The sequence below is a fragment of the Bradyrhizobium monzae genome, from assembly GCF_021458635.1.
Taxonomy (GTDB): Bacteria; Pseudomonadota; Alphaproteobacteria; order Rhizobiales; family Xanthobacteraceae; genus Bradyrhizobium.
Genome location: NZ_JAIRDQ010000004.1, coordinates 226,636 through 284,306, shown reverse-complemented (window position 1 = coordinate 284,306; position 57,671 = coordinate 226,636). Strand labels below are relative to the sequence as shown.

Here is a 57,671-nt window from a genome sequence, read left to right as displayed (position 1 = left end):
CGGTCGCATGCGCCCCGGCCCGCCTCAGTTCAACGTCGAAGTCGATCGCGGCCAAGCTGATCTCCTAATCCGTGTATCGGATGCGCGGGTCGAACACCGCGTAGAGCATGTCGACGATGAAATTCGCGCTCACCACCACCACCGCAATCAGCATCACGAGGTTCTGCACGATCGGATAGTCCCGCCAGCGGATCGCCTCGACCAGGAAGCGCGCGACGCCGGGAATGTTGAACACGGTCTCGGTGACGATGAGGCCACCGATCAGAAACGCCGCCTCGATGCCGATCACGGTGATGACGGGCAGAATCGCGTTCTTCAGCGCGTGCTTGTAGTTCACGGCGGCATCCGAGGCGCCCTTGGCGCGGGCGGTGCGGATATAATCCTGCCGCAGCACTTCCAGCATCGAGGATCGCGTGATGCGCATGGTCAGCGCCGCGCTGCGGAAGCCGACGGCGGCGGCCGGCACGGCATAGGTCGCGAACGCCTCGAGCCACGTGGCCGGATTGGGATTGAAGATCGGGATCTGGCCGAACATCGCCACGGCCGCGGTGAGGATCAGCAGGCCGAGCCAGAATGAGGGCAGCGACAGCCCGCTCAAGCTCACCACGCGCAGCGCGTAGTCGAGCCGCGTGCCCTGCTTGACCGCGCTGATGACGCCAAGCGGAATGCCGATCGACGCCGAGAACAGCAGCGCGAGGCCAGCGAGCCGCGCCGTGATCGGGATCCGCGGCAATATCTCCTGAAGCGCCGGCTTCTCGGACACATAAGAGTAGCCGAAGTCGCCACGCAGAAAACCGCTGATCCAGTGCCAATACTGCACGACCAGCGGCTGGTCGATGCCGAGCTCCTTCTCAAGATTGGCCTTGTCGGCGGGATCGACATAGCCGGCCGCCGCGAACAGGATGTCGACGATGTTGCCGGGCACGATGCGCAACAGGAAGAAGATGACGACCGAGATCCCGAACAGGGTCACGAGCATCAGGAACAGGCGCCGTACCAGATACGCAAACATTCGCGCCCTCCCGCCGAGCTGCCTCGCCTGTTCGCTGCGCTACTTGTCCATCCACAGATCTTCGTACCGGTACCCATTATAGGAGCTGTTGGTCATCACAGTCACGCCCCTGACATAGGGCTGCCAGCAGGTGCCGGTGCGCGCGTGGAAGATGATCGGGCGGGCGACGTCCTCCTGCAACTTCTTGTCGATGTCCCACACCAGCTTCTTGCGCTTGGCGATGTCGGTCTCCTGCGACTGCACGTCGAACAGCTTCTCGATCTCCTTGTTGCAGTAGTTGGTGTAGTTGCGTTCGGAGCCGCAGGAATAGTTCTCGTAGAAGGACTGGTCGGGATCGTCGACGGCGTTACCGGTCAGGTTGAGCCCGAGCATGTAATCCTTGCGCGCGATCTTCGGGAACCAGTTCGCGGTCTCGACCACGTCGAGCTCGCCGTCGATATAGATGCTCTTGAGCTGGTCGATCAGGATCACCGCGGGATCGCGATAAACCGGAATGTTGCGGGTCGAAACCTTGACGGCGAGGTGCTTGTCCGGCCCATAGCCCGCCTTCTGCATCAGCTTCTTGGCTTCCTCGCGATTGGCGTTGATGTCGGGACCGTAACCGGGAATGGTCTCCAGCATCTCCTTCGGCATGCCCCACAGTCCGTTCGGTGGCGGCAGCATGGTGCCGCCGACGTCGCCCTGGCCCTCGAACATGATCGAGATGAACGCCTTGCGGTCCAGCGCCAGCGCCATGGCCTTGCGGATGTCGATATTGTCGAATGGCGGCGCGGATGAATTGACGATGATGTTGGTCGCGACGTTGTTCGGTTCGACCTCGCAGATCGCGTTCGGCGCCTGCGATTTCACGTCCTTCAGCAGCGGAATGCTCACCTCGGTCGGGAAGGTCATGTCAAACTTGCCGGCGACGAAGGCGAGGATCGCGGTCGAGCGGTTCGGGATGATGGTGAACTCGATGCCGTCGAGATAGGGCCGGCCCTTGCGCCAATAATCCGTATTTCGTGTCAGCTTGATCGATTCATTGGCCTTGAACTCGACGAACTTGAACGGGCCGGTGCCGATCGGATGCGTGCGCATGTCGCCGGGCGAGACGTGGCAGGGATAGACCGGCGTGTAGCCGGACGCCAGCAGCGCCAGCAGTGACGGCTGCGGCCGCTTCATATTGAAGGACACCTCGAAGTCACCATTGGTCGAGATGTCATTGACCTGCTCGTACCAGGATTTGCGCGGGTTCTGACGGAACTTCTGCTGCGACTTACCCATCAGCATGTCGAAGGTGCATTTCACATCCGCCGAGGTGAACGGCTTGCCGTCGTGCCATTTGACGCCTTGGCGCAGCTTGAAGGTCAGCGTCTTGTTGTCGTTGACCCAGGCCCAGCTCTCCGCGAGTTCCGGCACGATGTTGTTCATCGTGTTCTGGGGCTCGTCCTGTTTGTAAATGACGAGGTTGTTGAACACCGGCATGAAGGGAACATTGAGCGAGTAGGTCGCACCCTCATGGATCGAGGCGTTGCCGGGGCTGTCGCGGTGGTACATCCGCAGGATTCCGCCCTGTTTGGGCTCACCGGCGAAGGTCGTGGTCGAAAACGCCAGCAAAGATAGCGCCGCCGTCGCGGCGAGCGCCCATACGCTCCGCATCCTCGGTCCTCCCTGGACATTAGTCTTTTGGGCCATTTGTGGCCTGTTTGACCGGACGATAGCCGACGCGCGTGGAGGGAGGCAACCGGCAAGGGCGCGCGCTGTCTCGACAATTGGGATGACGAAAGGCCGCGGAGCAGATCTCTCACAATGTGAGAGAAGTTCCTCGGGCGTCGTCCGGCGTTCGCCAGGACGACGCCAGGGGTCACACAATCCGTGACGTCTTGTTGCCCCAATACCGGTCCCGCAGCAGTCGCTTGTAGAGTTTCCCCGTCGGCAGCCGCGGCAATTCCTTCTCGAAATCGACCGAACGCGGCACCTTTTGCCGCGACAGCGATGCCCCGCAGAAGGCGATCAACTCCTCGGCGAGCGCGTCACCCGGCATCACGCCCGGCATCGGCTGCACCACGGCCTTCACCTCTTCGCCGAGATCGGCATTGGGCACGCCGAACACTGCGGCATCCGCGACCTTGGGATGGGTGATCAGCAGATTCTCGCATTCCTGCGGATAGATGTTCACGCCGCCGGAGATGATCATGAAGGTGGCGCGGTCGGTGAGATAAAGGAAGCGGTCGTCGTCGACATAGCCGACATCGCCGACCGTGCTCATGCTGCCGTCGGCCGAGCGCGCCTCCCTGGTCTTCTCCGGATCGTTGAAATATTCGAACGGCGATCCCGTCTTGAACCAGACCTGGCCGGGCGTGCCCGTCGGGCAAGGCTGCATGTTCTCGTCGAGGATGTGGAGGTCGCCGAGCAGCACCTTGCCGACGGTGCCGCGATGCGCCAGCCATTCCGCGCTGTTGCACGCGGTAAAGCCGAGGCCTTCGGTCGCGCCGTAATACTCGTGGATGATCGGCCCCCACCATTTGATGATGTCGTCTTTCACCAGCGCAGGGCAGGGCGCGGCGGCATGGATCGCGATCTCGAGCGATGACAAATCGTAGCGGCTGCGTACCTCTTCCGGCAACTTCAGCATCCGCGAGAACATCGTTGGCACCAGCTGGCTGTGGGTGATGCCCCATTGCTCGACCAGCTGGAGATAACGCTCGGGGTCGAACGTCTCCATGATGACGACGGTGCCGCCGATCCGGATCGTGAGATTGACCGCGGCCTGCGGCGCCGAGTGATAGAGCGGCGCCGGCGACAAATAGACCATGCCCTCGCGGTAGTGCCAAAGTTTTGAAAGGAAATCGAACAGCGGCAGATTGTACTTCGGCGGTTCTTCCGGAAGTGGCCGAATGATGCCCTTGGGACGTCCGGTCGTGCCCGACGAATAGAGCATGGAGGTGCCAAGCCATTCATCAGGGATCGGCGTCTTCGGCTGATCTGCGGTCACCTCCGCGAGGCCTACGATGCGGTGGCTCTCGCCGGGGCCGTCGGCGACGATACAGAGCTTGATGTCGGGGCAGGCCTGGATTGCTTCACGGGCGATGTCGAGTTTCGCCATCGACGTGATCAAGATCTTCGACTGGCTGTTGACCAGAAGATAGGCGAGCTCGCCCGGCGTCAGGAAGGAGTTGATGCAGGTGTAATACAGCCCCGACCGCTCGCCCGCGCTGCACGCTTCGAGATAGCGGGAATTGTTCTCCATGAAGATCGAGTAGTGATCGAGCCGATTCAATCCATGCTTGCGAAACAGATGCGCCAGCCGGTTGCTGCGCGCATCGAATTCGCGATAGGTGACGGCCTCGCCCGTCGCTGCCATGATGAAGGCGGGTTGCAGCGGGCGTAGACGGGCATGCAGACCTGGGTACATCAGTCCTCCGGCTATGAACTATGCGGCGAGAAGCAGGATTTCGCGCACTTGCGCCGGGCTCTCGATCTTGCGCGGATTGCGCGGGATCCAGTTCGTGCGCATCGCCTGTTCGGCGATGGCGTCGAAATGTTCCGGCGAGACGCGGACCTCCGCGAGGCTGCGTGGCATGCCGAGCGAGCGGATGAAGGCATCGAGCACGTCGGCGGCGTTGCGTCCGGGAAAACCCATGGCGGCGGCGACGATCATCTGCTGTTCGGCGTTGTCGCGCGCGTTCCAGCGCATCACCGCCGGCAGCATGACGCAGGAGGTGTAGCCATGCGGCACGTCGAAGGCGGCACCCAGCACATAGCCGATGCCGTGGCTCGCGCCCATCGGTACGCCGGCGGCGAGGGCACCCATCGACAGCCAGGTGCCGATCTGCGCATCCATCCGGGCGTCGAGATCGCTGGGGTCGGCCTTCACCCGCGGCAGCGCGTCGGCGAGCATGGCGAGGCCCTTCACCGATTGCGCGTCGGCGTAAGGGTGGGTCTCACGCGAGCAGATCGCCTCGACGCAATGATCGATGGCGCGGACGCCGGTCGAGAGGAACAGCCATTCCGGCGTATGCACGGTGATGGCGGGATCGAGGATGGTCGCGCGCGGAACGGTGAGTGGATGCCGCAGCATCTGCTTCACATGCGTGCTGCGGTCGGTGACGCCCGCGATCGATGAGAACTCGCCGCCGGCAATCGTGGTGGGCACGCTGATCTGGCGTACCGTCGGCGCGGTCATTTCGGGCGCGACGCCCTTGCGCACGCGGATACGCTCGATGCCGTCGATATCGTCGATACCGTTGGCAAGGCACAACTGCACCGCCTTGGCGCCGTCGGTGATCGAGCCACCGCCCACGGTGACGATCAGATCGGCGCCGGCCTCGCGCGCCGCATTGGTCGCAGCTATCACCGCCTCGCGCGGCGTGTGCGCCGGCATCGCATCGAACAGCCCGGCGCAGCAGGCGCCCAGCGCCTGGACGATTTTTGCGATCTCGTCGGTCTCTCGGTTCAGCGTGCCCGAGACCATCAAGTAGGCGCGGCGGGCGCCGAGCCGGTCCATCTGCGCGACAATGGCCTCAGTCGCCGGATGGCCGAACACGACCTCCTCGATCGCGCCGTAAACGACACGTCCCTGATGCACGCCTGTCCTCCCAGGACAATTTATCTTGTTTTTGTAGGAGGTAGTCTAGCCGAGCGGTCGGCCTCCGTCATGTGCGAAGACGCTGGCTCTTTGTTACCCTCCAGGGGAGGGTGGAGAATGCCGCGCGTTCATCGCGAGCCTCGCTGGCGCCAACCGCCGCGCGCAGATCCACCTCACTCCCTGTCAACCCGCCACCTGGTCAGGGCACGCTTGGAAGCATTGCGTACGCTATCGTCTTGAAGATTTCATCATGGTGACCCATGTTGTGTCCCCCGCGGATAGGCGCTTACCGTGCATTTTCCGCGGCTTTTATGCGAGGACCTGGGATGACTGGACCGGACGGAAGCGAGCCATTTGCCAAAACGCACGATTTCGTTCAGTCCAAGCCCTATGTCGTGCCCTACGCCATAGCCGGCCTTCTTGCTGCCGCGTTCGCGCTCAGCGGTTGCGGACAACCGACATCGCAAGCGGCAGCACCTCCGCCTCCGCCGGTGACCGTCGCCCAGCCGGTCAAGCGCACCGTCACCGATTGGGACGAGTTCACCGGCCGCTTCGAGGCGGTCGAGGAGGTGCAGGTGCGCCCCCGCGTCGGCGGCTTCGTCAACTCCGTCGAGTTCCAGGACGGCGCGATCGTGCATCAGGGCGACCTGCTGTACGTCATCGACCCGCGCCCGTTCGAGGCGGTGGCCGAGCAGGCGGACGGCCAGCTCTCCGACGCCCGCGCCAAGGTGGAGCTCGCCAAGCGCGAGCTCGACCGCGGCCTGAACCTGGTTCAGACCAGCGCGGTGTCCGAGCAGGTCGTCGACCAGCGCCGGCAGGCCTTGCAGGCCGCGCACGCCGCCGAGACCCAGGCCGAGGGCGCGCTGAAGGCGGCCCGGCTCAACATCGAGTTCACCCATGTGACCGCGCCGCTCACCGGCCGCGTCAGCCGCCATCTCGTCAGCCCGGGCAACCTCGTGCAGGGCAGCGACACCGGCACGTCGACGCTCCTGACCTCGATCGTCTCGCTCGACCCGATCTACGTCTATTTCGACATGGATGAGACGACCTTCATCAAATACAGCAAGCTCTGGTTCGAGGGTAAGCGCCCGAGCTCGCGCGACACCGCCAACCCGGTGCAGGTGACGCTGGCTGGCGAGACAAAGCCGTCGCATGAGGGCGCCATCAACTTCCTCGACAACCGCCTCGATGTCTCCACCGGCACGCTGCGCAGCCGCGCCGTGGTCAAGAACACCGATCTGTCGATCCTGCCCGGCCAGTTCGGTCGCGTTCGCCTGATCGGCAGCGCGCCTTACGAGGCGCTGCTGATCCCGGACGTCGCGGTCGCGACCGACCAGTCTCGCAAGATCGTGTTCGTGGTGAAGCCCGACGACACGGTGGAGGCGCGTCCGGTGGTGCTCGGACCGCTCGATGAAGGCCTGCGCGTGATCCGCGAAGGACTGAACGCCGAGGACCGCGTCATCGTCAACGGCATCCAGCGCGCCCGCGTCGGCGCCAAGGTCGCCCCGTCTCCCGCGAAAGCGCCGGCCGGTGCCAAGGCTGGTGACAAGTCATGAATCTGGGCCGTCTCTCCATCAACCAGCCCATCCTGGCGATGGTGCTGTCGATCGTGCTCCTGATCGTCGGTGCGCTCGCTTATTCGACGCTGCCGGTCTCCGAATATCCGCAAGTGGTGCCGCCGACCGTCGTCGTCACCACGCAATATCCGGGCGCCTCGGCGCAAACCGTCTCCGACACCGTCGCTGCGCCGATCGAGCAGCAGATCAACGGCGTCGAGGACATGCTGTATCTCTACAGCCAGGCGACCTCGAACGGTCAGCTCACCATCACCGTCACCTTCAAGCTCGGCACCGATCTCGACAAGGCGCAGGTGCTGGTCCAGAACCGCGTCGCGATCGCGCAGCCGCAGCTGCCGGACGAGGTGCAGCGTAACGGCGTCGTTACCCGCAAGAATTCGCCCGACATTTTGATGGTCGTGTTCATGCTGTCGCCCGACGACACGTTCGACCAGCTCTATATCTCCAACTACGCGCTGCTCCAGGTCCGCGACCAGCTGCTGCGTATCGACGGTGTCGGCGACATCCAGATCTTTGGCGCGCGCGACTATTCGATGCGGCTCTGGCTCGACCCTGATCGCATCGCCAATCTCGGCCTGACCTCGACCGAGGTGCTGGCCGCGATCCGCGCCCAGAACGTGCAGATCGCGGGTGGCCAGATCGCCGAGCCGCCGATCGCCGATCGCGCTTTTCAGCCGAACCTCGTTTTCACGGGACGGTTGAAGGACCAGAAGCAGTTCGAGGACATCCTGATCAAGGCCGGCTCGGACGGCCGCACGGTGCGCTTGCGCGACGTCGCCCGCATCGAGCTCGGCGCATTGGCCTATTCGACCAACAGCTTCCTGCTGCGTAAATCCGCGGTCGCGATGCTGGTGACGCAGCGGCCGGGATCGAATGCGCTCGCGACGGCAAAGAACATCTCCGACACCATGACGAAGCTGAAGGAGAGCTTCCCGAAGGGGCTCGACTACAATATCGGCTACAACCCGACCGAGTTCATCGCGCAGTCCGTTCATGAGCTGATCAAGACGATCTACGAGGCCATGCTGCTCGTGGTCGTCGTCGTGCTGGTGTTCCTGCAGGGCTGGCGGCCGGCGATCATCCCGATCATCGCCATTCCCGTCTCGCTGGTCGGTACCTTCGCGGTGATGGCGGCGCTCGGCTTTTCCATCAACAATCTCACTTTGTTCGGGCTCGTGCTCGCCGTCGGCATCGTGGTCGACGACGCCATCGTCGTGGTCGAGAATGTCGAGCGGCATCTCGAGCACGGCCTCAGCCGCCGCGACGCGGCGCTGAAGACCATGGAGGAGGTTGGCGGCGCGCTGGTCTCGATCGCGCTCGTGCTCTGCGCAGTGTTCGTGCCGACGGCGTTCCTCGGCGGCATATCCGGGCAGTTCTTCCAGCAATTCGCCGTGACCATCGCGGTCGCGACCGCGATCTCCTGCTTCTGCTCGTTGACGCTCTCGCCGGCGCTGGCCTCACAGATCCTCGTCCCGCACGAGGAGAAGCGACCGCCGGCACGCTGGAATATTCTCGCGCGTGGATGGAACGCGTTCACCGGCGCCTTCAATCGGGTGTTCGACCGGTTGGCGCACGGCTACGCCGGCGTCGCCAATTTCGTGATCCGGCACTCGGTGGTGATGATCCTGATCTACGTCGTGCTGATCGGCAGCGCCGGCTGGCTGATCGGCACCACGTCGCAGGGCTTCATCCCGGCGCAGGACCGCGGCTACGTCATCATATCCGTGCAATTGCCGGGTGCGGCGTCGCTGGCACGCACCACCGAGGTCGTGCGCGAGATCGAGCGGATCTCGCTGGATACGCCGGGCATCATCCGCGTTGCCGCCTTCGCCGGCTTCTCCGGCGCCACGCGCACGCAGGCGGGCAATGCAGCTGCGCTGTTCCCGGTGTTCGACGAACCCGAGGTACGCCTGAAGAAAGGACTGACGGCGAATGCGATTACGGGCGAGCTGCGCAAGCGGCTCGCCGCGATTCAGGGCGCGTTCATCATCGTCATTCCGCCGCCGGCCGTGCCCGGCATCGGCACTGGCGGTGGCTTCACCATCCGCATCCAGGATCGGCAGGGCCGTGGACCGGAGCTGCTGGCCTCGGCGACCGACGAACTCGTCGCCGCCGCGCGCAAATCGCCCTCGCTCCTCGGCCCCACTGTGTTCTCGCCGTTTTCGGCCAACACGCCGCAGCTGTTCGTCGACATCGACCGCACCAAGGCGCAGAAGCTCGGCGTGCCCATCGCCAACATCAACGACACGATCCAGACCTATTTCGGATCGACCTATGTCAACGACTTCAACCTATTCGGACGCACCTATCACGTCACGGCACAGGCTGATTTCCCGTTCCGGAAAGAGCCCGCCGATCTCGCGCGCTTGCGCACGCGAAATGCCTCCGGCGACATGGTGATGCTCGGCAGCGTGGTCGACTTCAAGGATGTCTCGGGTCCGGACCGTGTCGCGCGCTACAATCTCTACGCGGCGTCCGAATTGCAGGGTGAGCCGGCGCCGGGTACGAGCTCGACCACCGCGCTCAATACCATCAAGAAGCTCGCTGACGACATCTTGCCGAGCGGGTTTACGTTCGAGTGGACGGACCTGTCTTATCAGCAGGTCACCGGCGGCAATGCCGGTCTCTACGTGTTCCCGATCTGCGTGCTGTTCGTCTATCTCGTGCTCGCCGCGCAATACGGCAGCTGGACGTTGCCGTTTGCGGTGATCCTGATCGTGCCGATGTGCTTGCTGGCGGCCACCATCGGCGTGCGCATCATGGGCCAGGACGTCAACATCCTGACCCAGATCGGCTTCGTCGTGCTGGTGGGACTGGCGGCGAAAAACGCGATCCTGATCGTCGAGTTCGCACGCGACATCGAGAAAGAGGGCAAGCCACGGCTGGAGGCCGTGATCGACGCCTGCCGGTTGCGACTGCGGCCGATCCTGATGACGTCCTTCGCCTTCATCCTCGGCGTGCTGCCGCTGGTGATCTCGTCCGGTTCCGGCTCGGAGATGCGTCAGGCCGTCGGCGTTGCCGTGTTCTTCGGCATGATCGGCGTGACGCTGTTCGGGCTGCTGTTCACACCGATCTTCTATGTGGTGGTGCGCAACCTGGCGGAAGGGCGGAACGAGGGGAAGCCGCCGGAGGCGGTGGCCTAGTTGTTGGGCCTCGGCGCTTCCCTAATCTCCGCTGTCGTCCCCGCGGAACGCGGGGACCCATAACCCCAGGGAGCAGTGTGGGGTAGGGCCGGTAACCACGGGTCTTCGCCAAACCTAATCCTGTGGTTATGGATCCCGGATCTGCGCTTCGCTTGTCCGGGACGACAGCGGAGAATGCCGCACTCACCTCCATACTAACGGTCTAAGCAAAACCAATGGGCACGCGCGCCGTTCTTCACTAGTATCCGCGCGATTTCAAAACAGAACACTGCTGGGAGTTAACAGATGAAATCAACACTTTTGGCCGCTGTCGCAACGTCGGCTCTGTTGTTGGCCGCGCCGGTCTCTGCGCAAGGCGTCAAGATCGGCGTCCTGAACGATCAGTCCGGCGTCTATGCCGATTACGGCGGAAAATATTCGGTCGAAGCCGCCAAGATGGCGATCGAGGATTTTGGCGGCGAGGTGCTCGGCCAGAAGGTCGAGATGATCACCGCCGATCACCAGAACAAGCCTGATCTTGCGACGTCCATCGCGCGGCGCTGGTATGATGCCGACAATGTCGACATGATCACGGAGCTGACGACATCGTCGGTGGCGCTCGCCGTGCAGGATCTGTCGAAGGAAAAGAAGAAGATCGACATCGTGGTCGGTGCGGCTACGTCGAGCATCACCGGGTCTGCGTGCTCGCCCTATGGGTTCCACTGGGCGTTCGACACCCACGCGCTCGCGGTCGGCACCGGCGGCGCGCTGACCAAGGCCGGCGGCGACAGCTGGTTCTTCCTCACCGCGGACTACGCCTTCGGCTACGCACTGGAAAAGGACACCAGCGAGATCGTCACCGCCAATGGCGGCAAGGTGCTGGGCTCGGTCCGCGTCCCCCTCAATTCCTCGGACTTCTCCTCCTTCCTGCTGCAGGCGCAGAGCTCGAAGGCCAAGATCGTCGGCCTCGCCAATGCCGGCCAGGATACCACCAACTCGATCAAGCAGGCGGCCGAATTCGGTATCGTCCAGGGCGGTCAGAAGCTTGCTGGCCTGCTGATGACGCTGGCCGAGGTGCATGGTCTTGGCTTGCAGGCTGCGCAAGGCCTGGTGCTGACCGAGGGCTTCTATTGGGACCATGACGATACGACGCGCGCCTTCTCCGAGCGCTTCTTCAAGCGCACCGGCCGGATGCCAAGCATGATTCACGCAGGCACCTATTCGGCGACGTTGAGCTATCTGAAGGCGGTGAAGGCCGCCGGCACCAAGGACACCGAGGCTGTCGCCAAGAAGCTGAAGGAGCTGCCGGTCGACGACGCCTTCGCCAAGGGCAAGGTGCTCGAGAACGGCCGCATGGTCCACGACATGTATCTGTTCGAGGTCAAGAAGCCCTCGGAATCGAAGAAGCCGTGGGATTACTACAAGGAACTCGCGACCGTCCCCGGCGACAAGGCGTTCTTCACCGCCAAGGAAAGCGGCTGCCCGCTGACGAAGTGACGGTCTTGTGTCCCGGACGTGCTGCAAGGCGCAGCGTTGCTGCGCAGAGCCGGGACCCATGCCTCTCCAAGTCTTGCAGCCAGATTGGGTCCCGGTTCAGCGGCGCAGCGTTGCACGCTGCACCGCGCCCGGGTCACGAGCGCCTGTGATGTCGCGCTTTCACTACACCAACCTCAACACCACCGCCCCCAACGCTCCCGCCCACAGCGCAATCCCCGCCACGCCCTGGATCGCAAACCCCGGGCCGCGCTTGGCGGCGGCTTGCGAATAACCGATGAAATAGACGATGCGGCCAATGATCCAGACCGCGCCGATGCCGGCCGCGATGGCGTCGCTGATATAGATCGCAAACAGCCAGAGCGACGGCAGGAAGATCGGCATCCATTCCAGTGTATTCATCTGGATGCGGAAGGCGCGCTCGAAATCCGGATGGCCCGACATCGCCGGCACCTTGACGCCGGTTTTGGTCCGCGACCGCGAGACATTCATGCAGGTGAAGAAGAAAAACAGGATGGCGAGCAGTGTGACGAGCGCAGTCAGGTGGTACATCGAAGCCTCCGGCAGTCAGATGCAGCTCAATAGCCGGTCAGCTCGAGATAGCCAACGCCGTCGTGCGTGCCGGCAAAGCTGATCGGCCCCTCCCAATAGGAGAAGCCGGTCCCCATCCACGCCTTCGGATTGAGCGGCTTGCAGGAAATCGAGAATGAGCGTGACGGGATCGCGATCTGCCATTCCACCGGCAGCTTGCGGCCGGCGACCTCGGCCGTCGCCTTCGGACTCATCTGGATATCGCGGCCCGCAATCATCTGCGTCTCGCCCGCGGCACTGATCCAGTTGCCGAACGGATAATCCTTGCCGTCTTTCTGGCGCAGCCGATACAGCATCAGCTTGTCGCCGGAGGCGAGATGCAGCGACAGCCAGTCCCAACCGGTCTGGTCGGCGTCGAGCGGCTGGCTGCTCCATTCCCGATCCATCCAGGCCTGGCCGGAGACCTCGACCGGCTTGTCGTCGATGGTGAGCGTGCCGCGCGCACGGTAGAACGGCTGGCTGTAATAGTAGGATGCCTGTCCGCGTTCGGACTTGCGGCTGTAGCCGGCGTCGCCCTGCAGGACGACCGGCCGGTCCGAATCAAGCGTGAGCGCGTAGCTGAAATCGGTGCCCGATGCCTTCAACGTGACCGGCGCCAGAGTGCGATCGTCGGTGCGCCCAGAACCCTTCATCTCCCAATCGTCGATCCACGCCGCGAACGGTTTTGCTTCGACGTTCGCCTGCCCGATACCGCCGCGCGAAAACAGCTCGTCGAAGCGGTGGGTGTCGGCGCGCGTCACCGCGGCATGCGCCATCCAGATCTGCTGATTGGCCCAGCCCTCGGCTTGCGGCCCGGGCTTTGCGGCCTGCCGAAACAGCGTCCATTGCAGCCCACAGGCAGCGCCACTGCTGTCGACGAGGTTCGCCGTCAAATACCACCACTCGATGCGAAACGCCGGATGCGGTCCGTGATCTCCAGGGAAGATGAATGCCTTTCCCGGCGCCACCTTCGCAAAGCCGTCGGCGGTCTCGCCGAGCCCGGCATAGCCCTGCGCGCTGGCGCTGCGCGCAGCCACGAGTGCGGCGATGCCGCCGGCAAACGCGCGCCGCGAGAGTTTGTCAGCGCTCATTGGCAAACACCTTGACGAGGCTCGCGGGCTGCATCCGCGCCAGCCGGATCATCGGCAGCAGCGCCGCCAATAGCGAAGCGATCAGCGCGACGGCGACCAGCTCGACCAGTTGCAGCGGGAAGACATGGAACGGCAACCGCCAGCCGAACGCCTTGACGTTGACGATCGCGATCAGGCACCACGCCACCAGCAGCCCGAGCGGCACGGCCAGCAGCGACGTGAACAGCGCCACCGACAGCGTCTTGGTCAGCTCGATCGCGGCCAGGCGCGGCCGCGTGATGCCGATCGCCCAGAGCGGCGCAAGCTGCGGCAGGCGCGAATTCGCCAGCGTCAGAAGGCTGGTCAACAGCGCGATGCCGGCGACGCCGAGCGTGAAGGCATTCAGTGCCGACGTCACCGCAAAGGTGCGGTTGAAGATGCGGATCGATTCCGCCTTCACGGTCGCCTGGTCGGCCACGGCGCGGTCGTCGAGTGCGAACTGCTTCTGCAAAGCTGAGATCAGGCCGGGTATCCTGTCGCGTGGGACGATCAGCCCGATCCGCGTCTGCGGCGTTTGCGGAAACTGCCGGATCAGCGCCGCGACGTTCACCGCGAGCTGCCCCTTGGGATTGCCGTAATCGGCATAGATGCCGACGATGTCGAGCTCCCAGGTCCCGCCCGGCGCCGGCACTTCGATGACGTCGCCGACGCGGACGTTGAGGCGACGGCTGAGCTGCTCGCTGATGAAGGCGGCATTGCCCGGCACCAGCTGCGTCCAGGCGCGCGGCGCGGACTCCAGCAGCGGCCAGCGCTCGCGATAGAGCGCGTGATCGGGCAGGCCGAACAATTCCACCGGCTGGCCCTGGAGCTGCGTCTCTGCGCGGCCGCCCGACAGGATCGCCTGGACCTCGCTGCGGTCCTTCAGCCAGTTGCGGATCGCGGCGCCCTGCGCATTGTCGGCGGCGCTGATGTAAACATCGGCCGCGAGCCGTCCATCGAGCCAGCCGACAAAGGTGCGGCTGAACGTTTCCACCATGGTGGACACACCGACATTGACGGCCAATGCGAGCAGCAGCGCCATCAGCGCCAGCGACAATCCCGAAAGCTGCTGCCGGCTGTCGGCCCAGAACCACAGTGCCAACGGCCCGCGCGCGAAACGTTGGCCGGCGAGCAGGAGAATCTCGAGGAACGCCGGCAGGATCAGCGCCGCGCCGAGCATCAGCGCCGCCAGCAGGCCAAACCCCGCGATCAACGATTGCCCGTAATAGAGCAGCAGCAGTGCGACCGCGAATACGGCGCAGGCGGCCAGACTCTGCAGGATCAGCCAGCGACGTTGTCGCTGCTGCCACGCGTGCGGCTGCGCGGTCGCCAGCACCGGCATCCTGATGGCCTTGATCAGGCTGGTCGCGGCCGCCACGATCGCACCCGCAACACTGATGCCGATGCCGGCGAGCCACCATTCGGGCCTCAGCGTGAGCTGCCCTGGAATTTGCGCGCCATAAAGCCCGCGCAGTGACGCCGCCACATCGGGCAGCAGCGCCGCCGCGATCACGTAACCGCAGACGAGCCCGATCAGGCCGGCGACCAGCGCCAGCGCCACCAGCTCGATCACCAGCACGGTGTTGACCAGCCGCGCCGAGGCACCGCAGGCGCGCAAGGTGCGCAGCATCGGCAGCCGCTGCTCGAAGGCGAGGCCGACGGCCGAATTGACGATGAACAGCCCGACGAAGAACGACAGCAGGCCGAAGGCGGTGAGGTTGAGATGGAAGCTGTCGGTCAGTCGCTCCAGCTCCGTCTCCGCATTCGGCTCGATCCGCTGCAACTGCTCGCCGACCACGCTTTGCAACGGCGCGGGCTTGCTCTTTGCCTTGCCGATCAAGAGGCGCGACAGCTGCTCCGGCTTGTTCAGCAGAAGCTGGGCCACGCCGATATCGACCACCAGCACGTCGGGCACGAGCTGCGGCAGCACGTGCAGCGGCGGCAGCTTTGCGCCGCTGCTGATCGAGGGCGTCGCGCCGTCCTGCTCGTGCAGATCGTTCAGCGTCTCCTCCGCGACCAGCGTCTGGCCGGGTGCGGCAACAAAGCTGCTGAGATCGGCCGCGCCGAGGCGCGGTGCGTTGCCGACATCGGCCGGCAGCGTCACCGGCTCGATGCCGAGCAGCCGCATCGAGCGTCCATTGATTTGAACCCGGCCTTCCAGCACCGGCGACACCGGCCAGCCCGCGCGGCGGAGTTTTATGAACAGCGCTTGCGGGAAGGTCGCTGCATTGGGCGCGACCAGCATTGCCGTACGGATACCGCCGAACGTCGCCGCCGCGCGGTCATAGGCGCCGCGGGCCTGCTGGTTGATCGCTTGCACGCCGCTCCACAGCGCGGTCGCCGCGATCAGCCCGATCAGCAGCGTTGCGAACTGCATCCTGTGCCGGCGCCAATGGCTGAGCAGCACTGCGAGCACCCACAGCGCGCGCATCATGCGATCCGCCCCGCATGGAGGACGATGTGACGGTCGAGCGTGCCGGCCAGATGCAGGCTGTGCGTCACCATCAGGAAACCGCAGCCGGTGCGCGCGACGAGGTCGCGCGCCAGCGCCAGCACGTCGTCGGCGGTGGCTTCGTCGAGATTGCCGGTCGGCTCGTCCGCGAGCAGCAGGGATGGTTTGGTCGCCAACGCCCGTCCGATCGCGACGCGCTGCTGCTGGCCGCCTGATAATTGCTCTGGATAACGCTTGAGCAGGCTGCCGAGCCCGAGCCGTTCGGTCAGCTCCCTGGTCCAGGCGGCATCATGGCGGCCGGCAATGCGCGCCTGGAAGGCGAGGTTATCGGCGACCGACAGGCTCGGGATCAGGTTGTACTGCTGAAAAACCAGCCCGATCCGGTCGCGTCGCAGCCCGGCGCGGCCAGCATCGGAGAGCTTGGTGACCTCGGTGTTGTCCAGCCGGATTGTGCCGCCATCGGCGGCATCCAGTCCGGCGATCAGGTGCAGCAGTGTGCTCTTGCCGCTGCCGGATTCGCCGGTCAGCGCGACGCGCTCGCCGGCCTGCAGGTCGAGATCGACGCCGCGCAGCACATGGACCGGCTCGGCGGCCGAGGAGAAGGTCTTTGAGAGGTTTCGGATGCTCAGCAAGATCAATGCGCCGGACGGAATTAACTCAATGCTGCGTAGCACACTTACTCTGGAAATGCCGGGGTTGCGTTGCCGTTCAAGCCGTTGTTAGCTGCCAAGACGGCCAAATCAAAAAGTGCCGACAAAAGACATGCGGGGAGAATGATGAGCGCTCAGGGAACGCCGTCCGCGGCGGCTAGGACGGCAGGGGTGTCCCAAGGGACCACAAAGGAAACGCAGAAGGGCGCCTGGACCGTCACTTTTCTCCTCTTTCTCTTCATGGTGGTGAACTTCGCGGACAAGATCGTCGTCGGCCTCGCCGCCGTGCCGATCATGACCGATCTGAAGCTCGAGCCTGCGCAATTCGGCATGCTCGGCTCCTCGTTCTTCATCCTGTTCTCGGTCTCGGCCATCGTGGTCGGGTTCATCGTCAACAAGGTGCCGACGCGCTATGTGCTGCTGACGCTCGCGGTGATCTGGGCGCTGGCGCAGTTTCCGATGGTTGGCACCGTCTCCTTCACCACGCTCCTGATTTGCCGCATCGTGCTCGGCGCAGGCGAAGGCCCGGCATTCTCGGTCGCCGCGCATGCGATCTACAAATGGTTTCCGGACGAGAAGCGCACGTTGCCGACCGCGATCCTGTCGCAGGGCTCGGCCTTCGGCGTCATCCTCGCCGTGCCTGCGCTGAACTGGGTCATCGTCAATCACTCCTGGCACTACGCCTTCGGCGCGCTCGGTGTCGTCGGCCTGATCTGGGTCTGTGCCTGGCTGGCGCTCGGCAAGGAAGGTCCGCTCGAGGACACCAAGGCGCTCGCTGCCAATGAGCCGAAAATTCCCTACATCCGGCTTCTGACCTCGCGCACCTTCCTCGGCTGCGTGATCGCGACCTTCGGCGCCTATTGGGCGCTGTCGCTCGGGCTGACATGGTTCACCGCGTTCATCATCGCGGGTCTCGGCTTCTCGCAGCAGCAGGCCGGCTACATCTCGATCCTGCCCTGGGTGTTCGGTGCCACCATCGTCATCCTGACGGGCTGGATCTCGCAGGTCATGATGGCGCGCGGCTACACCACGCGCATCTCGCGCGGCGTGCTCGGCTCGGTGCCGCTGATCATCGGCGGCCTGGTGCTGGCGATGATGCCGCATGTTCAGGGCGCGGGTCTTCAAATCGCGCTGCTTGTCGTCGGCTCGGGTCTCTGCGGTGCGATCTATGTCGTCTGCCCGCCGATGCTCGGCGAATTCACGCCGGCCTCGCAGCGCGGCGCCGTCATCGCGATCTACGGGGCGCTCTACACGCTCTCGGGCATCATCGCGCCGATGGTGATGGGCACCGTGATCCAGCGCGCCGGCAGCATGCTCAACGGCTACATGACCGGCTTTACCATCAACGCGGTGGTGATGGTCGGCTCCGGCGTCATCGGTCTGCTGCTGCTCTGGCCGAACACCGAAAAGGCCAGGCTGACGCGCGGCAGGGCGGCGCGCCCGGCCGAGCTGAAGGGCGTGGTCTCGCCGACGTAAGGGGTGAGCTCTCTTACCCTCCCCCTCCAGGGGAGGGTAAGCAACCCATCGCTTAATTCACCCCTGCGCACCCCGGATCAACTTCCCTGGCCGGCGTCCCGTGGCCTCGCCGTGCCGCCGCGTCACCACGCCGGACACGATGGTGGCCTCATAGCCGTCGACATCCTGCAACAGCCGCCGCCCGCCGACCGGCAGATCGTAATGTACCTTCGGCGGATGCAGATGCAGCCGGTCGTAGTCGATGACGTTGACGTCGGCCTTGTAGCCCGGCGCGATCAAGCCACGATCGGTGAGGCCGACCGACAGAGCCGTCTTGCGCGACTACGCCGCGACCACGAACGGAATTGAGAGCTTCTCGCCGCGCTTGCGGTCGCGGGTCCAGTGGGTCAGCAAATAGGTTGGGAAGCTGGCGTCGCAGATGATGCCGCAATGCGCGCCGCCGTCGGAGAGGCCGGGCACTGACTGCGGATCGGTCAGCATTTCGCGCGTCGCATCCAGGTTGCCGTCGGCATAGTTGAGGAACGGCACGTAGAGCATGCCGCGCCCCTCGTCCGACAGCATCGCCTCATAGGCGAGCTCTTCCGGCTGCCGGCCCTGCTTGCGTGCCTGCGGACCCAGCGCGTTCTCCGGCGGCTGTTCATAGTCAGGTGGATCGCCGAGCAAAAACATCTTGTCGTAGTTGGGACGGAAGAACAGTGGATCGTCGGTTGACGTTGCCGTCTCGCTCAAAATCGCCTTGCGCACCTCGCTCTGATGCAGCCGCGCCAGTCGCTCTTTCAGCGGCAGATGCGCGATAGCCTTGTAGCTCGGATGGGTCTGGAACGGGTTGCGCGATAGCTCGAGGCCGAGCAGCAGGCCGACCGGGCGAGCCGCGATCTGCGCGGTGATGGAGAGGCCGCGCTTCGCCGCCGCATTGATCTCGTCCAGCGTCTGGCGCCAGCGGTTTGGCGATTTGTCGTTCTGCGTGATCGAGAACGAGATCGGGCATTTTGTGTTGTCTGCCACTCGCAGCATCATCGGCAGATCTTCGTGGAGAGTGGAGAGATCGAGCACGAACTGCAGCACGCTGCGACCCTGGCTGTGCATCGCCCCGGCAATCGCGGTAAGCTCGTCTTCGCCCGCTTTCAACGTCGGCGTGAAATCGCCGGTCGAGGTGCGGTGGTTGAGCGTGCGCGAGGTCGAGAAGCCGAGCGCGCCGGAGCACACCGCCTCGCCCGCGAGCTTCGCCATGGCCGCATTGTCTTCGGCCGTCGAGGGATCGCGGCGCGCGCCGCGCTCGCCCATGACATAGACCCGCAGCGCCGCGTGCGGCAGCTGCGCGCCGACATCGATGTCGAACTCGCGCTTGGACAGCCAGTTCATGTAATCCGGAAAGCTCTCCCAGGCCCAGGGAATGCCGGCGCTCAGCACAGGCTCGGGAATGTCCTCAACGCCTTCCATCAGCTGGATCAGGCGGACGTGATCGGCCGGCTTGCATGGCGCAAAGCCGACACCACAATTGCCCATGATCGCGGTGGTGACGCCGTTCTGCGAGGACGGCGTGATGTCCTGGCTCCAGGTGACCTGGCCGTCGTAATGCGTGTGAACGTCGACGAAGCCCGGCGTCACCAGCTTTCCACGCGCATCGATCTCCTCACGGCCGTTGGCCGCGACCTTGCCGACCTCGCTGATCTTGCCGCCGGTGATGGCGACGTCAGCCTCGAACAGCTCGCCGCCACGCCCGTCCGCGACGGTGCCGCCGCGGATCACGAGATCAGGGGTGCTCATGGTGTTTCTTCCGGTTTTGCTTTGTTGTTTCTTTCGTGCAGCTACGCCTTGGCTGGCTTCCGTTCCGTGAACGGCGACAGCACGACCGTTGCGACCATGAAGATCACGGAGGCGCCGAACACCCAGTGCGGCGCGCTCTGGTCCATGATCCAGCCGAACAGCAGCGGGCTGACGATGCCGCCAAGATTGAAGCCGGTCGAGACGATGCCGAAGGCGCGGCCCGCCGCACCGGGAGGTGCGGCGTTGCGCACCAGCATGTCGCGCGACGGCGCGATCACGCCGGAGAGGAAACCCGCGATCGCCATCGCGGCGGTGAGCGCCCAGCCGGGCAGTGTGACCAGCGCGATCAGCAGCACGATGGCGGCATTCGCGGCAAAGCAGGCGGCGGCGACATAGCCGTGGCGTTCGGTGTGGTCGGCGAGGAAGCCGCCGGCGAGCACGCCCGCCGCGCTGCAGCCGAGGAACGCCGTCAGCGCGATATTCGCAGCAGAGTAGGTCGCGCCGTAACCGCTCATCAGCGCCACCACGCCGAAATTGTTGATGCCGGCAACCGACAGGCTCAGCAGCATGAACAGCGCGGTCAGCGTGATCAGCGCCGGCGTGATGACGGCCTGCTTCGGCATGGTCGCGTTGCCTGGCTTGGTCTTGTGCGCACCGGCATCGGGAATGTTCATGGCGACCAGCAGCAGCGCCACCAGCACGCCGATTGCGCCCGATGCGATCAGCGCGCCGACGCCGCCGGACACGGTGATCAGTGCCGCGACGATTGCCGGCGCGACGGCGCCGCCAAAATAGCCGGCAAAGGTGTGGATCGAGAAGGCGCGGCCCATCCGCGCCTCGTCCATGTGCTCGGCCAGGATGGCGTAATCCGCGGGATGATAGACGCTGTTGGCGAGGCCAAGCAGCACGGCGCAGGCGATCAGCGAGGCGTAGCTCAGGTGCAGGCCGAGCATGATCAACGCAAGCCCGCCGAGCGTCAGCCCGCCCAGCAGGATCTTGCGCGCGCCAAAATGGTCGACGAGATAACCTGTCGGTGCCTGCGTCAGGCCGGAGACCACGGCAGAGACGGTCAGCGCGAAGCCGAGCTCGACATAGCCGACGCCAAGCTGACCTTTGAGGAACGGGAACAGCATCGGCAGGACCAGCAGATGAAAATGGCTGACCCAGTGCGCGATCGAAATCCCGGTGAGCGTGCGCAACGCGCTGTCCGCCTTGCCTTGTTGCGGTGCAGCGAGAACGTCGACCATTGCAGTTCCGTTTCAGTCCCTGGAAGCGCGCAAACTATCGGGGACAGCGGTTATTTGTCCATCAGCGCAGGCGCATGGCAGCTAGTGCGCGTGGAGGTCCACCCGTCGTCCTGCGAACGCAGGGACGACAGCGGAGTTCGGGGTTCCCTACAACGGCTCGTCATCATTCCCGTAACGATCACGCTTCGGCGTGGCGATGTCGCCGTCTTCGTAATCGTCGTCGGTGTTGCGCGGCGGCTGCGGCTTTTTGGCCTTGTCGTCAGCGGCCTTCGTCTTCGGTGGTTCGCTCGGCTTTGCAGTCTTGGCCATGGCGGGTCCCGGATGGTGATGCATCATCCGCTTCTAGATCTAAAATATGTGCGGCGCCTGATCTATCTCAAGAGCCACGACAGTCTGTCAGTGCATGATCGGCCCGCCGGCCTTCTTCCAGGCATCGATGCCGCCGGCGATGTGGGCGGTGTTGCTGAGACCGGCCACCTTGGCAGCGGCAACGGCCATCGCCGAGCGCTCGCCGAAGGCGCAGAAGAACACGACGCGGCGGCCGGTGGCGGCGGCGACCTCGCGCAGCATGCCGCCGGGCTTGAGGCTCTCCTCGACGCTCGGATAGGGCGTGTGCAGCGCGCCCTCGAGCATGCCGTGCTTCATCCGCTCATTGCTCTCGCGCAAATCGACCAGGAGCATGTCCGGCCGGCCGAGCGAACGGATCGCTTCGACTGCGCTGAGCGCACGGCCCTCCTTCTCCAGCTCCTCCTGGTGCAGGCCGACATGCATGTTGGCGGGCACTGCCACGTCCATCATCTTTGGATTGGGCAGCTTCAGGTTCGCCATCAGCTCGATATATTCGTCGACCGAGCGCACCTGCAGTCGCGGATTGTAGCGCCTCTCCTCACCGATGGTGGAGACGGTATCGCCCTTGTAGTCATGCGCCGGGAAGACCATCGTCTCATCCGGCAGCTTCAGCAGCCGGTTGAAGATCGACTCGTACTGCGCGCGCGATGAACCGTTCTGGAAATCGGTGCGGCCGGTGCCGCGGATCAAGAGCGTATCGCCGGTGAAGACGCGGTCACCCATCAGATAGGAATAGGAATCGTCGGTGTGGCCCGGCGTGTACATCACATCGAGCGACAGGCCCTCGATGGTCACCTTGTCGCCGTCGGCGACTCTCATGGCCACCACGTCGGCCTTGGTCTGGTCGCCCATGACGGTCATGCAATGGGTGCGGTCACGCAGCTCGCCGAGGCCGGTGACGTGGTCGGCATGCAAATGGGTGTCGACGGCCTTGACCAGCTTGAGGTCGAGCTCGCGCAGCAGCTGGCAGTAGCGATCGACCTTCTCCAGCACGGGATCAAGGATCAGCGCCTCGCCGCCGGGGCGGCTGGCAAGGACGTAGCTGTAGGTGCCCGAAACGCTGTCGAAGAGCTGGCGAAAGATCATGGCAGGACCCGGCGTGAACTGGTTTCGAGGATTCTACTACGCCGGGGGGTATAAAGAGAAGCAATTCACTGTAGTCGAGATAAAATTTAGAAGATTTTTGTTCCGCGGGACCGCGCTGGGGAGCGGAGCTTTTGTTGCGGGGCGGATGGACGGTCTACAGCGGAAGGTGTGGCTAAGACCTACGGCCTCACCACCGTGTACCCATTCTCCGCCAGAAACAGGATCTGCCCGACACCCACCTGCACCGGCGTCGCCGCCGGAATGAACTCCGGCCGCTTGCCTGTGTCCCGCTCGATCGTGTCGACCGTGTTGAGGCAGATGTCGAAGCGCACGCCTTGCGCGATCAGGCTCTCGACCTGCTTGCGGCGCTCGCTGGCCGACAGAAGCAGATCGATGCCGGGACCGAAGGTGACGACCTCAACCGCGATCTTGTCGGGGTCGTAAGCCTTCAGGAGATTGTTGGCGACGCTCAGCACCAGCGCCTGCTTCTTCGCATCGCTATCCGAGAGCTGCAGTACGATCTTGTGCTCGGCGAACGGCTTGTCCTGGAGCGGCACCTGTTGCGCAGAAGCGAGCGTTGGCGCGACCAGGACAAGCAGCGCCAGCAGCATCGCGCGAAAGGTTTGCGATCGCATCATGCCTATCCTGCAACGCCCGAATTGCCGTCGACGCCTTTCAGCGTGACGCCTGAGCCGAGCCGCTCCTGAAACATCCGGCCGGAGCGCAGATACTTGCCGACGACGTCCCACACCGGGGCGCCCTGCTGGTCGTTGACCGAGGCCCAGCCGGCGACCTTGTAGCGCCTGTTGGCGCTGAGCGCCTTGCCATTGGGGAGCTTGAGCTCGGAGATGCGGCTACCGATCGCGTTGGTGGGGCTGCAGGCGTAGCTGAGCCCGCCGGCCCGCACCATGTCACCGCCCTGCTGATAATAGGGATCGGCGTTGAAGAGATTGTCGCAGATGTCTTCCAGCACGTCCTTGATTTGGCCGCCGGTCATCTCCTGCACATAAGTCTCGGGATAGGTGATCGCGGTCTCCGCGAGCACATCCTCCATGGTCATCGGCTGGCCCGACAAGGCGGTGATGCCCCAGCGGAAGCCCGGCGACAGCGCGATCTCGGCGTCGAGCTCGGTGCGCAGCGCGGTGCAGATCAACTCGTCGATGGGGCCGACGAAATTGTCGCGGCGATAGAGCAGCCGGTCCGGCGTTGCGACTTTCTCCGACCAGTCGGTCACGTGCGGCGCGCGCAGCTTTCCGATCAGCTCGGCCATCGCAGCGTCGGGCTTCAGCAACTCGGAATAGACCGGCAGCAGATGATATTTGACGTCGCTGACCTTGCCCTTTTCGAGCGCGAGATCGAGCACGGCGAGAAATTTACCGTTCGAGCCGGCATTGGTGACGAGCGTCGTGCCGCTCGGGTTCTTCACGGCGATCGGTTGTGGCACGGCGTCATGGGTGTGGCCGCCGAGGATGACGTCGATGCCCGTGACGCGGCTTGCGAGCTTGAGGTCGACGTCCATGCCGTTGTGCGACAGCAGGATCACCGCATCGACCTTGTCGCTGCCGCGCAACGCATCGACATGCCTCTGCAGCTCTTCCTCGCGGATGCCAAAGGTCCAGTCCGGCGTGAAGCGCTTGGGATGCGCGATCGGCACGTAAGGAAAGGCCTGGCCGATGATCGCGACGCGATGGCCGCCGATATCCTTGATGGTCGACGGCTTGAACACGCGCCCCGTCGCTTTGTCGAAGGCGGGGGCATCGTTGAACGCCGCTTCCTCGGTCAGGAAGATGTTCTGCGCCAGAAACTCGCCCTTGAAATGCTCGAGATTCTCCCGCAGCACCTGCTCGCCATAGGTGAACTCCCAATGCCCGGTCATGGCCTCGATGCCGAGCAGATTCGCGACCTCGACCATGTCGCGGCCCTGCATGATGTTGGCGAGCCCGGTGCCCTGCCAGAGGTCGCCGCCGTCGACCAGCATGGCACGCTTGTCGCCGACATCACCGCGCAGGCGGTCGATCAGCGTTTTCAGATGGGCGAAGCCGCCGAGCTTGCCGAAACGTCCGGCGGATTTCTCGAACTCGACACAGGAGAAGGCATAGGCCTCGGCGCTGTCGGGCCGGATGCCGAAGTGCTCCAGGAAAGCGCGGCCGACCAGATGCGGCGGCCGTCCCGCCATCTCGCCAATGCCGATATTGACGCTGGGCTCGCGGAAATAGACCGGGTTGAGCTGCGCATGCGTGTCGGTGAGGTGCAGGATCCGTGCGTTGCCGAACCGCTCGATGTCGTAAATGCTCGCGGTCTCGGTGCCGCGTGCAAACCGCGGCAGCACAAGCGATGCGGCAGCAATTGCTGAGCCCCTCAGGAAATCGCGGCGGCGGATCGCCATCACTAATTCTCCGCGCCTATTTCTCGGCAGTTCGACGGTTCCGGTGTCATCAAGTCTAGCGGATTTCCATCGTCTTCCAGGCCTCTTTTTCAGAGGTCGCCTGGAAGATTGACGCCTTCGCCAGCGCTTCGGCTTCCCTGGCTGCGGTCACGGCGCGGTCGAAATCGCCGCCATCGCCCGCCTTCTTGGCGGCCGCCAGCGTCGAGACGGTCGTGGTCCACTGGTTGCGCATGTCGGCTGCCTCCTTGGAAGCACTCTCCGCGGCAGCATAGGCCGCCTTGTAGTCTGCTTCGGTTGCCGCGCGCGCCATCGGCGCGAAGCTCAGGGCCAGCAACATGGCGAGAGGAAGTGACCGCTTCATGGCCGCGCTCCCGGTCCGGAAATCGGCAGGCCGTTGGCGACGTAGGAGAGGAAATATTCGACGTCGCGATATTCATCGGCCTGCGGCTCCAGCGGAACCGCGCGGGTCTGGCTGTTGCAGGTGACGAAGCGGCGGCTGGTGGTGCCCATGCCGCTCCATTCGGAGCGGTAGATCGGCAGTGCGTTCAAGATGCCGAGCGCCGGCGCCAGGATCTCGGCGCGGATGCGCTCGCCCGGGCTCTGCACATGGCAGCTCGCGCAGGAGAAGTTCATCTGGCCGCGGCGGGTGTAGAAATAGCGCTTGCCGTTCTCGAACGCTTGCAGCGCGCGCGGATCATCCGGTATCCTGATGTCCATCGGCTTGCCGCGCGAGGTGAAGGCCATGTACGCCGTGAGCGAAGCCATCTCGTCCTTGACGTAGGAGTAGGGTGCTTCGCCATTGGCCTCGCGGCAGCGGTTCAGCGCGAGCTCCAGCGTGACAACCTTGCCTTCCTTGGTGTCGAAATAGGGATAGTTTTGGCGAATGCCGATGCCGCCGTTCGGGAAGCAGTCGGCATAGGTCTTGCCGTTCTTGAACGGCGTCGCAAACATTTCCTTGCCGGCGTCGAGCGCGAACTCGTAGGGCGGAAACTCTTCCTTCTCCTGCCACTGCCGCTTCATGTCCTCATTCATGGAATAAGGACCGTTGACGAAATCCTCGTGCTTCACGTTTGGAAACTTCTGGAAGAAGAAGTTTTGGAACGCCTTGGCATCGGCAACGGGGTCGACCTTGTCGGCCGCGATCACGCGCGGCGAGGTGAGTGCGAACGCGACGAGCGCGGCGCTCAACGAGCCAAGCAGGAGGGCAGTGCGGGCCTTCATCACGCGATCTTTGCGGTGGTCTGGTCGGACCCACCCTTGTTGTCGGTCCAGGAGATTTTGAGGTCGTCGCCCTTCTTGGCGCCCTTGAAGCTGAACTTGACGTAGGGGTCCTTGGAGACTGCGGTACCCCAATTGGCGACGAACACGTCCTTGCCGTTACATTCGAACTTCAGCTGCTGGATGTAGTGCGCGGGGATCAGCTCGCCCTTGGCGTCCTTGACCAGGCCGGTATCCATGGGGTGCTGGATCAGCGTCTGCACCTCGGTGATGTCGCCGTTGGATGTTGCACGTACGCGAATGCTGGATGCCATCGGATTGATCCTCCTAACCGCCGCAGCCGCCGACGGTGACCTTGACCTCCTTGGTCGCGCTGTAGAGCTTGCCGTCGGCTTCCACGATCGCGGTCACGGTGCTGGTCTTGGCCATCTTCAAGCGGTTGGCGACAGCAGGCATGGTGCCGTCGGGAATCTTGTAGGAGGCTGCGAGCGCGTTCGGGTTCTCGGCGACGAAGAGCGAGATCGAGCTGACCTTGTCCAGCGTCGTCGCCACTGCGATCGGCACCACGCCGCCGTTCTCGGCAATCTCGGGCGCATCGAGCTTGACCTTGTCGGAGGGCTCGGCGGTCTTGCCGAAGAGCGCCTTGATCGCGTCGGCCTCGTTCTTCAGCTTGAACGCCTCTTCCGGATATTTGTCATTGGCCGCGGCGAGCGCGGGCGCGAACGGCAGATTGCCGAGGCCGAGCAGCGCGACCGAGGCCGCGCCCTGAAGGATCAGGCGCCGCGTCGGATGAGGGTCGGTGTGTGTGGTCATCTCAGGTCTCATCTGGGTTTTCCGGGCTCGCCGTTACAGCGTCTGCAGGAAATCAACGATCGCGTTGATCTCCTGGTCGGTCAAAAGCCGGTTGCGGCCGAACGGCGGCATCATGGTCTGCGGATTGCGCTTGGTCTCGTCGAACAGGATTGCGACCAGCTCGTTGCGGTCGGGGTATTTTGCCTTGATGTCCTTCAGCTCCGGCCCGATCGTGCCCGGCAAGTCGCCGCCCTTGATGGCGTGGCAGGTCAGGCAATTGCCCTTGCCGCGGTCGAAGGCGAGCTTTTGGCCGTCGGCGATTGCGGACTGCGCCCATGCCGGGCGCATGGCGAGGCCTGTGAGGACGACCAGCGCGAGGAGCAGGGCGGGCTTGCGAGGAAAGGCGGTCAAGGCGTCGTTCCGAGGCTTATGATGTCGGCAAGAGATAGTGTTCAAAAGCACAAAGGGCATGCCCTGACAATCAAGACTATGCAGGGCGCAAAATGGCGTTAATATCTTCCGCATTGCAACTGAAGAGATAGATCGTTCATCAAGCCGGCTTTAACCGGCAAAGTCCGGGGGGCGTTTTGCCCTTGTTGCGTTTTCGTCTGCTTTCTTGTTTTTTGGGGATATGAATTGGCTGAATATGTCGTTGAATTTGGCAGGGACGGCGGGAGGGTCGAATCCGACGGCCGTCTCGATGCGCCGGCCTTCCATCGCAATCACGAGCCGCTCTGGGCGGCGCTCGGAAAGCATCTCGCAGGCCAGTCGGGCGACGTGGTCGAGGTCGGCAGTGGAACCGGCCAGCACGTGGTCCATTTCGCCCGCCATACGCCCGATCTGGTCTGGTGGCCGAGCGACCTCAATCAGCGCCACGTGAAGAGCATCGAGGCCTGGCGCGTGCATTCGGGCCTGACAAACATCCGCTCGCCGTTGCGGATCGATCTTGTCGATCCCGACTGGTGCCCGGAGATGAAGAGCGGGCGGGGGCCGAACAATCTGGCCGCCGTGTTCTGCGCCAATGTCATTCACATCGCACCCTGGACCGTGGCCGAGGGCCTGTTCGCCGGCGCCGGCCGTTATCTGCGGTCCGACGGCCAGCTGTTCCTCTACGGCCCGTTCAAGCGCGACGGCAAGCACACCGCACTCAGCAACGCCGTGTTCGACACCTCCTTGCGCGAAGGCAATCCCGAATGGGGCGTGCGCGACATCGGCGATGTCGAAAAACTCGCGCGCGGTGCGGGCTTGAGGCTGGTCGATACGATCGACATGCCCGCGAACAATCTGACGCTGGTGTTTGGGCGTTAACAGGTCGTCATGCCCGGGCTTGTCCCGGGCATCCACGTTCTTCGTGCTAAGCGGCTAGTCGTGGATGGCCGGGTCAAGCCCGGCCATGACGATGGGGAGGCATCGGCGTCCAACCGCTAACCTTCATCCACCCACCCGATCTTCTCCTTCAAAAACTGAAAGCCGAGCACCTGGAAGCCGGCGCGCTCCTTGTTGTCCTTGCCGTAGCCGTGGCCGCCGGCGGCGGGCTCGTAGAACCAGGCGTCGTAGCCCATCGCCTGCAGCTTTGCCGCCATCTTGCGCGCGTGTCCGGGGTGGACGCGGTCGTCGCGCCGCGTCGTGGCGATCAGGATCGGCGGATAGGGTTGGCCGGGCTTTGCGTTGTGATAGGCGGAGTAGGTCTTCAGCCACTCCCATTCCTCGGGCTTGTCGGGGTCGCCATATTCCGCGATCCAGCTCGCGCCCGCGAGCAGCTTGGTGTAGCGGCGCATGTCGATCAGCGGGATGGTGCAGAACAGCGCGCCGAAGCGCTCGGGGTATCGCACCAGCATGTTGGTGATGAGGATGCCGCCGTTCGAACCGCCTTGCGCGGCGATCCGCCTTGGCTGCGTCACGCCGCGGCGGACGAGATCGGCGGCGACTGCCGCGAAATCATCATGCGACAGCTTCTTGCCGGCGTATCGCCCCGCATCGTGCCAGCGCGTGCCGAACTCGCCGCCGCCGCGCAAATTGGCCTGCACCGTCGTGCCGCCGCGCTCCAGCCACAGCTTGCCGAGCGACGAATTGTATTGCGGTTTCACCGCGAGCCCGAAGCCGCCATAGGCGCTCATATAGACCGGCGCATCGCCGGTCTCACCGGCTGGACCGGTCTGCACATAGGGAATGCGCTCGCCGTCGATCGAGATCGCCTCGTGTTGCGTCACCACGAGGCCGTCGGCGTTGAAGGTCTTCGGCGCCTGCTTCAGCACCGTCGGACTTTCGACGCCGCGCTCGACCAGCCTCAGCGAAGGCGGCGTCAGCGGATCCTGCACATTGGCGAGCAGGTCGCCGTTGCTTTCGGATTCATGATGATCGAAGCGCCAGACATCGACGACGCCGATTCCCGGGAGCCCGCGCAGGGTTTCGCGGCTCCAGCCGGTGGGAGACGGCGTGCAGATCTCGAAGACCGGCCGCAGCTCGTCGAGAATGGACAGCAGCAGCTTGCCGTCGGCCCAGGAAAATCCCTGGAGCGCGCGGCGCGCGCCTGGTGCGAAGACGACGGTGAAGTTGCGATCTCCAGCGAGAAAGGCCGACAGCGAAATGCCGAGCACACTGTCCGCGGTGTGGGTGACGCCGGCCACGGTCCATGCCGAGCGCAGCTTGATCGCGAACCAGTCGCGGTGAGCCTGCAGCCAGATGTCGGAGGGAAGGTCGAGCTTTATGGTCGCGCCGGTTTCGGTGCCCAGCCAGACGTCGAACTTGAAGAAGTCGAGCCGGTCGACGAACCAAACCCGCGGCGTCTCGCCGGTGCGGTCGACGTCGCAAGAGGCGCTCATGCGATCCGGCGTGGTCTCGAAGACCACGCGAGCATTCTCGACAGGCTCGCCGCGCCGCCACAACCGCACCGTCCGCGCATAGCCGGAGCTCGTCGCCATGGCTTCGCCGCCATAAGCGCTCGACAGCAGCAGCGTGTCGGCATCGACCCAATCGACGCCGCCCTTGGCTTCCGGCAGGGTGAAGCCTCCGGCAGCGAAGCTCTTCGTGTCGAGGTCGAACTCGCGCAAGGTGACGGCGTCGCTGCCGCCCCGCGACAGGCTCAGGATCGTCTGCGGCACGTCGCCCGGAAACGAGCTCGACCAATTGAGAAGCCAGTCCTCGCCTTCTTCCGCCGCGAGCTTGTCGATATCGAGCAGCGTCTCCCAGGCCGTCTCGGGCTTGCGAAATTCCGCCATCGTGGTTCGTCGCCACAGGCCGCGCGGGTTTTTCGCGTCCTTCCAGAGATTGTAGAGCAGGCCGTGGCTGCGGCTGACATAGGGGATGTTGTCCGATCGGTCGTAGATCGACGCAAGGATGTCGCGGTCGCGTTCGAACGCCGCGCCGCCGAATCTGTCCAGCGTCAGGCGGTTCTGCCGCGCCACGAAATCGAGCGCGCGAGCGCCTTCGACCTCTTCCAGCCAGAGCCAGGGATCGTCGTCGGGCGCGCTGAGCGTAGGCTTGTGATCGACGGACATGAACAAGACTCCTGAGATCGCGCGGCGGATAGGATTTGATCGCGCGCAAGCCGTCAAGAGCGCCGCCCGGTATGGTCCATCCGATTGCGTCAGAGGCATGGCCTGCGCCCGTTTGCGCCGGTTGCCCGCCCTCCCGCGCCCCGCCATAGTGCCGGGAATCACCAAGCCTTTTGCTTAAAAGACCCTGCGGGCGGAAATGCCGATGTTAGACGTGACTTCAGCCAATGAGATTGCCGACGACGTCCGCGTGCGCGGCAATGTGGTGCGCCTCGCCGCAGCCCAGGCGCTGACCGGCGCCAATTCGGCGGTGATCTTCGCCACCGGCTCGATCGTCGGCGCCACGCTCGCGCCCGACATGTCGCTCGCGACCGTGCCGCTGTCGATGTACGTGGTCGGGCTCGCGGCCGGTACGCTGCCGACCGGCGCGATCTCGCGCCGCTTCGGCCGCCGCTGGGCTTTTGTCATCGGCACCGGCCTCGGTGCGCTCACCGGTGTCATCGGCTCGTTCGCGATCCTGCACGCCTCGTTCGCGCTGTTCTGCCTCGCGACCTTCCTCGGCGGCCTCTATGGCTCGGTGGCGCAATCCTACCGCTTCGCGGCGGCCGACGGCGCCAGCGCGGCCTATCGGCCGAAGGCCGTGTCGTGGGTGATGGCGGGCGGCGTGTTCGCCGGCGTGCTCGGTCCGCAGCTCGTGCAATGGACCATGGAGATCTGGTCGCCCTATCTGTTCGCCTTCAGCTTCCTGGTGCAGGCGGCGGTCGCCCTGGTTGCGATGGGCATCGTCGCCGGCGTCGACATGCCGAAGCCGGCCCCGGCCGATCTGCACGGTGGCCGGCCGCTACTCGAGATCGTGACCCAGCCGCGCTTCATCGCGGCCGCACTGTGCGGCGTCATCTCCTATCCTATGATGAATCTGGTCATGACGTCGGCGCCGCTCGCCATGAAGATGTGCGGACTGAGTCTGTCCGATTCCAATTTCGGCATTCAATGGCACATCGTCGCGATGTACGGCCCGAGCTTCTTCACCGGCGCGCTGATCGCCCGCTTCGGCGCACCGAAGATCGTCGCCGCCGGCCTGCTGCTGGAAGCGGGTGCCGCCGGCATCGGCCTCTCCGGCATCACCGCGATGCATTTCTGGGCGACGCTGATCGTGCTCGGCGTGGGCTGGAATTTCTCCTTCATCGGCGCCTCCGCGCTGGTGCTGGAGACGCATCGGCCGCAGGAGCGCAACAAGGTGCAGGCCTTCAACGATTTCCTAGTGTTCGGCATGATGGCGATCGGCTCGTTCTCCTCCGGGCAGTTGCTTGCGAATTACGGCTGGTCCGCGGTGAACATGGTGGTATTCCCGCCGGTCGTGCTCGGTCTCGCGGTGCTCTCGCTGGCGTCCTGGGCCCGCCGCCGCAAGGCGCAGCTGGACGCGGCCATGGGCGAGTTCCCGGACGCACTTTAAGTGGCAGGAGACTGTCAGCAACGTTGATACTTCGATCCAGGTCGAAGTGATTTTTGGATGAGGGTTTATTAGATGTCGTCATGGCCGGGCCTTGTCCCGGCCATCCACGTCTTAGGCGCGCGGATCGAAGAACGCGGATGCCCGGGCATAGGCGAGCGGAAGCGACGCCGTCCTTCAGACGGCTATGCCCGGGCATGACGGAGTAAGCGGCAATGCTCGACAATCCTCAGACTCCGGCGATCGACGAATCCTCGCTCCGCTACGAAGGCTGGCGCATCGTCGCCGTCTGCTTTCTGCTCGCGACCTTCGGTTGGGGCCTCGGCTTCTATGGCCAGAGCGTCTATGTCGCCGAGCTGCAGCGCGCGCGGGGTTGGCCGGCCTCGCTGATCTCCTCGGGCACCACGTTCTTTTATCTGTTTGGTGCACTGCTGGTCGTCTTCGTCGGCGAGGCCGTCCGCAAATACGGCCCGCGCATCTGCCTGATCGCCGGCACGCTGGCGATGGCGGCAGCTAGCGTCGCAATCGGCGCGGTGCGCGAGCCCTGGGAGCTATATCTGGCGAACGCCGTGCTCGCCTTCGGCTGGGCCGGCACCAGCCTCGCCATGATCACCAACACCATCAGCCTCTGGTTCGACCAGAAGCGCGGCATGGCGATCAGCCTGGCGCTGAACGGCGCCAGTTTTGGTGGCATCGTCGGTGTGCCGCTGCTGGTGATGATGATCAGCCATATCGGATTCGGAAACGCGATGTTCGCCACGTGCGGCGCCATGCTGGTGCTGCTCGTGCCGGTGATCCTGCTGGTCGTCGGCCGGCCGCCCGATCTCCATGGCCGGCATGGAGCGGCGCCGGCAAAGCCGCAATCGTCGACGGAGATCCGCTCGCGCGCGCTGCGCGATGTCGGTTTCCTCACGGTGACGATTGCGTTCGCACTGGTGCTGTTCGCGCAGGTCGGCTTCATCGTGCACCTGATCTCGTTCCTCGATCCCGTGATCGGGCGCGAGCGCGCGGCCGTAGCCGTCGCGGTGCTCACCGCGATGGCGGTGATCGGCCGGGTCCTGTTCTCGATGGTGATCGACCGCCTCAACCAGCGGCTGGCATCGGCGCTGTCGTTCCTAAGCCAGGCCGCGGCGCTGTGCGTCGTGATCAATCTGCACAATGATTACGTGCTGATCGCAGCCTGCGCGGTGTTCGGCTTCTCGGTCGGCAACCTCATCACGATGCCGTCGCTCATCGTGCAGCAGGAGTTCGATTCCGCCTCGTTCGGCGTGCTGATCAGCCTCAACACCGCGATCAATCAGGTGACCTATGCGTTCGGCCCCGGCGTGGTCGGCTTCCTGCGCGACTGGTCCGGCGGCTATTCGCTGCCGTTCTATCTCTGTATTGTGCTGGAGGTGGCGGCGGCAGCGTTGATCATGGTGCGGGGCACGCCCCACACGAAGACTGCATAGGGGGCGACGGCGTCTCAACACACTCCGTCATTGCGAGCGCAGCGAAGCAATCCAGAGTCTTTCCGCGGTGGCAGTCTGGATTGCTTCGCTTCGCTCGCAATGACGACGGGAGGGAGCGGAGTTAGACCTCGCGCTGCTTCAACAACGCCTCCACATCCAGACGCTTCGTGAACATCGCGAGCTTCCCATCCGGCCCGAACGGCCACTGCTCCCGCGGCTTGTCCCAATACAGCTCCACGCCATTCTGATCGGGATCGCGCAGATACAGCGCCTCGGACACGCCGTGATCGCTGGCGCCGTCCAGCGCAATGCCGGCCGTCAGCACGCGATGCAACGCGTCCGCCAGTGCCGGCCGCGTCGGGTAGAGGATCGCGGTGTGAAACAGCCCGGTCGTGCCTGGCGGCGGCGGAGAGCCGCCCTTGCTTTCCCAAGTGTTGAGCCCGATGTGGTGATGATAACCGCCGGCCGAGATGAAGGCCGCGCCTGAGCCCATGCGCTGCATCAGCTCGAAGCCGAGCACGCCGCAATAGAAGCCCAGCGCACGATCGAGATCGGCGACCTTGAGGTGGACGTGGCCGATCCTTGTGCCGGCGGCGACGGCTGATGTTTGCGACATGTGGCTGCTCCGTTACCAGATCTCACTTAGGCCGCGCGTCGGGACAGTGCTACTGGCTGATCCCGAAACCCAGCGTTTCCGGATGCGCAATGGCGCATCCGGATGCGAAGCTATGACAGCTCCGGCACCTCGCCCTCCGGCAGTTCGAACGCGAACGTGTTCAGCGTCATCGACACCATCGTGTAATAGCCGCAGAGGCCAATCACCTCGACGACGCCGCGCGCGCTGAGCACGTTCACCGCCTCGTCGTAGAGGCCCTTCTCGACGCCGTGGCCCTCATGCAGCGACTTCGCGAGATCATAGATCATCTTGGCCTTGGGATCGTCGAAAGCCGGCGTGCGGCGATCGCGGATCGCGTCGATGATTTTGGGATCCATGCCGCCCGCCAACGCGAGGCGCTTATGCGCATACCATTCGTAGTGCGCAGTCCAGTGCCGCGCCGTCACCAGGATCGCGATCTCCGAGAGCTTTGCCGGGAAGATGGTGTCGTAGCGCAGGACCTCGCCGAGCCGCGTGGCGTGACGGGCCATGTCGGGGCTGTTGAGCCAGGCCATCATCGGCGCCGGCGGCTTGCCGCGTTTGCCGGCAATCGACTCGTCATAGGTCTGCCGCTGGCTCTCGTTCATTTCGCCAGGCGAAAGAAGTTTCAGGCGCATTCTCGTTTCCTCTTTGTTTTCAAGCACCGCCGCGGCGTGACTATAGCCGATGACGCGGCACGGAAGTGGTTGAATTCCGCAGTGCGATGGCCCAGAGTCGTGCCCAACAAGTCTTTTGAATTAGTGGAAACGACCATGAGCGAAACTGAGACGGCCGATCTCGAACAATTCCGCAGCGAGACCCGCGCCTGGCTGGAAGCCAATTGTCCGCCGGAGATGCGCAAGCCCGCGGCGTCGGATGGCGACGTGTTCTGGGGCGGGCGCAACGCAAAGTTCTCGTCCGAGCCGCAGCGCATCTGGTTCGAGCGCATGCGCGACAAGGGCTGGACCGTGCCGGACTGGCCGAAGGAATATGGTGGCGGTGGCCTCAGCGCGGCCGAGCACAAGGTGCTGCGTTCGGAGATGGGAAGAATCGGCGCGCGCCCGCCGCTGTCGAGCTTCGGCATCTGGATGCTCGGGCCGGCGCTCTTGAAGTACGGCAACGAGGCGCAGAAGAAGGAGCATCTGCCAAAAATCGCCGCGGGCCTGATCCGCTGGTGCCAGGGGTATTCCGAGCCGAACGCCGGCTCCGATCTCGCTTCGCTGCAGACCCGCGCCGAGAGCGACGGCGACGATTTCGTCATCACGGGATCGAAGATCTGGACGTCCTACGCCAACTACGCCGACTGGATCTTCTGCCTGGTACGCACCGACTCGGCTGCGAAGAAGCATGACGGCATCAGCTTCATCCTGTTCGACATGACGTCGAAGGGCGTCACCACCAAGCCGATCCTGCTGATCTCCGGCTACTCGCCGTTCTGCGAGACCTTTTTCGACGGCGTCCGCGTGCCTAAGTCGCATGTGGTCGGCACCGTCAATCGCGGCTGGGACGTCGCGAAATATCTGCTGCAGCACGAGCGCGCGATGATCTCCGGCATGGGCGAGCGCGGCGTCGGCCGTCCGCTCGGCCAGATCGCGGCCGACTCGGTCGGCTCGGATGCACAAGGCAAGCTCGACGATTCGATGCTGCGTGGCCGGATCGCGAATTTCGACGTCGACGAGGCCGCGCTCGCGGCCTGCGCCGAGCGCGCGGTCGATCTCGCCAAGGCCGGTCAGGCGCATCCGGCGTTTTCGTCGGCGATGAAATATTACGGCACCGAGCTGAACAAGCGTCGCTACGAGATCCTGATGTCGGCTGGCGGCGTCGATGCGCTGGAATGGGAGAGCGAGCGCTCGCGCCAAGGCGCCCGCTCGCGCGCCTGGCTGCGCACCAAGGCCAACTCGATCGAGGGCGGCACGACGGAGGTGATGCTCGGCATCGTCGCCAAGCGCATCCTGGATTTGCCGGGGGCTTGAGCACGTTCTCACCACACGTCATTCCGGGGCGCGCGACGCGCGAGCCCGGAATCCATCTCACTGCAGGAATGCCGTCCGATGGATTCCGGGCCTGGCCCTTCGGGCCATCCCGGAATGACGAAAGCAAATAGACTTCGAAATTCGGAAACACGCACATGGCCCTCGTCCTCACCGAAGAACAATCGATGCTCCGCGATAGCGCGCGCGGGCTGATCAGCGACAAGGCGCCGGTGTCGCACCTGCGATCTCTACGCGATTCCAAGGATCCCACCGGCTTCTCCAAGGAGCTGTGGCACTCCTTCGCCGAGATGGGCTTTTCCGGCTTGCTGGTGCCGGAAGAATTCGGCGGCAGCGGTCTCGGCTTCATGGAAGCCGGAATCGTCATGGAGGAGATCGGCCGCACGCTGATGCCGTCACCGTTCCTGGCCACCTCAGTGGTCGCGGCCTCGGCGCTGAACCGCGGCGGCAATGCCGCGCAGAAGTCGGAGTTCTTGCCGAAAATTTCCAACGGCTCGCTGCTCGCGACGCTCGCGATCGACGAAGGCGCAAAGCATCGCCCGCTGCAGACGAGCTTGCAGGCCGTGCGCGCCGGCAACGGTTTCAAACTCTCGGGTGCCAAGGCGCTCGTCGTCGACGGCCATGTCGCCGATCTCTTCATCGTCGCTGCGCGCACCGCAGGCTCCGCCGGCGAGCGCGACGGCCTGACGCTGTTCCTGGTCAACCCCAAGGCCAAGGGCGTTGCGATCGAGCGCACCATCATGGTCGACGCGCACAACGCGGCGCGGATCGAGCTTTCCAATGTCGAGGTCGATGCCGACAGCGTGCTCGGCGAGGTCGATCAGGGCGCGGCGCTGCTCGACGGCGTGCTCGATATCGGCCGCGGCGCGGTCGCCGCCGAAATGGTGGGCCTCAGCGACGAGGTGTTCAACCGCACCGTCGAATACCTCAAGAACCGAAAGCAGTTCGGCAAGCTGATCGGCGAATTCCAGGCACTGCAGCACCGCGCGGCCGAGCTCTATGTCGACATCGAGATCACCCGCGCCGCCACCATGAAGGCGCTGCAGGCGCTGGATGCGGACGTCGCCAAGGCGGCGTCAGCCGTCGCTGTTGCCAAGGCGCGCGCCGGCACCACCGCAACCCGCGCGGTGCAGGAGGGCGTGCAGATGCATGGCGGCATGGGCATGACCGACCAGTTCGACATCGGCTTCTTCATGAAGCGCGCACGCGTGTGCGAGGAGTTGTTCGGCGACACGAATTACCACACCGAGCAACTGGCGCGGGCGCGGGGGTATTGAGACGAGGGTACCACCGGCACGATCGAGGGCGTGGAGCAGAACCGAACACAGCCGGCTGTCATGCGCCTCACCTTCCGTGAGGGCGAGATGGACCGGCAGGCCATCGGTGTCCACCACCGCGTGGATCTCGCTGGTCAGGCCATCTCGTGAGCGATCCCTATCTTCCTGATTGTTGTCCGCGATACAGGCTCCGTGCTGATGCACGCGCATGTTGAAGGTATCGCTCATTTGCACCGCCGCGTCATGACCGGCAGCCAGTGCCGTCCATGACGTGGTCCCCGACGCCAGCCCGTCGCCACCGAACCAAGCGATTGTAACAGGTGGTGCGGGGTCTTGGGCAGCGCCGTCAACCCGCAATGCCCCGTTTTCATGTCGCTAACGCTTTGAATTGACTTGCGCTTTCGTCGGCGCCGCGGATCTGACCGGACTCGCTGCCGGCTCGCCCCAATCGCGCATGACCCGAAGCCGACTCGGCCGCTAGGAAGCAGCGACGTCGTTCTCGGGGGGTGGAGTGGACGGACGTGGGACAGCACACGTCGGGACCTTACAGTCTGGACCCCAATGCTGAACTCCCTTGATTTAGATCAACCCCGCCGTGTGCCATTCCCAATACGCCCCAGCATTCAGAGGACCCGAAACGGCTTCGTTTTTCTGGCAATGGCGATCCAGTGAAGCCACGGAGCCTACGATGCTCATTGGCCAGCTCAGGCTCGGGATGCCCGGAACCGCCACCGTGTTTGCAGAGAACGCCGGCGTCATTGGCGTGCTCATGTCGATCCTGGTCTGGATCAGCTCGTATACAGCGTATCTTTAACAGCGAGGGAGGACCCACCATGTACCGTCGCAATGCTCTGAAGATTGGGGCGGCCGCCTGGCTGATCTTTTCGATGGATACGATGGCGCTCGCTCAGACGCCAAAAATGAAAATGAGCACCGAGATCCCGCCATCACTCATTACGAAGGACACGGTGGAAACTCGCCTTGGAAAGCTCAAGTTCACCGACGGCTTTCCCGACAGCGAAACCGTCGACAAGGTCTTTAGCAATCTCGACTTCCAGCGCGGCGTTCAGGCCTATATGACCGCATTGCCGGGCGTTTCGATTGAAGCAGTCCGCCGTAGCTCCGCTGATTTCGGTGCGGTCAACCAGACCGTCCTGATCGCAGAGCAACTGCTGGACTCCAAATCGCTGTTCCTGACCGCTAACACCACCACGCCCTATACTGTGCTCCTTCTAAGCACCAAGGATGGTCCGCTGGTCATCGAAGTACCTCCGGAGGTGCTCGGTCCAATCGACGATGCCTGGTTCCGATGGGTTACCGACGTTGGCTTCACCGGACCGGACAAGGGTAAAGGCGGCAAGTACCTGCTGCTGCCGCCGGGCTACACCGGCGCGGTGCCCGATGGCTACTTTGTTGCTCGTTCACGCACTGTAGGAAACCTGCTCTTCTTTCGAACCTTCCTGAAAGATGGCGACCCGAAACCCGGCGTCGATATGGTGAAGAAGGCCTTGCGGGTATATCCGCTCAGTCAGAGCGCAAATCCGCCTGCCATGAAGTTCGTCGACATCTCCGGCAAGGCGTTCAACACAATCGGCCCCGCTGACTATTCGCTTTTTGAGTTTCTCAATCGCTTCATTCAGGATGAGCCAAATGATGCGCTCGACCCGGATACGCTGGGCCTGTTCGCCGCCATCGGGATCGAGAAGGGCAAGCCTTTCGCGCCTGACACTCGCATGAAGGGGATACTTGAAGAGGCGGCGGCGGTAGGCGATGCCACGGTTCGCTCCCTCATGTATCGCGCGAGAATCAAGGAGGCGTACTTCTACCCGGACAGCGCGTGGATGACCGCGTTCATCGGAGGAAGTTACAAGTTCGAGGAAAACGGCGCCGTCAATCTGGACGCAAAGAGCATGTTCTTCTTCTACGCTACCGGCATATCGCCGGCGATGGCGATGAAGATGGTTGGAGAAGGCTCACAGTACGCCGCCGCTTTCGTCGACGCCAAGGGTAACCCCCTCGATGGAACGAAGACCTATAGACTGCACATGCCGCCGCGCATTCCTGCCAAGGAGTTCTGGTCGTTCACGGTGTACGACAATCAGACACGCTCGATGCTTCAGACGGATCAGCAGTTCCCTGCCGTCGGCAGCCTCACCAAAGGACTGCTGGTGAATGCGGATGGGTCGGTCGATGTCTACTTCGGTCCGAAGGCGCCAGCCGGGAAGGAAAACAACTGGATCCAGACGGTCCCCGGCAAGGGCTGGAACACTCTTCTGCGTCTCTACGCGCCGCTCGAAACCTGGTTTGACAAGAGCTGGCGCCCCGGAGAGATAGAGCCGATGTGAGTGACGCCAAGGATGGGCGCCTATACCGTCTGCGCGTGCCTGCGGCGGCGGCGAGCGGTTGTGGGGCCGCAGCTTCAGGCTCGACGATGTTGAGTTGATTGAGTAGTACCGACACAAGCCGGTGCCCTGGCCCGGCGCCGGTAACTTGTAACATTTTCGGAGCTGCCACCTGAGCGCGCGGGTGGCAAGGACCGCATTGGGTCACGTCGAGGCATTCCGCCGGTGAGTGCCCAATGACCGCTCGGGGCCCATCAGCGAAGTGGGGTACCCTACGAAGTGCGCTCGGAGTCACGGTCCGAGCCGCGCCAACTCTCATAACTCGCGACTTGGGAGAACCACTCTCGGTCTGGGATGCACCCGCGCGTCGCCCAGGACTAGGTGATGGCGTCGCGGAGGCTGTCGCGGTCCAGGATGCGGAGCAGCCGGTCGAACTTAGGCTGGCGGCCATTCGTTTCGAGATTGGCTCGAACTTGGTATCGGCGGCGTTGTTTTCAGTTTCATCTTTGAGCCGACGATCTCGACGCGACCGCGTGCGCCGGGGACCGGCATAGTCGTGATTGGGGCGGTCCCCGATTGAACGCGGCCCTTAGACCGCGCCTTCCTCGACCGCCGGAGCCGACCGGGGCGCGGAAACCAGCGCGGCGAAGCCCCCGAGCAGCGGCATGGCGACAAAAAGAGCGACCGCAGCGACGTCGAAGGCTATGCCCGCACTTCCGGCGCGGTGCGCGAAGACGCCCGCGATCGGCGGCAACGCCAGCATGCTCCCGTAGAACGCGGTGAAGAAGATTCCCATTCCGACCGCGCGCGCCTGGACGGGAAGCGCCCATGACGGCAGGCTGGCGAACGTCGCTCCGGATAGGCCGGCCACCAGCCCCAGTCCTGCGAAGATGAGAACGTCGTGGTCGGACACCGGGACGGCTGCCATCCCGACCGCGGCGAGCAGCAGGGATGCGGCAGCGATCCAGATGCCGGGGCCTCGCCGGATCGCAAGCGCGCCGCCGACTGGGATGGCCGCAATAGTGACCCACAGCGCGACACTGACGTGTGAGGCGGCGATCTCGGCCGTATAGCCCCTCTCGGTGAGAAGCAACGGACCGAACGCAAACGCATTGGCGAAAGTGGCATTGGCAATGCCACCGACCAAGCCTGCAATGGCCACCGCGGCCGTGACGGCCGCGCTTGGGAAGGCCGCGGACAACGGCGCGCCCGGTCGCGCCTGCTTCGGCAGCGCGACCAACAGGATTAGCGCCATCAGGGTCAGGATCACCAGTGCTACCGACGCCCCGATCAGCCCGAACTTGTCCGCGATCGGCGGCAACGCGATCAAAGCCAGCGCTATCCCGCACGGCCACGAGCCGGCGAGAGCCGCCATCGCAAGGCCGAACTGCCTACCAGCGAACATATCGGCGATCATCTTGGTGCCTGCGATGGTAAACACCACCCCGCCCGTGCCCGCGATGACTCTGGCCAGCAGGCGCGCGTTCCAGTCGCTCGACAGATCGACGACGGCGCCGGCGAACATCAGCGCCGCGCACAGGAGAAGCGTGGTTCGTTCGCCGAGCCTTTGGACCACTATTCCTCCAGGAAGCGCAACCAGGACGCTGGGCGCCAGATAGGCGCCGACCAGGATGCCGAGCCGGGCATAATCGAGGCCCTCCGCTCGAAGCAGCGGGCCGAGCGCTCCGACGCTTTCGAACTGCATGCCCATGACGCAACGCGCCGTGAAGAGCAGCGCTAGAATTCGCCATTTCGATTCCACGGGCGCCTCGGCATCCGACGATTGCATCCGGCCAGTGTTACGTCGAAGCTCCCGCGAAGCAAGCCGCGATCTCGGCTTGACCAAAAGGCCCTTTGCGTCATTTAGCTGCGCAGCAGAATTTGGTCGCTATCGAGGCATGGCGGACTCTGGCAAGCCGTGCGCTGGCAGATTTATGGGTTCACGATCTGGCCTGAATACGAGGTGTCGTCCCGGCGTTCCGCCGGGACGACACCAGGGAGAGTCGCCTTATCGCATCGGCGGCGCGTACTGCACGCCACCCGCGTTCCACAGCTGGTTCATGCCGCGCGGGATCTTCAGCGGCGACTTGTCGCCGATATTGCGCTCGTACATCTCGCCGTAATTGCCGACGCGGCGGATGATGCGCGCGGCCCAGTCCTTGGTCAGGCCGAGCTGCTCGCCGTAATTGCCATCGGTGCCGACCAGCCGCATCACTTCCGGCTTCTTCGACTTCAGGGCCTCGTCGATATTCTCCGAGGTGACGCCGAGCTCTTCGGCGTTGATCATCGCGTAGAGCGTCCACTTCACGATCATCATCCAGTCGTCGTCGCGCTGGCGCACGACGGGGGCGAGCGGCTCCTTGGAGATCATGTCGGGCAGGATCATGTGGTCGCCGGGCTTGGACATGTTCAGCCGCAGCGCATAGAGCTGCGAGACGTCGGCGGTGAGCGTGTCGCACTTGCCGGTGTCGTAGGCCTTCACCACGTCTTCCAGCTTGTCGAACTTCAGCAGCTCGTACTTCATGTTGTTGGCACGGAAGTAGTCGGCGAGGTTGAGCAGCGTGGTGGTGCCGGCCTGCACGCAGACCTTGCTGTCGGCGAGGTCCAGCGACGTCTCCTTGTTGCGGGAGCGTGGCACCATGAAACCTTCGCCGTCGTAATAGGCGACGGCCGGGAAGTAGAGATCGTAGTCGAGCTCACGCGACATGCTCCAGGTCGAGTTGCGCGAGAGGATGTCGACCTTGCGGCTCTGCAATTCCTTGAAGCGCTCGCTGGCGTCGAGCGGCACGAAGCGCGCCTTGTTCGGGTCGTCGAAGATCGCGGCCGCCACAGCACGGCAGAAATCGACGTCGAAACCGCTCCAGTTGCCCTTGTCGTCGGGGATCGAGAAGCCCGGCAGGCCCTTGTTGACGCCGCACAGCACTTCGCCGCGGCGCACCGTGCGCTTCAGCGTGCGGGTGTCGTAGAATTCGTAGATGACGGCCAGGGCGCCGACCAGCACGGCAACCGCGAGCCCGATCAGCAGGCCGCCTCGAAATGTGCGCATCATGTTGCTCTCTCGAAAAAATCGGGACAGGGAATCTGGAGGAGGGCGAGAAGTTTAGAGTTCAGGCTTCTGCCGGATGACCACCTTGGTGCCAACAGGGACGCGATCGTAGAGATCGGCGACGTCATTGTTGACGAGACGGAAGCAGCCCGAGGACACCTTGGTGCCGATCGTGTCGGGACGGTTGGTGCCGTGGATGCGGTAGACCGTGGTGCCCAGATACATGGCGCGGGCGCCGAGCGGATTGCCGGGGCCGCCGGCCATGAAGCGCGGCAGATAGGGCTGGCGCTGGATCATCTCCGTCGGCGGCGTCCAGTCCGGCCACTCCTTCTTGTTGGTGATGTTCACCAGTCCCTGCCACTGAAAACCGTCGCGGCCGACGCCGATGCCGTAGCGGATCGCGCGCCCGCCGGGCTGCACCAGATAGAGGTGGCGCTCGGTGGTCGAGATGATGATGGTGCCGGGCGGCTCGGTCGTACGGTAGTACACGACCTGCTTCTGCCATTCCGGATCGAGCTGATAGCTGTCGTCGGCGATCAGTCCGGGCTCGTCGCCGCGGTCCGGCTGCTGGGCGAAGGCTTGTGGCGCGGATAGGAACAGCCCCATCGCAGCCAACAATGTCCCAGTCAGACGACGAAAATCCGTCATTTCAAGCTCTCCCCGCTGCCACAGCGCAAATCGTTAGGAACCATCTGAACTCAGGGGCAGCTTCGTGGCAAGTTAAAGGCGCTGCCCTCTGGTATGTCACGAGAATGCTTTGGTTTTTTGACGGGCCCCGGCAATGCCATGAACGGGGGATGGCGCGAAAAGCAGTGGTCGCGGCCACCTCTTCAGGGTGGAGCGGCCAAATCTGCATCCACAAATGCCGTCATGCCCGGGCTTGTCCCGGGCATCCACGTTCTTGGTGCCGTGTGTGCAGACGTGGATGGCCGGGACAAGCCCGGCCATGACGATGTGGAAGCAGGGTGCTCTAGATCTGACTGGCCTCCGCCCCAATCCCGAGCCGCCGTACGATCTCGGCGCCCACGGCGCGGGCCTCGTTGCGCGAGCCGATGCGGGGGCTGCGAAACCGTCGTCCGGACTGCAACCGGATCGCCACGATGCAGTGCTCGTCCTCGGATCGGCCGCGGCGTTCGACCGTGATCGCTTTCACATCCTGCCCTTCGATATGGTCGGCGCGCGGCTGGCCGTTGCCCCAGAGGCGCTCGACGCGGATATCGCCCTCGCGAATGACCCAGAAGGCGCCGGTCACGAGATTGGCGAATCGGTAGACCGCGAATGCGGCAATCGCGCCAAGCGGCAGCAGCATGATGTCGATCGAATTGGGCGGCCATCCGCGCCAGAGCTTGTAGGCGTAGGGCACGGCGGACAAGGCGACGGCGATCAACGCAACGATCCGGATGTCCCGCACGGAAAACGGCTCGAGAGGTTCGCCAAGACGCATCTCGGGATTGCTGGCATCGAGGGGATTAACCGGCGCTTCGACACCGGCAACGTCGAATTGCGCGGCGATCCGGGCCACGGTGTCCCGCACATGCGTGACGTCCGAGAGCGGCGGGGAGGTCAGGCGTTCGCCCGAGGCAAGCGTGAAGGCCAGCTGGAAGCGGGCTTTTGCGGTCTTGCTGCCGGGAACCTGAAGCTCCCTGATGTCGTCTTTCGCGACGATCCGCGTCTGGAGCTTCCCGAACGGACGTTGCTTTCCGATCAGGATCTCATCCGGCGTGATGATCCATACCACCGCCGGCGTCAGCATCACGGCGCCGACGAACGCGGCGCCCGCCAGCAGCGCGACCACGGAGATGACCACTTCGAGGAAGTCGTGCGTGAACAGGCCCGGTGTGAAACACAGCGCGACGGCCGCCGCAGAGCCGGCCACGACCAGCCGCTGCGCGATCGAGGAGCCTTCGCGGAGGCGGATATCGTTGCTGGTGGTCGTGTCGTTCATTGCGGCGGCTGATGTCGAGGCCGCGAAACTCCACGGACGGGTCCGTGAAGTCAAGCAGCAACGCAAAGGGCCGCTGCATGCGGGTCAGCTATTGGCGCTCAGCAGCTTGGCCACGGTGCGGTCGATCTCGTCGTAGCGGCCTTCGCCTTCGTGCTGAAACACGATCTTGCCGCTCTGGTCGATGATGTATTGCGCCGGCCAATATTGGTTGCGGTAGGCGTTCCAGGTTTTGGAATCATTGTCCTGCGCCACCGGATAGGTGATGCCGTGGCGCTTCAGTGCGGCCTGCACGTTGGCGGCGGAGCGCTCGAACGGGAATTCCGGCGTGTGCACGCCGACCACGACGAGGCCCTTGTCCTTGTATTTTGCATAGAGGTCGGTGACGTGCGGCAGCGTGTTGACACAGTTGACGCAGCCATAGGTCCAGAAGTCGACCAGCACGACCTTGCCGCGGAGGTCGGCGATCGTGAGCGGCTTCGAGTTGAACCAGTTGCCGATGCCGGCGAAGTCGGGTGCGGTCGCCGTTTGGCTGGCGGCCGCGACCTTGACCGGCGCCGCAGGCGTGGCCTCGTCGCAGATGCCGGGGATGACGGCGCCGGTGACGGCGAAGCCGATCAACGCGGCGGAGACGGCGAGCAGCTTGAAGGTCATGGACGTGTTCTCCGTTGAGAGGTGAAGCGATCACAGGCCGATCTGGCCGGTGGGGTAGAAGCCGGTGAGCCACGCCACGATCAGCGTGTCGTATTGGAAATAGGCGGCGAGCGCGAAGGCGATCACGACGACGCCAAAGCCCTGCTGCAGGCGTGGCGAGATGCGTGCGAGGCTGCGCACGCGCGTGGTTGCGGCCTGTCCGCCATAGGCGATCGCGAGCATCGGGATCGCAGCGCCTATGGCGTAGGCGATCAGCAGCGTGCCGGCCCAGGCCAGATTCTTCGACGTCGCGACCAGCGTCAGGATCGAGCCGAGCACGGGGCCGGCGCAGGGCGTCCAGACCAGGCCCAACGTTGTCCCGAGCACGAGGCCGCCGAGTGCGCTTTCGCGCTGCGTGCCGCTTGCTGCGCCGAGATTGAGCCAGCCATTGAGCCGGATCGACAGCCATTCGAACGGCGCCGGCCACAGCATCAGCAGGCCGAAGCCGAGCAACAGGATAGAAGCCGCCTCGCGCAGCACATTCGGGTCGAAATCGAATGCCTGCGTCAGTGCACCCAGCAGCAGCGCGACCGCGGAGAAGGACATGACGAAACCGAGCGCGATCATCGCGGGCCGCAGTTGCGACGTGTGCCCGACCGAGGCGCCGAGCAGGATCGGCAACATCGGCAGCGTGCAGGGGGCGGCGATGGTGAGGATTCCGGCGAGGACGGCGAAGAGAAGTTCGAGCATGGGGCACTCGTGATGGATGTCACGAGGGCAGTTCGGGATGGAGGTGGGGATCGTTACGCGGTGTCACGCGCTCGTGACGGCGGAGGCTGCGCTTGCGCCATCCCCAGACACAAAACGACCCGGAGGGGGGCATCCCGTCCGGGTCGTTGGAGGTCTTGGGAGGTTTAACGAAACCGTATGTGATCTTTATAGGGACGAAGTTTTTCCGCCTGATGTTGTGGTTTGTTTCATTTGTTTCGTCGGCGGTAACGCTTTCGTGTCCCGGGACGGGGCCGGCGATCCGGCCCTATCCCATTGAAATCATTTGCCCTAGGCGGCGAAGCGGTCGACGCCGCAATTCTTAAGCAAATCGGCGAGCTGCTTGCGCGCGTAGAACATCCGGGTCTTCACCGTGCTCTGGGGGATGCCGATGATCTGCCCGACCTCCTCCACCGACTTCTCATGGTAGTAGACGAGGGTGATGATCTCGCGATGCGCGGGTGACAGTTTTTGCACGCAGGCGCGCAGGATGGCGCTGGTGTCGCTGCGGTCGAGCGAGGTCTCGGGCGTGTCGCAACCGTCCGGGATCTGCCGCACGTCTTCCTGGTCGATGTCCTCGAACCGGCGCTGGCGCATCGCGGTCAGCGCCTTGAAGCGGGCGATCGACAGCAGCCAGGTCGAGACCTGCGAGCGACCCTGGAACTGCCCAGCGGTCCGCCACACGTCCAGGAACACCTGGCTGACCAGGTCTTCCGCCGTGGTGGCATCGCGCACGATGCGCAGGATGAAGCGGTAAACCCGCACGCTGTGACGGCAATAAAGGATGTGCATGGACGTCCGGTTGCCGTCGGCAATGCTCTCGAGGAGCATGTCGTCCGAGGTCGCCTGAGCGGCGATGATGCTCTGGCTGGCTTGGGCGTTGATGGCGATGACGTTCGGCATTGACTTAGCTCCCCGGTGCGCCGCAACCGAGCGGCGTTTCCTTGGACCAAAGTGTTAATGAGCCAACGTTTCGGGACGTCTGCACGAAAAGCGGAAAATGGTTTCGTGCGCCGCCAAATTGTTTCGTCGGACAAAGCGCGACGAAACATTGGGGGCAGAAAAGCGTGGAATTTCAATGGTTGGAAAATACGGTACTGGCGACTTGGACCAGGCGGAACGAATATTGGAGGCTTGCGTTGCGTGCGCGACCGCACACACCGCCTTCGCCGGAGGTCCTTACGCCTTCTCACCCGCCGGCGAGAACAGATAACCGCCGCCGCGGATGGTGCGGATCACGGCAGGCTTGGTCGGGTCGGGCTCGATCTTGCGGCGGATGCGCATGATGCGGAGGTCGACGGCGCGGTCGAAGGCTTCGGCGTCGCGCGCATTGGCCAGCTCCAGCAGGCGTTCGCGCGACAGCACGCGCTTCGGATTGGCCGCGAACACCTTGAGCAGCCCGAATTCCGACGCGGTCAGCGGATGCTCGTTGCCTTCGTCGTCGCGCAAAGCCTGGGCTTCGAGGTCGAGCCATTTCGTCCCGAACCGAACGAGCTGATCCTTGTCCGATTTCGCAGGCGCAGCTTCAGCGGCAGCGGCCTTCACCGGCGCGCTTCGCCGCAGCACCGAGCGGATTCGCGCCATCAGTTCGCGCAGCTCGCAGGGCTTTGCCACGTAATCGTCGGCGCCGAGCTCGAGGCCGACGACACGGTCGATCGGGCTCGCGGTCGCCGTCAGCATGATGACGGGAACGTTGATGCGGCTCTTGAGGTCGCGGATGATCGAGAGGCCGTCTTCCTCGGGCATGTTGAGGTCGAGCACGACGAGGTCGGGCATGCTGCCGTCGATCGCGGCGCGCAAGCTCTTTCCGCCGTCGCACAGCGTCACCGTGAAGCCGTGCATCTTGAGGTAATCGCCGACCATCTCCCGGGCCGGGGCCTCGTCGTCGACGATCATGATGTGCTGGCTTTGTGTCATGTCACTCAGATCTCGGTACTCGCGTTACGGCATCTCGGTCGCGGGCAGGGTGATGGTGAAGGTGGAGCCCTTGCCCGGGCCGTCGCTGTTGGCGGTGACCTCGCCGCCATGCATGTCGATAATACGCTTGACGATGGACAACCCAAGCCCTGTCGAGCTCTCACCTGCTGTCGGTTTTGCGGATAGCCGCTGGAACCGGCCGAACAGGCGGCCGAGATCCTCCGGCGACAGGCCGGCGCCCTCGTCGCTGACGCGGATGATGGTGTCGTGGCCCTCGTGGGTGACCGCGACGGTGATCTTGCCTGATATCGGCGAGTATTTGATGGCGTTGCTGATCAGGTTGTCGATTGCTTCGCGGATGCGGTCGGTGTCGCACATGGTGACGATGTTGGCCGGCGCGGTGACGGTGATCGCCTGCTGCTTGTTGACGGCGAGCGGCTGGTTGGCCTCGGCGACCTCCTTGACCAGCGCCGCGACGTCGACCGGCTCGCGGCGGATGGTGATGTCGAAGGCATCCGCCATCGCGTCCGAGATCAAGTGGTCGACCATCGTGGTCAGGCGCTTGGTGGCGTCGCGGATGTGATCGACCTGAGCAACCACGCCGCTCGACGAGGCGCCGGTCGAGATCAGCTCCTTCAGCATTTCGGTCCGGCCGAGGATGACGCCGAGCGGGTTCTTCAGATCGTGCGCGACGGTGCCCAGAATCTCGTTCTTGAAGCCGTTGGCGCGCTGCAGCCGCAGCCATTGCGCCGAGAGCCGCCGGTTGGCCTGCATCAGCGCGCGGGTGCGCTGGGCGACGCGGTCTTCCAGCTGCGTGTTGGCGTCCTGGAGCTGCTGGTAGAGGATGACGTTGTCGAACGCGATCGAGAGCCGGCTGGAGAAGATCTCCACCAGCGAGCGATCGGTCTCGGACAATTCGCGCTCGGCCTGGAGCAGCACCACGACCTCGCGGCCGGAGCCGGTGCGCAAGTAGATCACGCTGCGATGGTCGGCGAATTCGTTCTTGCGGCCCTGGAAGGCGGCTTCCACCATCGAGCGCAGATCGGGGTCGAGCGCCTTCGACGAGGTGGTGCCGATGAAGCGGCTGTAGCAGCCGCTGCCGGCAAGCACCGAGAGCTCTGCGTCGATGCCGCCATTGTCGCGCAAAACCAGTATACCGGCGCAATCGGCGTTGAGCAGCGAGGCGAGCTGGGTCAGCACGCCCTCGGCGAGCCGCTGCATCGACTTGAAGTCGTACAGCGTCGAGGCGGCGTCGATGATGATCTCGAGCCCGCGCCGGGTCTGCACCATGCGCTCGAGCTGCTGGTAGGAGCGCAGCGCGGCGGTCAGCGAGGTGAACAGCTTATCGGCGGTGAGCTCGGTCTTGGCCTTGTAGTCGTTGATGTCGTACTGCACGATCACGCGCCGCTCCGGCGCCTGGCCGGGCTGTCCGGTGCGCAGGATGATCCGCACGGTCTCGTTCTTGAGCTCGTTGCGGATGTATTCGACCAGCTCGAGGCCGGCGACGTCCGTCTCCATGATGACGTCGAGCAGCACCGCGGCGATGTCGTTGTGCGCCGCCATCAGCTTGCGACCTTCCGCCGCGGAATGGGCGGAGAGGATTTCCAGGCCCTGGCCGTTCAAGCTGTAGTCCGAGAGCGCAAAGCGGGTGCCGTCATGCACCGCCGGATCGTCGTCGATGACGGCGATCTTCCATTTCCGGGCGTCCATATCCTCCGACGCGGTACCGGTGTCGTCGATCAGGTGGAGGACATCGTCCTGTTCGGCCATTGCGAAGTCCCGTCACTTTCTGTGCTCTGCGCGCCGCCCTTGGCGATCCGCGGCATGATAATCCGAAAAGTAGTGCCTTGTCCCAGCTTGGATTCCAGCATCATCCGGCCGCCGAGCTGCTGGGTGACGAGGTTATAGACGATATGCAAGCCCAGTCCCGTGCCACCTTCATTGCGCCGAGTGGTAAAGAATGGGTCAAAGGCCTGGCGCTGCACGTCGGGGGTCATGCCGGCCCCGTCGTCGGCGAAGATGATCTCGATGTCGTCGGTGCCGCGCGGCCGCGCCGAGATCGTGATGGTGCCGGCGCGGCCGTCGGCAAAGGCGTGGTTGGCGGCGTTGAGGAACAGATTGGTCAGGATCTGGCCGTAGGAGCCCGGATAGCCGTCGAGCAGGAGCCCTTCGGGCACGTCGACCTGGAGCGTGATCGGCGAGCGCTTCAGCACGGGCCTCAAGCTCGCAATGATCTGGTCGGTCGCTTCGCTCAACGAGAATTGCCGGCGCTCGGCATGGGAGCGGTCGACCGCGACCTGTTTGAACGACTGGATCAGCTCGCCGGCGCGGGTGAGGTTGGCGACCAGCTGCTGCGAGGCGTCGCGCGAGGACTGCACGAACTCGTCGAGCTGCGAGCGGCGCAAGCCGCCGTCGCCCTTGAGCTGGGCCTCGAAGATCTCGCTGCGCCGCGCAAAACTCGAGGCCACGGTCAGGCTGATGCCGATGGGGTTGTTGACCTCATGGGCGACGCCGGCGACGAGTCCGCCGAGCGCTGCGAGCCGCTCGGCATCGATCAGATTCTGCTGCGCGGCGTTGAGCTCGAGCAGCGCGCTCTCGGCCTTTTCCTTCGACGCCCGCAGCTCGTCCTCGGTCTCGCGCTTGGCGATCGCGTTCTCGCGGAACACCTCCACCGCGCGCGCCATGGCGCCGACCTCGTCGCGGGCCTTGGTGCCCTGCACCTCGCGGCCGAGATCGCCGAGCGTGATCGCGCGCATCGCCGCCATGATCTGCTGCAGCGGCAGCCGGATCGACAGCGCGATCAAGACGCCGGCGGAGAGGATGATGCCGAGGAAGATCACCGCGATCGACAGCACCCGTCGCGAGATATCCGCCAGCGTGCGGTCAAACGTTTCCTGCGCCTTCTGCTCGCGGTGGCGCATTTTCGTCGAGAGATCGTCGATGGCGCCGATCGCCTCGGCCTGGCTGGCGTCGATAGTGTTGCGCAGCAACTCAGTGCGGTTGGTCAGTTGCTCGCTGAGTTTTGCAAAGCCCTCGCGCAGCGCCATGGTGCGGGCACCGAGCTTCTGCAACGCCATGCGCTGCAGATCGTTGTCGGCGAGATCGATCATGACCGGAATGGTCTTCTCGATCGTCTCGGTGTTGCGGCGCGCGTCGTCGGCGGCGCCGGGCGACAGCGACAGATAGTAGGAATTGGCCGCGACCAGCATCGCGGTGAAGGCCTCGCGCGACTTGCCGAGCGAGGGCCAGATCAGCGCGTCGCGATGGCCGGTTGCGCCCTCGATGATGGAGTACAGGCCCGCCATGTCCTTGGCCGGGCCCTGCACCTGCTCCTCATAGGTCCTGGCGATGGTCGCCTGCACGCTGCGCAGCTCGCCAAAGCCGTTGAGGAAGCGGTCGGTGGTGCGCTCCAGCTCCTCGACCGAGCCTGCCAGCATCGGGTCCTTGGCGGCGCGGTCGGTCAGCGTGCCGAGCACGGCCTCGCGCAGCAGCAGGATCTCGGCGAACAGGTCCGGGCTCGGCTGGTTGATGTAGCGGTGGATCAGGTTCTGCAGGCGCCCGGTCTCGCTCTCGAGCAACGCCAGGATCCGGTCGGATTCGCGCACCTGGCGGACGTCGTCCCAGGCCGAGCCCAGGACCTGCGCGCCGTTCCAGATCATCGCCACCAGCACGACCACCACGGCGGAGTTCAGCGCCGCGATCGACAGGATGCGCCAGCGGATCGGCACCGCCCGCAGCGCTCCGACGAGCCGCGCGCGCATCCGCCCGATCGCGCCGGGCGGCCGCTCTGCGAACTCGCTGTGTCCGGGCGCGATCAAGCGGCCTCACTCCACCTTTCGAATGCGTTCGATCAGCGCGGCCGCGGCGGGATCCTTCGCGGCCTTGGCGTAGATCGGCGCCATCGCGTCCTCGAACGGCTTGCGGTCGAGATCCTTGACAACGGTGATGCCGGCGGCCTCCGCCTTGTGCTGCGACTGCTCCTCGAGGTCGCGCCACTTCTCGCGCATGAACTGGCTGGAGCGCAACGCGGCCTCACGGAAAATCTGCTGGTCGTCGGCCGACAGGCTGCGCCAGGCCTTGAGCGAGATCACCAGCACCTCCGGGCTCATCGTGTGCTCGGTCAGGGTGTAGTAGCCGGCATATTTGTAATGGTCTGTCGTCACGAAGGATGGCCAGTTGTTTTCGGCGCCGTCGATCAGATGGGTCGCGAGCCCCGTGAGCACCTGCCCATAGGGCAATTCGACCGGCTCGGCGCCGAGCGAGCGGATCATCTGGCTCATCAACTCCGACTGCTGCACCCGGATCCGCAACCCCTTGAGATCGGCGATGCGCTTCACGGGGCGGTCCGCATTGTAGATCGAGCGTGCCCCGGAATCGTAGAAGGCCAGTCCGACGAAGCCGTAGGGCTCGAAGCTGCCCAAGATCTCGTTGCCGATCGGTCCGTCCAGCACCTTCTGCATGTGCTCGATGGACCGGAACAGGAACGGCATGGCGAGCACGTTCATCGCCGGGACGAAATTGCCGATCAGGGCCACATTGGTCCGGTTGAGGTCGATCGCGCCGGCGCGGGTCTGCTCGATCGTCTCCTTCTCCTCGCCGAGCTGGCGGGAGTGAAACACCTTGATCTCGTGCCGGCCGCCGGTGCGCTCGGCGATCAGCGCGCCCATGTAGCGCAGCGCCTGGACGGTCGGGTAGTCCTCGGTCTGGGTGTCGGCGGCGCGGAATTCACGCGCAGCAGCGCCCGTCGCGCAGATGGCGAACAGAAGCGCGACGAAGATCACCCCGGCCCGTGAGAGTTCGGCACGGTTCAGCACTGGCACACTCAACCCCTCGGAGATGGAGTCTATGGCGGGACCAAAAGGTTCAAAGCAATCTAGCAGATGGTAGAGAGATGGCCATCCCGCCGGGGCCGGCTGGGCGATTGTGCGGCGCAGCCCGTCTTCATTCCCGGTTGAAACGCCAAGGGCCGCGCCTTAAGCAGGGTATAGCCTTGAGCAGAGTATAGTCGCCTTTTGCCGCTTGATCCGGGAAGAGCCATCGTGACTTCAGCATTGCGCCTTTTGCAGGTCGCCGCCGCCACTTTGGCCTTCGCCTTGAGCTGCGAAGCGCGCGCCGCCACCGACATCGCGTGGTGGCACGCCATGTCGGGCGAGCTCGGCAAGCAGCTCGAAAAGCTCGCTTCCGATTTCAACGCCTCGCAGTCCGATTACCGGGTGGTGCCGACCTACAAGGGCAATTACACCGAGACGGTGACGGCCGCGATCTTCGCCTTCCGCTCCCGCAGCCAGCCCGCGATCGTCCAGGTCAACGAGGTCGCAACGGCAACGATGACCGCGGCCAAGGGCGCGATCTATCCGGTCTACAGCATGATGCGCGACATGGGCGAGCCGTTCTCGCTCAACGACTATCTTCCGGCGGTCTCCGGCTATTATACCGACGCCGCCGGCAATCTGCTGTCGTTCCCGTTCAACTCGTCGACGCCGATCCTCTATTACAACAAGACCATGTTCCGCGACGCCGGCCTCGATCCGGAGACGCCGCCGAAGACCTGGCCCGAGCTGGGCGCCGCTGCAAAGCGCCTGCGCGACCGCGGCGCCGTTTGCGGCTTCACCACGTCCTGGCCGTCCTGGATCAACGTCGAGAACTTATCGGCGTTTCACAATCTGCCGCTGGCGACGCGCGCGAATGGCTTTGCCGGCCTCGATGCGGAATTGACCATCAACAACCCGGTCGTGGTCAAGCACATTGCGCAGCTCGCCGAATGGCAGAGGACAAAGTTGTTCGACTATAGCGGCCGTGGCCAGTCGGCCGAGCCGCGCTTCCAGAACGGCGAATGCGGCATCTTCATCGGCTCCTCGGCGACGCGCGCCGACTTCAAGGCCAATTCGAAGTTCGAGATCGGCTACGGCATGATGCCGTATTGGCCCGACGTGAAAGGCGCACCGCAGAATTCGATCATCGGCGGCGCCACGCTGTGGGTGCTGCGCGACCGGCCGCGCGAGGAATACAAGGGCGTGGCGCGGTTCTTCGCCTATCTGTCGCAGCCCGGCGTGCAGGCCGCCTGGCATCAGAACACCGGTTATTTGCCGATCACCCGCGCTTCTTTCGAGCTGACGCGCGCGCAGGGCTTTTACGAGCGCAATCCGGGTTCGGCGATCTCGTTCGAGGAGATTACGTTGCATCCGCCGACCGAGAATTCGAAAGGCATAAGGCTCGGCTCCTTCAACCTGATCCGCGGCACGATCGAGGAGGAGCTCGAGCAGGCCTTCTCCGGCCAGAAGAGCGCGCAAGTCGCGCTCGATGCCGCAGTCGAGCGCGGCAACAAGCTGCTGCGCCAGTTCGAACGCGCGAGCCCGGAGCGGTAGCGGGGATGGAAGCTCGGCGTTAGAGCCCACGACCTTTCCACAGCGTCATGCCCGGGCTTGTCCCGGCCATCCACGCCTTGACCGCAGCGCGAAGAACGTGGATGCCCGGGACAAGGCCGGGCATGACGAACTCAAATGTCCATCAAGATTGCGATGCCGATGACTCTTCCTCACTTCGCCGACGCACAGGCCTTTCGCGCCTGGCGTTCCAACCCGCCGCAATGGCTGCCGATCGCGCTCGACATCGCGCGCGGCCACGGTCTCGATGTCAGCGCGCCGCATGTGTTTGCAACCGGCACCAATCTCGTGGTCGGGCTGAGTGGCAAGCTGATCCTGAAAATCTTTCCGCCACTGCTGCGCGCGCAATTCGTCTCCGAGCGCGGTTCGCTGATGCAGCTCGAGAACCGGCTATATCTGCCGATCCCCAAAATCGTCGCGGAGGGGATGCGCGATGGCTGGCCTTATCTGATCATGACGCGCCTCGCCGGCACGCTCGGCTCGGAGGTCTGGCCGTCATTGCCGGAAGTGCAGAAGGAGCGCGTGCTGCGTCAGATCGGCGAGACCATTGCCGCCGTGCAGCGCGTGCCGCTCGGCCCGCTCGCGCACATCGAGCCGCGCTGGGATGCGTTCATGCGCGCACAGATGCAGGGATGCCGCGCGCGGCACGAACGTCTCGGCCTCGCACCGAAATTCCTGGCCGGCCTCGACGATCTCCTGCGTGATGCCGCGACGCTGATTCCGATGGACGCGCCGCCGGTGATCCTGATCGGCGAATACATTCCGGAGAATTTTTTGCTCGCCTGCCATGACGGCGACTGGTCGCTCGCCGGCCTGTTCGACTTCGGCGACGTCCGGGCGGGCTGGCGCGATTACGATCTGCTCGGCCCGAGCGCCTTCATGTCGGCGGGCCGGCCGGGGAGGGTGCGCGGCCTGCTCGAAGGCTTTGGCTATGAGAAGCCGGACCACGCGCTGAAGCGGCGCCTGATGGCCCTGATGCTGCTGCACCAGGCCAGCGACCTCAACAGCCACATCTGTATCGAGGGCTGGCAGGACAAGGTGGACGATCTGGTCGACCTTCAGGAGTTGATCTGGGCGGAGTGATCGCTCCATCAGCCGTCATTGCGAGCGCAGCGAAGCAATCCAGACCGCCTCAGCGGAAAGACTCTGGATAGCTTCGCTGCGCTCGCAATGACGAGTTTGAGGGGCGAACTTTCACCCTCTCGATAGCTCGCGGAGGTCGTAGCTCCGCTGCGCACATTTAATAAGCCACTGCTCATATCTGTCTATCTAATAAGCAAATGCCGCTCTTTGTATGCAATGCATAAGATCTGAGCGTTGGCGTCTCGGTGCCTACCTCCATAATTTTCTTGTGATATCAATGCATTAAAGCGCGGCCGCCATCTCGTTAAGCCTTGGCACGAACCTTGCGAATCCAGTTCCAACCAGAAACTTTTTGAGTTGGAGCATCCTCATGAAGCGCCGCGATTTCCTCAGATCCGTGTCCGGATTAGCCGCCGGCGCGGCGCTTCCGGCGATGCCACAGGTCATCTCCTCGGTCCATGCCGATGCGCGCTCGGAGACGCTGCTGATTGTCTCCGAAGGCGGCCCCAACAATCTCGACATCCACGGCGTCGGCACCAACGTGCCCGGCTATGAAGTCTCCTGGAATTGCTACGACCGGCTGATCAGCCACGAGATGAAGACCGGTCCCGGCGGCGTGCCCTATTACGACCGCGACAAGTTCAAGCCCGAGCTCGCCGAGGAGTTCAAGATCGACGACATGTCGGTCACCTTCAAGCTGCGCAAGAACGCCAAATTCCACGACGGCACGCCCGTCACCGCCAAGGACGTGAAGTGGTCGCTCGATCGTGCGGTCAGCGTCGGCGGCTTCCCGACCTTCCAGATGAGCGCGGGCTCGCTGACCAAGCCGGAGCAGTTCGTCGTCATCGACGACTATACCGTGCGCGTCGACTTCCTGAAAAAGGACAGGCTGACGGTCCCCGATCTCGCGGTCATCGTGCCCTGCATCGTCAACTCCGAGCTCGTCAAGAAGAACGCCAACGAGAAGGATCCCTGGGGCCTCGAATTCACCAAGCAGCAGACCGCGGGCTCCGGCGCCTACAAGGTGACGAAGTGGACCGCCGGCACCGAAGTGATCATGGAGCGCAACGAGGATTGGATCTGCGGTCCGCTGCCGAAGATCAAGCGCGTGATCTGGCGCATGGTGCCGCAGGCCGGCAACCGCCGTGCGCTGCTGGAACGCGGCGACGCCGACGTCTCCTACGAACTCCCAAACAAGGATTTCCAGGAGATGAAGGCCAACGGCAAGCTCAACGTGGTGTCGCTGCCGTTCTCCAACGGCATCCAGTATATCGGCATGAACGTCACCAAGCCGCCGTTCGACAATCCCAGGGTACGTCAGGCGGTCGCCTACGCGCTGCCCTATCAGAAGATCATGGACGCCGTGATGTTCGGGCTGGCGAACCCGATGTTCGGCGCACCCAAGGACAAGCCGACCGAAGTCGCCTGGCCGCAGCCGCACAAATACAACACCGACATCGAGAAGGCGAAAGCGCTGATGGCGGAAGCGGGCCTCGCCGGCGGCTTCGAGACCACGATCTCGTTCGATCTCAATTTTGCCGGCGTCAACGAGCCGCTCTGCGTGCTGGTGCAGGAGAGCCTGGCGCAGATCGGCATCAAGACCACCATCAACAAGGTGCCCGGCGCCAACTGGCGCACGGAGTTGAACAAGAAGGAGATGCCGCTCTTCACCAACGTGTTTTCGGGCTGGCTCGATTACCCCGAATACTTCTTCTACTGGTGCTATCACGGCAACAATTCCGTCTTCAACACCATGAGCTACAAGTCGGCGGAGATGGACAAGCTGATCGACGGCGCGCGGACCGCGGCCGCGACCGGCGACATGGCAACCTACGATGCCGACGTGAAAGGCTTCGTCGATCTCGCCTACACCGACATCCCGCGCATCCCGCTGTACCAGCCCTTCGTCAACGTCGCGATGCAGAAGAACATCTCAGGCTACCAATACTGGTTCCACCGGAGGCTCGACTATCGCGCGATGGCAAAGGGGTGAGGCCATGCTGAGCGCGCGCGACATGGCCGCGTCTCTCGGTGTCTCGTGGTCGAGTGAGGTGAGCACGCTCTTCAGGCTCCCTCCCCCCTTGTGGGGGAGGGTTGGGGAGAGGGGTAGCCACAAACTCCGACCCCTCCCGCGGCCACCCCTCTCCCTAGCCCTCCCCCACAAGGGGGGAGGGAACGCAGCTCCGCGTACCGAGAGAGCTTTGTCCAAGACAAGGAAGCCGCCATGCTGACCATGATCGGCAAGCGCCTGATGTTTGCGATTCCCTCGCTGATCGGCGTCGTCATCGTCACCTTCCTGCTCACGCGCGCATTGCCGGGTGATCCCGCGGCCTATTTTGCCGGCCCCGCGGCCACAAAGGAAGCCGTCGAACAGATCCGCAAAAAAC

At 64.1% G+C, this 57,671-nt stretch carries 48 protein-coding genes and 2 pseudogenes (2 of these 50 only partly in view); 15 read left to right on the top strand and 35 right to left on the bottom strand.

Features of this window, described 5'->3' with window-relative positions; genetic code table 11:
• The 5 genes from K3F49_RS17740 to K3F49_RS17720 form a co-directional block, all read right to left on the bottom strand.
• Positions 1–55 carry the 5' portion of an ABC transporter permease gene (locus K3F49_RS17740; RefSeq protein ID WP_234682238.1) on the bottom strand. It extends 839 nt beyond the left edge of the window, so only the first 55 of its 894 coding nucleotides appear in the window; it begins with the start codon at positions 53–55; the stop codon falls past the left edge of the window.
• A gap of 9 nt (positions 56–64) precedes the next feature.
• Complete coding sequence (locus K3F49_RS17735) at positions 65–1,012, bottom strand: ABC transporter permease (protein ID WP_234682237.1); 948 nt, start codon at positions 1,010–1,012, stop codon at positions 65–67.
• Positions 1,013–1,051: 39 nt separating this feature from the next.
• Positions 1,052–2,650: an ABC transporter substrate-binding protein gene (locus K3F49_RS17730; protein WP_234682236.1), complete on the bottom strand. Its 1,599-nt coding sequence runs from the start codon at positions 2,648–2,650 to the stop codon at positions 1,052–1,054.
• 205 nt (positions 2,651–2,855) lie between these two features.
• Complete coding sequence (locus K3F49_RS17725; RefSeq protein ID WP_234682235.1) at positions 2,856–4,406, bottom strand: AMP-binding protein; 1,551 nt, start codon at positions 4,404–4,406, stop codon at positions 2,856–2,858.
• Positions 4,407–4,424: 18 nt separating this feature from the next.
• Entirely contained in the window at positions 4,425–5,579 is a 1,155-nt protein-coding gene (locus K3F49_RS17720) for an iron-containing alcohol dehydrogenase (RefSeq protein WP_234682234.1), read from the bottom strand.
• Positions 5,580–5,905: 326 nt separating this feature from the next.
• Between K3F49_RS17720 and K3F49_RS17715 the strand changes: the two genes are divergently transcribed.
• The 3 genes from K3F49_RS17715 to K3F49_RS17705 all read left to right on the top strand — a co-directional run bounded on the left by K3F49_RS17715 (position 5,906) and on the right by K3F49_RS17705 (position 11,775).
• Positions 5,906–7,135: an efflux RND transporter periplasmic adaptor subunit gene (locus K3F49_RS17715; protein ID WP_234682233.1), complete on the top strand. Its 1,230-nt coding sequence runs from the start codon at positions 5,906–5,908 to the stop codon at positions 7,133–7,135.
• Positions 7,132–10,299 carry an efflux RND transporter permease subunit gene (locus K3F49_RS17710; RefSeq protein WP_234682232.1) on the top strand — a complete coding sequence of 1,056 codons (3,168 nt, stop codon included), beginning with the start codon at positions 7,132–7,134 and terminating at the stop codon, positions 10,297–10,299. The genes K3F49_RS17715 and K3F49_RS17710 overlap by 4 nt, the downstream gene beginning before the upstream one ends.
• Before the next feature lie 285 nt (positions 10,300–10,584).
• Positions 10,585–11,775, top strand: coding sequence for an ABC transporter substrate-binding protein (locus tag K3F49_RS17705; RefSeq protein ID WP_234682231.1), 1,191 nt, complete (start codon positions 10,585–10,587; stop codon positions 11,773–11,775).
• 162 nt (positions 11,776–11,937) lie between these two features.
• Here the strand turns inward: K3F49_RS17705 and K3F49_RS17700 are convergent, their stop codons facing one another.
• The 4 genes from K3F49_RS17700 to K3F49_RS17685 are packed head-to-tail and all read right to left on the bottom strand — an operon-like array spanning position 11,938 to position 16,535.
• On the bottom strand, positions 11,938–12,324 hold the full coding sequence (locus tag K3F49_RS17700; RefSeq protein ID WP_234682230.1) for an MAPEG family protein: 387 nt from the start codon (positions 12,322–12,324) through the stop codon (positions 11,938–11,940).
• Positions 12,325–12,350: 26 nt separating this feature from the next.
• A complete protein-coding gene (locus K3F49_RS17695; RefSeq protein ID WP_234682229.1) occupies positions 12,351–13,433 on the bottom strand; it encodes a lipocalin-like domain-containing protein in 1,083 nt (360 codons plus the stop codon).
• The gene (locus tag K3F49_RS17690; RefSeq protein WP_234682228.1) at positions 13,423–15,885 is read right to left on the bottom strand and encodes an FtsX-like permease family protein; all 2,463 of its coding nucleotides are present in this window, start codon (positions 15,883–15,885) and stop codon (positions 13,423–13,425) included. Before K3F49_RS17690 ends, K3F49_RS17695 begins: the two co-directional genes overlap by 11 nt.
• Complete coding sequence (locus K3F49_RS17685) at positions 15,882–16,535, bottom strand: ABC transporter ATP-binding protein (protein WP_234682227.1); 654 nt, start codon at positions 16,533–16,535, stop codon at positions 15,882–15,884. Before K3F49_RS17685 ends, K3F49_RS17690 begins: the two co-directional genes overlap by 4 nt.
• Before the next feature lie 144 nt (positions 16,536–16,679).
• Here K3F49_RS17685 and K3F49_RS17680 point away from each other — a divergent pair, with 144 nt between their 5' ends.
• Positions 16,680–18,029: an MFS transporter gene (locus K3F49_RS17680; protein WP_234682226.1), complete on the top strand. Its 1,350-nt coding sequence runs from the start codon at positions 16,680–16,682 to the stop codon at positions 18,027–18,029.
• Positions 18,030–18,086: 57 nt separating this feature from the next.
• On the opposite strand, the pseudogene K3F49_RS17675 reads toward K3F49_RS17680, so the two are convergent.
• The 11 genes and pseudogenes from K3F49_RS17675 to soxX form a co-directional block, all read right to left on the bottom strand.
• Positions 18,087–19,796 (bottom strand): annotated as a pseudogene (locus K3F49_RS17675) (N-acyl-D-amino-acid deacylase family protein).
• Between the two features lie 41 nt (positions 19,797–19,837).
• Entirely contained in the window at positions 19,838–21,043 is a 1,206-nt protein-coding gene (locus K3F49_RS17670; protein WP_234682225.1) for an MFS transporter, read from the bottom strand.
• Positions 21,044–21,190: 147 nt separating this feature from the next.
• Entirely contained in the window at positions 21,191–21,352 is a 162-nt protein-coding gene (locus K3F49_RS17665) for a hypothetical protein (RefSeq protein ID WP_234682224.1), read from the bottom strand.
• A gap of 87 nt (positions 21,353–21,439) precedes the next feature.
• Entirely contained in the window at positions 21,440–22,477 is a 1,038-nt protein-coding gene (locus K3F49_RS17660; protein WP_234682223.1) for an MBL fold metallo-hydrolase, read from the bottom strand.
• 179 nt (positions 22,478–22,656) lie between these two features.
• Positions 22,657–23,115 (bottom strand): DsrE family protein, encoded by a 459-nt coding sequence (locus K3F49_RS17655; RefSeq protein WP_234682222.1) that lies wholly within the window; start codon positions 23,113–23,115, stop codon positions 22,657–22,659.
• 2 nt (positions 23,116–23,117) lie between these two features.
• Positions 23,118–24,863, bottom strand: coding sequence for a thiosulfohydrolase SoxB (soxB, locus tag K3F49_RS17650; RefSeq protein WP_234682221.1), 1,746 nt, complete (start codon positions 24,861–24,863; stop codon positions 23,118–23,120).
• A gap of 55 nt (positions 24,864–24,918) precedes the next feature.
• Positions 24,919–25,224: a hypothetical protein gene (locus tag K3F49_RS17645; RefSeq protein ID WP_234682220.1), complete on the bottom strand. Its 306-nt coding sequence runs from the start codon at positions 25,222–25,224 to the stop codon at positions 24,919–24,921.
• The gene (soxA, locus tag K3F49_RS17640; RefSeq protein ID WP_234682219.1) at positions 25,221–26,084 is read right to left on the bottom strand and encodes a sulfur oxidation c-type cytochrome SoxA; all 864 of its coding nucleotides are present in this window, start codon (positions 26,082–26,084) and stop codon (positions 25,221–25,223) included. Before soxA ends, K3F49_RS17645 begins: the two co-directional genes overlap by 4 nt.
• The gene (soxZ, locus tag K3F49_RS17635) at positions 26,084–26,395 is read right to left on the bottom strand and encodes a thiosulfate oxidation carrier complex protein SoxZ (protein WP_234682218.1); all 312 of its coding nucleotides are present in this window, start codon (positions 26,393–26,395) and stop codon (positions 26,084–26,086) included. Before soxZ ends, soxA begins: the two co-directional genes overlap by 1 nt.
• 13 nt (positions 26,396–26,408) lie before the next feature.
• Entirely contained in the window at positions 26,409–26,894 is a 486-nt protein-coding gene (gene soxY / locus K3F49_RS17630) for a thiosulfate oxidation carrier protein SoxY (RefSeq protein ID WP_234682217.1), read from the bottom strand.
• 33 nt (positions 26,895–26,927) lie between these two features.
• A complete protein-coding gene (gene soxX / locus K3F49_RS17625) occupies positions 26,928–27,284 on the bottom strand; it encodes a sulfur oxidation c-type cytochrome SoxX (RefSeq protein ID WP_234682216.1) in 357 nt (118 codons plus the stop codon).
• Positions 27,285–27,509: 225 nt separating this feature from the next.
• On the opposite strand from soxX, the gene K3F49_RS17620 reads away from it, so the two are divergent.
• Positions 27,510–28,181, top strand: a complete 672-nt coding sequence (locus tag K3F49_RS17620) for a DUF938 domain-containing protein (RefSeq protein ID WP_234682215.1) — start codon at positions 27,510–27,512, stop codon at positions 28,179–28,181.
• 116 nt (positions 28,182–28,297) lie between these two features.
• Here K3F49_RS17620 and K3F49_RS17615 read toward each other — a convergent pair whose 3' ends face one another.
• The gene (locus tag K3F49_RS17615; RefSeq protein WP_234682214.1) at positions 28,298–30,370 is read right to left on the bottom strand and encodes a prolyl oligopeptidase family serine peptidase; all 2,073 of its coding nucleotides are present in this window, start codon (positions 30,368–30,370) and stop codon (positions 28,298–28,300) included.
• Positions 30,371–30,572: 202 nt separating this feature from the next.
• Here K3F49_RS17615 and K3F49_RS17610 point away from each other — a divergent pair, with 202 nt between their 5' ends.
• Positions 30,573–31,820, top strand: a complete 1,248-nt coding sequence (locus K3F49_RS17610; protein WP_234682213.1) for an MFS transporter — start codon at positions 30,573–30,575, stop codon at positions 31,818–31,820.
• 212 nt (positions 31,821–32,032) lie between these two features.
• Positions 32,033–33,268 (top strand): MFS transporter, encoded by a 1,236-nt coding sequence (locus tag K3F49_RS17605; RefSeq protein WP_234682212.1) that lies wholly within the window; start codon positions 32,033–32,035, stop codon positions 33,266–33,268.
• A gap of 121 nt (positions 33,269–33,389) precedes the next feature.
• On the opposite strand, the gene K3F49_RS17600 is transcribed toward K3F49_RS17605, so the two are convergent.
• Positions 33,390–33,884 (bottom strand): VOC family protein, encoded by a 495-nt coding sequence (locus tag K3F49_RS17600; RefSeq protein WP_234682211.1) that lies wholly within the window; start codon positions 33,882–33,884, stop codon positions 33,390–33,392.
• Between the two features lie 110 nt (positions 33,885–33,994).
• Positions 33,995–34,540, bottom strand: coding sequence for a carboxymuconolactone decarboxylase family protein (locus K3F49_RS17595; RefSeq protein ID WP_234682210.1), 546 nt, complete (start codon positions 34,538–34,540; stop codon positions 33,995–33,997).
• Between the two features lie 135 nt (positions 34,541–34,675).
• On the opposite strand from K3F49_RS17595, the gene K3F49_RS17590 reads away from it, so the two are divergent.
• Together K3F49_RS17590 and K3F49_RS17585 are read left to right on the top strand one after the other, a co-directional pair.
• Complete coding sequence (locus K3F49_RS17590) at positions 34,676–35,875, top strand: acyl-CoA dehydrogenase family protein (RefSeq protein ID WP_234682209.1); 1,200 nt, start codon at positions 34,676–34,678, stop codon at positions 35,873–35,875.
• 155 nt (positions 35,876–36,030) lie between these two features.
• Positions 36,031–37,170, top strand: a complete 1,140-nt coding sequence (locus K3F49_RS17585) for an acyl-CoA dehydrogenase family protein (protein WP_234682208.1) — start codon at positions 36,031–36,033, stop codon at positions 37,168–37,170.
• Here K3F49_RS17585 and K3F49_RS17580 read toward each other — a convergent pair.
• Positions 37,168–37,501: pseudogene (locus tag K3F49_RS17580) on the bottom strand (IS5/IS1182 family transposase); the annotation flags it as partial. The gene K3F49_RS17585 and the pseudogene K3F49_RS17580 sit on opposite strands and share 3 nt — an antisense overlap.
• Positions 37,502–37,858: 357 nt before the next feature.
• Here K3F49_RS17580 and K3F49_RS39195 point away from each other — a divergent pair.
• Together K3F49_RS39195 and K3F49_RS17575 are read left to right on the top strand one after the other, a co-directional pair.
• Complete coding sequence (locus tag K3F49_RS39195; protein WP_276575393.1) at positions 37,859–37,984, top strand: hypothetical protein; 126 nt, start codon at positions 37,859–37,861, stop codon at positions 37,982–37,984.
• 19 nt (positions 37,985–38,003) lie between these two features.
• On the top strand, positions 38,004–39,515 hold the full coding sequence (locus K3F49_RS17575; RefSeq protein WP_234682207.1) for a DUF1254 domain-containing protein: 1,512 nt from the start codon (positions 38,004–38,006) through the stop codon (positions 39,513–39,515).
• Between the two features lie 586 nt (positions 39,516–40,101).
• Here the strand turns inward: K3F49_RS17575 and K3F49_RS17570 are convergent.
• The 11 genes from K3F49_RS17570 to K3F49_RS17520 all read right to left on the bottom strand — a co-directional run bounded on the left by K3F49_RS17570 (position 40,102) and on the right by K3F49_RS17520 (position 52,638).
• The gene (locus K3F49_RS17570) at positions 40,102–41,274 is read right to left on the bottom strand and encodes an MFS transporter (protein WP_234682206.1); all 1,173 of its coding nucleotides are present in this window, start codon (positions 41,272–41,274) and stop codon (positions 40,102–40,104) included.
• A 246-nt stretch (positions 41,275–41,520) separates the two neighbouring features.
• Positions 41,521–42,558 carry an amino acid ABC transporter substrate-binding protein gene (locus K3F49_RS17565; RefSeq protein WP_234682517.1) on the bottom strand — a complete coding sequence of 346 codons (1,038 nt, stop codon included), beginning with the start codon at positions 42,556–42,558 and terminating at the stop codon, positions 41,521–41,523.
• A gap of 54 nt (positions 42,559–42,612) precedes the next feature.
• Positions 42,613–43,206 carry a L,D-transpeptidase gene (locus K3F49_RS17560; protein WP_234682205.1) on the bottom strand — a complete coding sequence of 198 codons (594 nt, stop codon included), beginning with the start codon at positions 43,204–43,206 and terminating at the stop codon, positions 42,613–42,615.
• A 322-nt stretch (positions 43,207–43,528) separates the two neighbouring features.
• Positions 43,529–44,503 (bottom strand): hypothetical protein, encoded by a 975-nt coding sequence (locus tag K3F49_RS17555; protein WP_234682204.1) that lies wholly within the window; start codon positions 44,501–44,503, stop codon positions 43,529–43,531.
• A gap of 84 nt (positions 44,504–44,587) precedes the next feature.
• Complete coding sequence (locus K3F49_RS17550; RefSeq protein WP_234682203.1) at positions 44,588–45,154, bottom strand: thioredoxin family protein; 567 nt, start codon at positions 45,152–45,154, stop codon at positions 44,588–44,590.
• A gap of 30 nt (positions 45,155–45,184) precedes the next feature.
• Positions 45,185–45,883 (bottom strand): cytochrome c biogenesis CcdA family protein, encoded by a 699-nt coding sequence (locus K3F49_RS17545; RefSeq protein ID WP_234682202.1) that lies wholly within the window; start codon positions 45,881–45,883, stop codon positions 45,185–45,187.
• Positions 45,884–46,192: 309 nt separating this feature from the next.
• Positions 46,193–46,804 carry a sigma-70 family RNA polymerase sigma factor gene (locus K3F49_RS17540; protein WP_234682201.1) on the bottom strand — a complete coding sequence of 204 codons (612 nt, stop codon included), beginning with the start codon at positions 46,802–46,804 and terminating at the stop codon, positions 46,193–46,195.
• 276 nt (positions 46,805–47,080) lie between these two features.
• Positions 47,081–47,818, bottom strand: a complete 738-nt coding sequence (locus tag K3F49_RS17535; protein ID WP_195801127.1) for a response regulator — start codon at positions 47,816–47,818, stop codon at positions 47,081–47,083.
• A gap of 24 nt (positions 47,819–47,842) precedes the next feature.
• Positions 47,843–49,588, bottom strand: coding sequence for an ATP-binding response regulator (locus tag K3F49_RS17530; RefSeq protein ID WP_234682200.1), 1,746 nt, complete (start codon positions 49,586–49,588; stop codon positions 47,843–47,845).
• Positions 49,558–51,579 carry a sensor histidine kinase gene (locus K3F49_RS17525; RefSeq protein ID WP_234682516.1) on the bottom strand — a complete coding sequence of 674 codons (2,022 nt, stop codon included), beginning with the start codon at positions 51,577–51,579 and terminating at the stop codon, positions 49,558–49,560. Before K3F49_RS17525 ends, K3F49_RS17530 begins: the two co-directional genes overlap by 31 nt.
• Positions 51,580–51,642: 63 nt before the next feature.
• A complete protein-coding gene (locus K3F49_RS17520; protein ID WP_234682199.1) occupies positions 51,643–52,638 on the bottom strand; it encodes a TRAP transporter substrate-binding protein in 996 nt (331 codons plus the stop codon).
• Between the two features lie 219 nt (positions 52,639–52,857).
• Between K3F49_RS17520 and ugpB the strand changes: the two genes are divergently transcribed.
• The 4 genes from ugpB to K3F49_RS17500 form a co-directional block, all read left to right on the top strand.
• A complete protein-coding gene (ugpB, locus tag K3F49_RS17515) occupies positions 52,858–54,183 on the top strand; it encodes a sn-glycerol-3-phosphate ABC transporter substrate-binding protein UgpB (RefSeq protein ID WP_234682198.1) in 1,326 nt (441 codons plus the stop codon).
• A 153-nt stretch (positions 54,184–54,336) separates the two neighbouring features.
• Entirely contained in the window at positions 54,337–55,284 is a 948-nt protein-coding gene (locus K3F49_RS17510) for an aminoglycoside phosphotransferase family protein (protein WP_234682515.1), read from the top strand.
• A gap of 370 nt (positions 55,285–55,654) precedes the next feature.
• On the top strand, positions 55,655–57,277 hold the full coding sequence (locus K3F49_RS17505) for an ABC transporter substrate-binding protein (protein ID WP_234682197.1): 1,623 nt from the start codon (positions 55,655–55,657) through the stop codon (positions 57,275–57,277).
• Between the two features lie 231 nt (positions 57,278–57,508).
• On the top strand, positions 57,509–57,671 hold the 5' portion of the coding sequence (locus tag K3F49_RS17500) for an ABC transporter permease (RefSeq protein WP_234682196.1). Its footprint extends 851 nt past the window's final position; 163 of the gene's 1,014 nt are visible here — the first part of the coding sequence; the start codon lies at positions 57,509–57,511; the stop codon falls past the right edge of the window.

Excerpts from the sequence above, each read along its gene's own strand:
- K3F49_RS17735 (WP_234682237.1), bottom strand. The coding sequence starts at position 1,012 with ATGTTTGCGTATCTGGTACGGCGCCTGTTCCTGATGCTCGTGACCCTG.
- K3F49_RS17730 (WP_234682236.1), bottom strand. The coding sequence starts at position 2,650 with ATGCGGAGCGTATGGGCGCTCGCCGCGACGGCGGCGCTATCTTTGCTG.
- K3F49_RS17725 (WP_234682235.1), bottom strand. The coding sequence starts at position 4,406 with ATGTACCCAGGTCTGCATGCCCGTCTACGCCCGCTGCAACCCGCCTTC.
- K3F49_RS17715 (WP_234682233.1), top strand. The coding sequence starts at position 5,906 with ATGACTGGACCGGACGGAAGCGAGCCATTTGCCAAAACGCACGATTTC.
- K3F49_RS17710 (WP_234682232.1), top strand. The coding sequence starts at position 7,132 with ATGAATCTGGGCCGTCTCTCCATCAACCAGCCCATCCTGGCGATGGTG.
- K3F49_RS17705 (WP_234682231.1), top strand. The coding sequence starts at position 10,585 with ATGAAATCAACACTTTTGGCCGCTGTCGCAACGTCGGCTCTGTTGTTG.
- K3F49_RS17700 (WP_234682230.1), bottom strand. The coding sequence starts at position 12,324 with ATGTACCACCTGACTGCGCTCGTCACACTGCTCGCCATCCTGTTTTTC.
- K3F49_RS17695 (WP_234682229.1), bottom strand. The coding sequence starts at position 13,433 with ATGAGCGCTGACAAACTCTCGCGGCGCGCGTTTGCCGGCGGCATCGCC.
- K3F49_RS17690 (WP_234682228.1), bottom strand. The coding sequence starts at position 15,885 with ATGATGCGCGCGCTGTGGGTGCTCGCAGTGCTGCTCAGCCATTGGCGC.
- K3F49_RS17680 (WP_234682226.1), top strand. The coding sequence starts at position 16,680 with ATGAGCGCTCAGGGAACGCCGTCCGCGGCGGCTAGGACGGCAGGGGTG.
- K3F49_RS17670 (WP_234682225.1), bottom strand. The coding sequence starts at position 21,043 with ATGGTCGACGTTCTCGCTGCACCGCAACAAGGCAAGGCGGACAGCGCG.
- K3F49_RS17665 (WP_234682224.1), bottom strand. The coding sequence starts at position 21,352 with ATGGCCAAGACTGCAAAGCCGAGCGAACCACCGAAGACGAAGGCCGCT.
- K3F49_RS17660 (WP_234682223.1), bottom strand. The coding sequence starts at position 22,477 with ATGATCTTTCGCCAGCTCTTCGACAGCGTTTCGGGCACCTACAGCTAC.
- K3F49_RS17655 (WP_234682222.1), bottom strand. The coding sequence starts at position 23,115 with ATGATGCGATCGCAAACCTTTCGCGCGATGCTGCTGGCGCTGCTTGTC.
- soxB (WP_234682221.1), bottom strand. The coding sequence starts at position 24,863 with ATGGCGATCCGCCGCCGCGATTTCCTGAGGGGCTCAGCAATTGCTGCC.
- K3F49_RS17645 (WP_234682220.1), bottom strand. The coding sequence starts at position 25,224 with ATGAAGCGGTCACTTCCTCTCGCCATGTTGCTGGCCCTGAGCTTCGCG.
- soxA (WP_234682219.1), bottom strand. The coding sequence starts at position 26,084 with ATGAAGGCCCGCACTGCCCTCCTGCTTGGCTCGTTGAGCGCCGCGCTC.
- soxZ (WP_234682218.1), bottom strand. The coding sequence starts at position 26,395 with ATGGCATCCAGCATTCGCGTACGTGCAACATCCAACGGCGACATCACC.
- soxY (WP_234682217.1), bottom strand. The coding sequence starts at position 26,894 with ATGACCACACACACCGACCCTCATCCGACGCGGCGCCTGATCCTTCAG.
- K3F49_RS17615 (WP_234682214.1), bottom strand. The coding sequence starts at position 30,370 with ATGTCCGTCGATCACAAGCCTACGCTCAGCGCGCCCGACGACGATCCC.
- K3F49_RS17610 (WP_234682213.1), top strand. The coding sequence starts at position 30,573 with ATGTTAGACGTGACTTCAGCCAATGAGATTGCCGACGACGTCCGCGTG.
- K3F49_RS17605 (WP_234682212.1), top strand. The coding sequence starts at position 32,033 with ATGCTCGACAATCCTCAGACTCCGGCGATCGACGAATCCTCGCTCCGC.
- K3F49_RS17600 (WP_234682211.1), bottom strand. The coding sequence starts at position 33,884 with ATGTCGCAAACATCAGCCGTCGCCGCCGGCACAAGGATCGGCCACGTC.
- K3F49_RS17595 (WP_234682210.1), bottom strand. The coding sequence starts at position 34,540 with ATGCGCCTGAAACTTCTTTCGCCTGGCGAAATGAACGAGAGCCAGCGG.
- K3F49_RS17590 (WP_234682209.1), top strand. The coding sequence starts at position 34,676 with ATGAGCGAAACTGAGACGGCCGATCTCGAACAATTCCGCAGCGAGACC.
- K3F49_RS17585 (WP_234682208.1), top strand. The coding sequence starts at position 36,031 with ATGGCCCTCGTCCTCACCGAAGAACAATCGATGCTCCGCGATAGCGCG.
- K3F49_RS39195 (WP_276575393.1), top strand. The coding sequence starts at position 37,859 with ATGCTCATTGGCCAGCTCAGGCTCGGGATGCCCGGAACCGCCACCGTG.
- K3F49_RS17575 (WP_234682207.1), top strand. The coding sequence starts at position 38,004 with ATGTACCGTCGCAATGCTCTGAAGATTGGGGCGGCCGCCTGGCTGATC.
- K3F49_RS17565 (WP_234682517.1), bottom strand. The coding sequence starts at position 42,558 with ATGCGCACATTTCGAGGCGGCCTGCTGATCGGGCTCGCGGTTGCCGTG.
- K3F49_RS17560 (WP_234682205.1), bottom strand. The coding sequence starts at position 43,206 with ATGACGGATTTTCGTCGTCTGACTGGGACATTGTTGGCTGCGATGGGG.
- K3F49_RS17555 (WP_234682204.1), bottom strand. The coding sequence starts at position 44,503 with ATGAACGACACGACCACCAGCAACGATATCCGCCTCCGCGAAGGCTCC.
- K3F49_RS17550 (WP_234682203.1), bottom strand. The coding sequence starts at position 45,154 with ATGACCTTCAAGCTGCTCGCCGTCTCCGCCGCGTTGATCGGCTTCGCC.
- K3F49_RS17545 (WP_234682202.1), bottom strand. The coding sequence starts at position 45,883 with ATGCTCGAACTTCTCTTCGCCGTCCTCGCCGGAATCCTCACCATCGCC.
- K3F49_RS17540 (WP_234682201.1), bottom strand. The coding sequence starts at position 46,804 with ATGCCGAACGTCATCGCCATCAACGCCCAAGCCAGCCAGAGCATCATC.
- K3F49_RS17535 (WP_195801127.1), bottom strand. The coding sequence starts at position 47,818 with ATGACACAAAGCCAGCACATCATGATCGTCGACGACGAGGCCCCGGCC.
- K3F49_RS17530 (WP_234682200.1), bottom strand. The coding sequence starts at position 49,588 with ATGGCCGAACAGGACGATGTCCTCCACCTGATCGACGACACCGGTACC.
- K3F49_RS17525 (WP_234682516.1), bottom strand. The coding sequence starts at position 51,579 with ATGCGCGCGCGGCTCGTCGGAGCGCTGCGGGCGGTGCCGATCCGCTGG.
- K3F49_RS17510 (WP_234682515.1), top strand. The coding sequence starts at position 54,337 with ATGCCGATGACTCTTCCTCACTTCGCCGACGCACAGGCCTTTCGCGCC.
- K3F49_RS17505 (WP_234682197.1), top strand. The coding sequence starts at position 55,655 with ATGAAGCGCCGCGATTTCCTCAGATCCGTGTCCGGATTAGCCGCCGGC.